Origin of the sequence: Nocardioides sp. NPDC051685 (assembly GCF_044453405.1) — a bacterium.
Taxonomy (GTDB): Bacteria; Actinomycetota; Actinomycetes; order Propionibacteriales; family Nocardioidaceae; genus Nocardioides.
Genome location: NZ_JBITCR010000015.1, coordinates 1 through 55,850, shown reverse-complemented (window position 1 = coordinate 55,850; position 55,850 = coordinate 1). Strand labels below are relative to the sequence as shown.

49 protein-coding genes, 1 pseudogene and 3 riboswitches (1 of these 53 running past the window's edge) are annotated in these 55,850 nt (G+C 70.7%); of the genes and pseudogenes, 22 read left to right on the top strand and 28 right to left on the bottom strand.

Annotation, left to right across the window (positions count from 1 at the left end; genetic code table 11):
- The 3 genes from ACIA03_RS27485 to ACIA03_RS27475 all read left to right on the top strand — a co-directional run.
- Nucleotides 1-1,449, top strand: partial view of a cobyric acid synthase gene (locus ACIA03_RS27485; RefSeq protein ID WP_396988553.1) — the 3' portion only. The gene continues 39 nt to the left of window position 1, outside the view; 1,449 of the gene's 1,488 nt are visible here — the last part of the coding sequence; the start codon falls outside the window, past its left edge; its stop codon occupies nucleotides 1,447-1,449.
- Entirely contained in the window at nucleotides 1,446-2,168 is a 723-nt protein-coding gene (locus ACIA03_RS27480; protein ID WP_396988551.1) for a cobalt-precorrin-6A reductase, read from the top strand. The genes ACIA03_RS27485 and ACIA03_RS27480 overlap by 4 nt, the downstream gene beginning before the upstream one ends.
- A 79-nt stretch (nucleotides 2,169-2,247) precedes the next feature.
- Nucleotides 2,248-2,928, top strand: coding sequence for a (2Fe-2S) ferredoxin domain-containing protein (locus ACIA03_RS27475; protein WP_396988549.1), 681 nt, complete (start codon nucleotides 2,248-2,250; stop codon nucleotides 2,926-2,928).
- Between the two features lie 6 nt (nucleotides 2,929-2,934).
- Here ACIA03_RS27475 and ACIA03_RS27470 read toward each other — a convergent pair whose 3' ends face one another.
- Both ACIA03_RS27470 and ACIA03_RS27465 read right to left on the bottom strand, forming a co-directional pair.
- Complete coding sequence (locus ACIA03_RS27470) at nucleotides 2,935-3,726, bottom strand: CbtA family protein (RefSeq protein ID WP_396988547.1); 792 nt, start codon at nucleotides 3,724-3,726, stop codon at nucleotides 2,935-2,937.
- Nucleotides 3,726-3,941, bottom strand: coding sequence for a CbtB-domain containing protein (locus ACIA03_RS27465; protein ID WP_045551829.1), 216 nt, complete (start codon nucleotides 3,939-3,941; stop codon nucleotides 3,726-3,728). The genes ACIA03_RS27470 and ACIA03_RS27465 overlap by 1 nt, the downstream gene beginning before the upstream one ends.
- A gap of 234 nt (nucleotides 3,942-4,175) precedes the next feature.
- Nucleotides 4,176-4,393, top strand: a riboswitch (cobalamin riboswitch).
- A gap of 124 nt (nucleotides 4,394-4,517) precedes the next feature.
- Between ACIA03_RS27465 and ACIA03_RS27460 the strand changes: the two genes are divergently transcribed.
- From ACIA03_RS27460 to ACIA03_RS27450, 3 genes are all read left to right on the top strand, one after another.
- Nucleotides 4,518-5,516 (top strand): ribonucleotide-diphosphate reductase subunit beta, encoded by a 999-nt coding sequence (locus tag ACIA03_RS27460; protein ID WP_396988545.1) that lies wholly within the window; start codon nucleotides 4,518-4,520, stop codon nucleotides 5,514-5,516.
- Nucleotides 5,516-7,213, top strand: a complete 1,698-nt coding sequence (locus ACIA03_RS27455) for a ribonucleotide reductase N-terminal alpha domain-containing protein (RefSeq protein WP_396988543.1) — start codon at nucleotides 5,516-5,518, stop codon at nucleotides 7,211-7,213. The genes ACIA03_RS27460 and ACIA03_RS27455 overlap by 1 nt, the downstream gene beginning before the upstream one ends.
- A 138-nt stretch (nucleotides 7,214-7,351) precedes the next feature.
- The gene (locus ACIA03_RS27450) at nucleotides 7,352-7,711 is read left to right on the top strand and encodes a (2Fe-2S) ferredoxin domain-containing protein (protein ID WP_396988541.1); all 360 of its coding nucleotides are present in this window, start codon (nucleotides 7,352-7,354) and stop codon (nucleotides 7,709-7,711) included.
- Here ACIA03_RS27450 and ACIA03_RS27445 read toward each other — a convergent pair.
- Genes ACIA03_RS27445 through ACIA03_RS27430 form a run of 4 tightly spaced genes read right to left on the bottom strand, consistent with a single transcriptional unit; the run spans nucleotide 7,699 to nucleotide 13,995 of the window.
- Complete coding sequence (locus ACIA03_RS27445; protein ID WP_396988539.1) at nucleotides 7,699-8,625, bottom strand: cobalamin biosynthesis protein; 927 nt, start codon at nucleotides 8,623-8,625, stop codon at nucleotides 7,699-7,701. The two genes, ACIA03_RS27450 and ACIA03_RS27445, sit on opposite strands and share 13 nt — an antisense overlap.
- On the bottom strand, nucleotides 8,622-11,309 hold the full coding sequence (locus ACIA03_RS27440; protein ID WP_396988537.1) for a cobyrinate a,c-diamide synthase: 2,688 nt from the start codon (nucleotides 11,307-11,309) through the stop codon (nucleotides 8,622-8,624). Before ACIA03_RS27440 ends, ACIA03_RS27445 begins: the two co-directional genes overlap by 4 nt.
- Nucleotides 11,303-11,917 carry a cob(I)yrinic acid a,c-diamide adenosyltransferase gene (gene cobO / locus ACIA03_RS27435; protein WP_396988535.1) on the bottom strand — a complete coding sequence of 205 codons (615 nt, stop codon included), beginning with the start codon at nucleotides 11,915-11,917 and terminating at the stop codon, nucleotides 11,303-11,305. Before cobO ends, ACIA03_RS27440 begins: the two co-directional genes overlap by 7 nt.
- On the bottom strand, nucleotides 11,917-13,995 hold the full coding sequence (locus ACIA03_RS27430; RefSeq protein ID WP_396988533.1) for a VWA domain-containing protein: 2,079 nt from the start codon (nucleotides 13,993-13,995) through the stop codon (nucleotides 11,917-11,919). Before ACIA03_RS27430 ends, cobO begins: the two co-directional genes overlap by 1 nt.
- Before the next feature lie 24 nt (nucleotides 13,996-14,019).
- Nucleotides 14,020-14,159, bottom strand: a riboswitch (cobalamin riboswitch).
- A 61-nt stretch (nucleotides 14,160-14,220) separates the two neighbouring features.
- On the opposite strand from ACIA03_RS27430, the gene cbiE reads away from it, so the two are divergent.
- The gene (gene cbiE, locus ACIA03_RS27425) at nucleotides 14,221-15,414 is read left to right on the top strand and encodes a precorrin-6y C5,15-methyltransferase (decarboxylating) subunit CbiE (RefSeq protein ID WP_396988531.1); all 1,194 of its coding nucleotides are present in this window, start codon (nucleotides 14,221-14,223) and stop codon (nucleotides 15,412-15,414) included.
- A 21-nt stretch (nucleotides 15,415-15,435) separates the two neighbouring features.
- Here cbiE and ACIA03_RS27420 read toward each other — a convergent pair whose 3' ends face one another.
- The 6 genes and pseudogenes from ACIA03_RS27420 to ACIA03_RS27395 all read right to left on the bottom strand — a co-directional run.
- On the bottom strand, nucleotides 15,436-16,071 hold the full coding sequence (locus tag ACIA03_RS27420; RefSeq protein ID WP_396988529.1) for an HAD family hydrolase: 636 nt from the start codon (nucleotides 16,069-16,071) through the stop codon (nucleotides 15,436-15,438).
- Nucleotides 16,072-16,148: 77 nt separating this feature from the next.
- Nucleotides 16,149-16,775: a 5,6-dimethylbenzimidazole synthase gene (bluB, locus tag ACIA03_RS27415; RefSeq protein WP_396988527.1), complete on the bottom strand. Its 627-nt coding sequence runs from the start codon at nucleotides 16,773-16,775 to the stop codon at nucleotides 16,149-16,151.
- The gene (cobM, locus tag ACIA03_RS27410; RefSeq protein WP_396988525.1) at nucleotides 16,775-17,527 is read right to left on the bottom strand and encodes a precorrin-4 C(11)-methyltransferase; all 753 of its coding nucleotides are present in this window, start codon (nucleotides 17,525-17,527) and stop codon (nucleotides 16,775-16,777) included. The genes bluB and cobM overlap by 1 nt, the downstream gene beginning before the upstream one ends.
- Entirely contained in the window at nucleotides 17,524-19,071 is a 1,548-nt protein-coding gene (gene cobJ, locus ACIA03_RS27405) for a precorrin-3B C(17)-methyltransferase (RefSeq protein WP_396988523.1), read from the bottom strand. Before cobJ ends, cobM begins: the two co-directional genes overlap by 4 nt.
- Nucleotides 19,068-19,736, bottom strand: a complete 669-nt coding sequence (locus ACIA03_RS27400) for a precorrin-8X methylmutase (RefSeq protein ID WP_396988677.1) — start codon at nucleotides 19,734-19,736, stop codon at nucleotides 19,068-19,070. The genes cobJ and ACIA03_RS27400 overlap by 4 nt, the downstream gene beginning before the upstream one ends.
- Before the next feature lie 633 nt (nucleotides 19,737-20,369).
- A pseudogene (locus ACIA03_RS27395) lies at nucleotides 20,370-20,558 on the bottom strand (nitrite reductase); the annotation flags it as partial.
- A 54-nt stretch (nucleotides 20,559-20,612) separates the two neighbouring features.
- Nucleotides 20,613-20,818, bottom strand: a riboswitch (cobalamin riboswitch).
- A gap of 104 nt (nucleotides 20,819-20,922) precedes the next feature.
- On the opposite strand from ACIA03_RS27395, the gene ACIA03_RS27390 reads away from it, so the two are divergent.
- Nucleotides 20,923-22,089, top strand: a complete 1,167-nt coding sequence (locus tag ACIA03_RS27390) for an ABC transporter substrate-binding protein (RefSeq protein WP_396988521.1) — start codon at nucleotides 20,923-20,925, stop codon at nucleotides 22,087-22,089.
- A gap of 319 nt (nucleotides 22,090-22,408) precedes the next feature.
- On the opposite strand, the gene ACIA03_RS27385 is transcribed toward ACIA03_RS27390, so the two are convergent.
- The 10 genes from ACIA03_RS27385 to kdgD all read right to left on the bottom strand — a co-directional run bounded on the left by ACIA03_RS27385 (nucleotide 22,409) and on the right by kdgD (nucleotide 33,068).
- Nucleotides 22,409-22,861 (bottom strand): hypothetical protein, encoded by a 453-nt coding sequence (locus ACIA03_RS27385; RefSeq protein ID WP_396988519.1) that lies wholly within the window; start codon nucleotides 22,859-22,861, stop codon nucleotides 22,409-22,411.
- 135 nt (nucleotides 22,862-22,996) lie between these two features.
- On the bottom strand, nucleotides 22,997-23,638 hold the full coding sequence (locus tag ACIA03_RS27380; RefSeq protein ID WP_396988517.1) for a helix-turn-helix domain-containing protein: 642 nt from the start codon (nucleotides 23,636-23,638) through the stop codon (nucleotides 22,997-22,999).
- A gap of 697 nt (nucleotides 23,639-24,335) precedes the next feature.
- Entirely contained in the window at nucleotides 24,336-25,862 is a 1,527-nt protein-coding gene (locus tag ACIA03_RS27375) for a tripartite tricarboxylate transporter permease (protein ID WP_396988515.1), read from the bottom strand.
- Nucleotides 25,855-26,382, bottom strand: coding sequence for a tripartite tricarboxylate transporter TctB family protein (locus ACIA03_RS27370; protein ID WP_396988513.1), 528 nt, complete (start codon nucleotides 26,380-26,382; stop codon nucleotides 25,855-25,857). The genes ACIA03_RS27375 and ACIA03_RS27370 overlap by 8 nt, the downstream gene beginning before the upstream one ends.
- 79 nt (nucleotides 26,383-26,461) lie before the next feature.
- Complete coding sequence (locus ACIA03_RS27365) at nucleotides 26,462-27,469, bottom strand: Bug family tripartite tricarboxylate transporter substrate binding protein (RefSeq protein WP_396988511.1); 1,008 nt, start codon at nucleotides 27,467-27,469, stop codon at nucleotides 26,462-26,464.
- Between the two features lie 138 nt (nucleotides 27,470-27,607).
- Nucleotides 27,608-28,432, bottom strand: a complete 825-nt coding sequence (locus ACIA03_RS27360) for an ion transporter (protein ID WP_396988509.1) — start codon at nucleotides 28,430-28,432, stop codon at nucleotides 27,608-27,610.
- Between the two features lie 49 nt (nucleotides 28,433-28,481).
- Nucleotides 28,482-29,264, bottom strand: coding sequence for a sulfite exporter TauE/SafE family protein (locus ACIA03_RS27355; RefSeq protein ID WP_396988507.1), 783 nt, complete (start codon nucleotides 29,262-29,264; stop codon nucleotides 28,482-28,484).
- A gap of 31 nt (nucleotides 29,265-29,295) precedes the next feature.
- Nucleotides 29,296-30,621, bottom strand: a complete 1,326-nt coding sequence (locus tag ACIA03_RS27350) for an enolase C-terminal domain-like protein (RefSeq protein ID WP_396988505.1) — start codon at nucleotides 30,619-30,621, stop codon at nucleotides 29,296-29,298.
- Entirely contained in the window at nucleotides 30,618-32,111 is a 1,494-nt protein-coding gene (locus tag ACIA03_RS27345) for an aldehyde dehydrogenase (NADP(+)) (protein WP_396988503.1), read from the bottom strand. Before ACIA03_RS27345 ends, ACIA03_RS27350 begins: the two co-directional genes overlap by 4 nt.
- Before the next feature lie 42 nt (nucleotides 32,112-32,153).
- On the bottom strand, nucleotides 32,154-33,068 hold the full coding sequence (kdgD, locus tag ACIA03_RS27340) for a 5-dehydro-4-deoxyglucarate dehydratase (protein WP_396988501.1): 915 nt from the start codon (nucleotides 33,066-33,068) through the stop codon (nucleotides 32,154-32,156).
- Nucleotides 33,069-33,606: 538 nt separating this feature from the next.
- Between kdgD and ACIA03_RS27335 the strand changes: the two genes are divergently transcribed.
- The gene (locus ACIA03_RS27335) at nucleotides 33,607-34,878 is read left to right on the top strand and encodes a DUF222 domain-containing protein (protein WP_396988499.1); all 1,272 of its coding nucleotides are present in this window, start codon (nucleotides 33,607-33,609) and stop codon (nucleotides 34,876-34,878) included.
- Between the two features lie 357 nt (nucleotides 34,879-35,235).
- Here ACIA03_RS27335 and ACIA03_RS27330 read toward each other — a convergent pair whose 3' ends face one another.
- Entirely contained in the window at nucleotides 35,236-36,147 is a 912-nt protein-coding gene (locus ACIA03_RS27330) for a LysR substrate-binding domain-containing protein (protein WP_396988498.1), read from the bottom strand.
- A 154-nt stretch (nucleotides 36,148-36,301) separates the two neighbouring features.
- On the opposite strand from ACIA03_RS27330, the gene ACIA03_RS27325 reads away from it, so the two are divergent.
- From ACIA03_RS27325 to ACIA03_RS27280, 10 genes are all read left to right on the top strand, one after another.
- On the top strand, nucleotides 36,302-37,297 hold the full coding sequence (locus ACIA03_RS27325) for a tripartite tricarboxylate transporter substrate binding protein (RefSeq protein ID WP_396988496.1): 996 nt from the start codon (nucleotides 36,302-36,304) through the stop codon (nucleotides 37,295-37,297).
- Nucleotides 37,298-37,326: 29 nt separating this feature from the next.
- On the top strand, nucleotides 37,327-37,857 hold the full coding sequence (locus tag ACIA03_RS27320; protein ID WP_396988494.1) for a tripartite tricarboxylate transporter TctB family protein: 531 nt from the start codon (nucleotides 37,327-37,329) through the stop codon (nucleotides 37,855-37,857).
- A gap of 12 nt (nucleotides 37,858-37,869) precedes the next feature.
- Nucleotides 37,870-39,408, top strand: coding sequence for a tripartite tricarboxylate transporter permease (locus ACIA03_RS27315; RefSeq protein ID WP_396988492.1), 1,539 nt, complete (start codon nucleotides 37,870-37,872; stop codon nucleotides 39,406-39,408).
- 26 nt (nucleotides 39,409-39,434) lie between these two features.
- Entirely contained in the window at nucleotides 39,435-39,830 is a 396-nt protein-coding gene (locus ACIA03_RS27310; RefSeq protein WP_141795616.1) for a universal stress protein, read from the top strand.
- Nucleotides 39,827-41,107, top strand: a complete 1,281-nt coding sequence (locus ACIA03_RS27305; RefSeq protein WP_396988489.1) for a glucarate dehydratase family protein — start codon at nucleotides 39,827-39,829, stop codon at nucleotides 41,105-41,107. The genes ACIA03_RS27310 and ACIA03_RS27305 overlap by 4 nt, the downstream gene beginning before the upstream one ends.
- A gap of 139 nt (nucleotides 41,108-41,246) precedes the next feature.
- On the top strand, nucleotides 41,247-42,437 hold the full coding sequence (locus tag ACIA03_RS27300; RefSeq protein WP_396988487.1) for a hypothetical protein: 1,191 nt from the start codon (nucleotides 41,247-41,249) through the stop codon (nucleotides 42,435-42,437).
- Nucleotides 42,438-42,441: 4 nt separating this feature from the next.
- Entirely contained in the window at nucleotides 42,442-42,966 is a 525-nt protein-coding gene (locus ACIA03_RS27295; protein WP_396988485.1) for a TRAP transporter small permease, read from the top strand.
- 41 nt (nucleotides 42,967-43,007) lie between these two features.
- On the top strand, nucleotides 43,008-44,303 hold the full coding sequence (locus ACIA03_RS27290; RefSeq protein ID WP_396988483.1) for a TRAP transporter large permease: 1,296 nt from the start codon (nucleotides 43,008-43,010) through the stop codon (nucleotides 44,301-44,303).
- A 22-nt stretch (nucleotides 44,304-44,325) separates the two neighbouring features.
- Nucleotides 44,326-45,378 (top strand): TRAP transporter substrate-binding protein, encoded by a 1,053-nt coding sequence (locus ACIA03_RS27285; protein ID WP_396988481.1) that lies wholly within the window; start codon nucleotides 44,326-44,328, stop codon nucleotides 45,376-45,378.
- Nucleotides 45,375-46,169: an NAD-dependent epimerase/dehydratase family protein gene (locus ACIA03_RS27280; RefSeq protein ID WP_396988479.1), complete on the top strand. Its 795-nt coding sequence runs from the start codon at nucleotides 45,375-45,377 to the stop codon at nucleotides 46,167-46,169. The genes ACIA03_RS27285 and ACIA03_RS27280 overlap by 4 nt, the downstream gene beginning before the upstream one ends.
- Before the next feature lie 4 nt (nucleotides 46,170-46,173).
- Here the strand turns inward: ACIA03_RS27280 and ACIA03_RS27275 are convergent, their stop codons facing one another.
- Both ACIA03_RS27275 and ACIA03_RS27270 read right to left on the bottom strand, forming a co-directional pair.
- The gene (locus ACIA03_RS27275; protein WP_396988477.1) at nucleotides 46,174-46,860 is read right to left on the bottom strand and encodes a FadR/GntR family transcriptional regulator; all 687 of its coding nucleotides are present in this window, start codon (nucleotides 46,858-46,860) and stop codon (nucleotides 46,174-46,176) included.
- Nucleotides 46,857-47,978, bottom strand: a complete 1,122-nt coding sequence (locus ACIA03_RS27270; protein WP_396988475.1) for a mandelate racemase/muconate lactonizing enzyme family protein — start codon at nucleotides 47,976-47,978, stop codon at nucleotides 46,857-46,859. The genes ACIA03_RS27275 and ACIA03_RS27270 overlap by 4 nt, the downstream gene beginning before the upstream one ends.
- Nucleotides 47,979-48,054: 76 nt before the next feature.
- Between ACIA03_RS27270 and ACIA03_RS27265 the strand changes: the two genes are divergently transcribed.
- The 3 genes from ACIA03_RS27265 (at nucleotide 48,055) to ACIA03_RS27255 (ending at nucleotide 51,766) form a co-directional block, all read left to right on the top strand.
- A complete protein-coding gene (locus ACIA03_RS27265; RefSeq protein WP_396988473.1) occupies nucleotides 48,055-49,302 on the top strand; it encodes an alpha-hydroxy acid oxidase in 1,248 nt (415 codons plus the stop codon).
- Nucleotides 49,299-50,699, top strand: a complete 1,401-nt coding sequence (locus tag ACIA03_RS27260) for an FAD-binding oxidoreductase (protein WP_396988471.1) — start codon at nucleotides 49,299-49,301, stop codon at nucleotides 50,697-50,699. Before ACIA03_RS27265 ends, ACIA03_RS27260 begins: the two co-directional genes overlap by 4 nt.
- Before the next feature lie 74 nt (nucleotides 50,700-50,773).
- A complete protein-coding gene (locus tag ACIA03_RS27255; RefSeq protein WP_396988469.1) occupies nucleotides 50,774-51,766 on the top strand; it encodes an NAD-dependent epimerase/dehydratase family protein in 993 nt (330 codons plus the stop codon).
- Here ACIA03_RS27255 and araA read toward each other — a convergent pair.
- Genes araA through ACIA03_RS27240 form a run of 3 tightly spaced genes read right to left on the bottom strand, consistent with a single transcriptional unit; the run spans nucleotide 51,742 to nucleotide 55,631 of the window.
- Nucleotides 51,742-53,268 (bottom strand): L-arabinose isomerase, encoded by a 1,527-nt coding sequence (gene araA, locus ACIA03_RS27250; protein ID WP_396988467.1) that lies wholly within the window; start codon nucleotides 53,266-53,268, stop codon nucleotides 51,742-51,744. The genes ACIA03_RS27255 and araA overlap by 25 nt on opposite strands.
- Nucleotides 53,269-53,316: 48 nt before the next feature.
- Complete coding sequence (locus tag ACIA03_RS27245; protein ID WP_396988465.1) at nucleotides 53,317-54,006, bottom strand: L-ribulose-5-phosphate 4-epimerase; 690 nt, start codon at nucleotides 54,004-54,006, stop codon at nucleotides 53,317-53,319.
- Nucleotides 54,006-55,631: a xylulokinase gene (locus ACIA03_RS27240; protein ID WP_396988463.1), complete on the bottom strand. Its 1,626-nt coding sequence runs from the start codon at nucleotides 55,629-55,631 to the stop codon at nucleotides 54,006-54,008. Before ACIA03_RS27240 ends, ACIA03_RS27245 begins: the two co-directional genes overlap by 1 nt.
- Nucleotides 55,632-55,850: the final 219 nt, after the last annotated feature.

The following is a 55,850-nucleotide window of genomic DNA, read 5'->3' as shown; positions in this document are numbered from 1 at the left end:
GGCAAGTCGGTCGTGACGACCGGGCTGTGCCGGGCGTTCGCCCGCCGCGGCGTGAAGGTGGCGCCCTACAAGGCCCAGAACATGTCCAACAACTCGATGGTGGTCTCGACAAGCTCGACCACCGGAGTAGAAGACGGGACGACGGCGGAGATCGGCCGCGCGCAGTGGGTCCAGGCACTGGCGGCCCGGGTCACGCCGGAGCCGGCGATGAACCCGGTGCTGCTCAAGCCCGGCTCCGACCGCCGCAGCCATGTGGTGCTGATGGGACATCCCGCCGGTGAGGTGTCCTCGCACGACTGGGAGGCGGGGCGCCGGCATCTGGCGACCGCGGCCCATGCGGCGTACGACGATCTCGCCTCGCGGTTCGAGGTGATCGTGGCCGAGGGTGCCGGGAGCCCGGCGGAGATCAACCTGCGGGCCGGCGACTACGTCAACATGGGGCTGGCGCGGCACGCCGGGCTGCCGACCGTGGTGGTGGGCGACATCGACCGGGGTGGGGTGTTCGCGGCGATGTACGGCACCCTGGCCCTCCTCGAGCCCGAGGACCAGGCGCTGATCAGGGGTTTTGTGGTCAACAAGTTCCGTGGCGACGCCGGGCTGCTGAAGCCCGGGCTCGACTCGTTGGAGTCGCTCACGCAGCGCCGGGTCTTCGGCGTGCTCCCCTGGGAGCCGTCGTTGTGGCTCGACTCCGAGGACGCGCTCGACCTGGAGGGGCGCCGCGCTGCGGCCGGCGCCACCCGCAAGGTCGCGGTCGTACGCCTCCCCCGCATCTCCAACTTCACCGACGTCGACGCGCTCGGCCTCGAGCCGGACCTCGACGTCGTCTTCGCCTCCTCACCGGCCGATGTCGCCGACGCCGACCTGGTCGTCCTGCCCGGCACCCGCTCCACGATCAGCGACCTGGCCTGGCTCCGCTCGCGTGGTCTCGACGTGGCGATCCTCGAGCATGTACGCCGCGGCCGCCCGCTCCTCGGGATCTGCGGCGGCTTCCAGATGCTCGGCGGCGTGATCGCGGATCCCCATGGAATCGAGCAGAGTGGCGTCGAGGGTTCGGTCGCCGAGGTCGAGGGGCTGGGCCTGCTGGACGTACGCACCGACTTCGTCCCCGCCAAGAACCTCCGCCTGCCCACCGGGTCGGCGCTCGGGGTCGAGGCGAGCGGCTACGAGATCCACCACGGCCGGATCACCCGCGGCGACGGCGTCGAGGAGTTCCTCGGCGGCGCGCGAGTCGGCAACGTCTTCGGCACGATGTGGCACGGGTCCCTGGAGGGCGATGCCCTGCGCGGCGCGTTCCTCGCAGCGACGCTGGGTCGCGAACCGTCCGACGTCTCGTTCCCGGCGGCCCGCGAGCGCCGCCTGGACCTCATCGGCGACCTCGTCGAGGAGCACCTCGACGTCGACGCCCTGCTCGACCTGGCCCGGGAGGCCGGCGAGGGGGCTGTGCGATGAGGCTGCTGATCCTGGGCGGGACCGGGGAGGCGCGGGACCTGGCCGAGCGGCTGCTCGAGGAGGGGGTGGACGTCACCTCCTCGTTGGCCGGCCGGGTGGCTCGGCCGCGGCTGCCGGTGGGCGCGGTGCGGATCGGCGGGTTCGGCGGGGTCGAGGGCTTGAGGGGGGCCCTCGACCATTTCGACGCCGTCGTCGACGCGACGCATCCGTTCGCGCGCGGGATGTCGGCCAACGCGGCCGCGGCCTGCGCGCAGACCGGACATCCGCTGCTCCGGCTGGAGCGGCCGGGCTGGCCGGCGGACCCGTCCTGGGCCTACGTCGACACCCACGACCAGGCCGCCGCGCTCGCCGCCGAGCTCGGGGAGCGTCCCTTCATCACGGTCGGGCGCCAGGAGCTCGCCCGGTTCGTCCCGGCGCTGGCCGGCCGGGCGGCTCTCGCCCGCGTGGTCGACCGGCCCGACCTCGATCTGCCCGAAGCGTGGACCCTGCTGACCAGCCGCGGACCCTACGACCTCGACGGTGAGCTCGCGCTGATGCGCGAGCACGACATCGACGTACTCATCACCAAGGACTCCGGCGGCACCTACACCTGGCCGAAGATGGAAGCAGCGGCCGAGCTGGGCGTGAAGGTGGTCGTCGTCCGTCGGCCCGCTGGGTCGAGGGAGGTCGCGACGGTCAACGACGTCGCCGAAGCGGTGAGCTGGGTGCTGGGTCGGTGAGCGCTATGACAGAGGATCCAACCTCGTGAACGCCTTCACAAAGCCGGATCCTCTATCGCAGGCACGGATCCTCGTGGGTATGTCCGTGACCGACGTAGACCGGCGCGACGACCTCCTCGACTGCGCCCGGCAGCTCGCGCGCAGCGCCGGCACCGAAGGTGCCGCGACAAGCACAGCCTTCCTCCAGCTGGGCGACCCATCTCTCTCCCGCGAGCTGACCCGCCTCGCCGACGCCGGCGCCGAGACCATCACGCTGATCGGCATCAGCCTCGGCCCACTGGCTCCGGGGCACTCCTGGCTGCGCCGGATCGCCGCGCACTGGTGGCGCGAGCGTGCCGGTCGTCGCCCCGAGATACAGGTCGCGACCCGGCTCGCGACCACCCCCGACGAGGTCGCCCCGTCCAGCACCGAGACCCGTCCGATCACGGGCACCGAGCCCGGGCTCACCTCGCCCGCGTGGGAGCGGGTCCCCGGCCACGTACGTCAGGTGCTGATCTGCCGCGGCCCGCGCTGCACCGCGAAGGGCTCCGAGGAGACCGCCAGGGCGGTGATCCTGGGCGCGATGGAGGCCGGTCTCGGCGACGACGACCTGCTGATCACCCACACCGGCTGCCAGTTCCCCTGCAACCAGGCGCCGGTGCTCAGCGTGCAGCCCGACGACGTCTGGTACGGCAACGTGGAAGCGGCCGCCGCCCGGGTGATCGTGCGTGATCACCTGGACGGCGGCCGTCCTGTGGAGGCCTACCGCCTCCCCCGCTAGCTCAGCTCACAGGCTGGCGGCCAGGGCCTTACGTTCCGCGACAGCGCGCTCTGCCGCGTACAGACGAATGACCAGTCCGGTCAGCGCCACTCCGAGCACGCCCCACATCGTGGCGAGCGTGATCAGCGAGGCCCGGCGGAAGAACCACAACGTGTCGGCCGGGAAGTCCCCGACCTCGTTGACCGTCGTGAACAGCTCTCCGGCGACGACCATCACGACCAGGTAGGCCGCGACCCCGCCGACGACGGCGAGATAGGTGCCGAACCGGCCGCGCAGCCGCACGGCGGCGTACGTCGTGACCACTGCCGCCACGACCGAGAGGGCCTGGAAGGCGAAGTAGACCGCGGTGCGGACGCCGATGGTGTCGCTGCTGCCGACCGCCGGTGGCGTCGCCGGATACTTGAGGAACGGCACCAGCGCGACCGCGACGAACCCGATCAGGGTGACGAGCGCCGTCGACTGGCCGGGCGTGAGCCGTCCGAGCCGACCCAGGGTGCCGGCCGCGACCAGCCCGAGGATGCCCCCGAGCGCGACGCCGATCGCCAGGGTGCCGGTCAGCAGCCCCCAGGTGCTCTGGTTGGTGCGGGAGACCTCGGCGGTCTCCTCCTCACCCTCAGCACCTTCGGCGGCATGCGAGTGCGAGTGCCCGTCGGCACCACTGTCCTCTGATGAGATGGCCTCCAGCGCGATGGCAGCACCGACCTGCGGCTCACCGACGGCGTACGCCACCAGGAAGGTGGCGACTCCGGCGAGGAGTCCAGCTAGCAGGCCGCGTACGAGAAAAGCACGCGGGCTCATCAGTGGCAGGGGTAACCGAGCAGGTGACGACCGTCGTGGACCCACTCGTGGATCAGCGTGCCGGACGGGATCGAGATCGCGCCCTGGTCGGCGCTGATGAAGAAGAGCGCCAGGAGACCGAGCAGTCCGAAGAAGAGCGCCCAGGGGGCGAGCTCACGGAGCGGAATGGTGGGCAGTTCTGCACCGGCGACGGGTGCAACAGCGTGCTGCGACATATGTCCTCCTCAGGGATACCTGCGTCCCTGTTCGATGGGGTTGGACGGACCTTCGGGTCTGACTCCACCGCCGCGAGGCGATGTCACAGTAGCGCGACTGTGCCGGAGTTCCACCGGCTTCCTCAGGTCCGTTGACCGCATCATGCCATGTCCGGCCTCGGCCCGCATCCGCACCGTTCCAAGGACCGGGAGAAGCACAACATCTAGGAAGTTGCATTGGTGTAATTCCCGCATATAGTGGTCCTCGCAGCTGGTTCTCCCTTCTCGGCGACGGGGCGGGAGAGGCAAGAGGGAACCCGGTGTGAGTCCGGGACTGCCCCGCAGCGGTGAGTGGGAACGACCGCCGTCACGAAGCACTGGGAGCAAGCCGGCTCCTGGGAAGCGACGGCCACTAGGACAGCACACGATCACGCCCACGAGTCCGAAGACCTGCCAGTGCCCACCTCATGGTGGGGTCCGCGACCTCGAGGGAAGGTCAGGGGATCGAGCGCGTACGACGCCGTCCTCTCCTGCCCCGGCACGGATGCACGAGACATCCGAGCGGGCCGCGCAGCCCGCGCACGAAGGGCTGAAGAGTTGATCGATACCGAGGGTCTACCGATCCGCACCGAGAAGTCGGCGTACGTCTTCGACTATCCGATGGCCGAGGACCTGGCCAAGAAGCAGCGGAGCATCTTCTGGACCGCCGAGGAGATCCCGGTCGAGAACGACAAGCAGGACTTCCTGGTCAACATGACCGACGCCGAGCAGGCCGCGGTCAAGACCACACTGAAGCTGTTCACCATCTACGAGCTGATCCTCGGCGGCGAGGTGTGGGGCGACCGGCTGTTCCACGCGTTCCCGCGGCCCGAGATCCAGATGATGACCAACGCCTTCTCGTTCGCCGAGCTGAACATGCACGCGCCGTTCTACGCGAAGCTCAACAAGACGCTGATGATCGACACCGAGGAGTTCTACGACTCCTACAAGAACGACCCGGTGCTGGCCGAGCGGATCGCCTTCGTGTGGGACGCCATCGCCGACGAGGACCTGCTCTACGCGCTGAGCGTCTTCACGCTGATGGAGAACTGCGTCCTCTACTCCAACTTCGCCTTCCTCAAGCACTTCCAGTCCGGCGGCAAGAACCTGCTGCAGAACGTGATCAGCGGCATCAACTTCTCCGCCCGCGACGAGAACCTGCACGCCACCGGCGGTGCCTGGCTGTTCAACACCACCCTCGACGAGTACGCCGCCACGGTGCCGGCCGACAAGTTCGAGGCCGAGCGCGACGACCTGTTCGCCCGCGTCCGGGGCGTCGCCGAGCACCTCTACGCCCACGAGGCCCGGATCGTGGAGATGCTCTTCGCCGACGGGCCGATCACCGGCATCGAGCAGGCCGACCTGGAGACGTTCGTGAAGTCCCGGGTCGACATGACGCTGGAGAACATGCGGATGGAGCCGCTGTTCGGGGTCGAGGCCAACCCGGTCGCCGAATGGTTCTACAACGGCATCAACGGCACCCAGTTCCACGACTTCTTCCAGGTCACCGGCAACGAATACAACCGCAACATCGGCGAGACGGAGTTTGAGTTCTGATGGCGAACAGCAACTGGGAGGCACTCTCCGCCGAGCGCAAGGCGCTGCAGGCCGAGGGCATCGTGCCCGCGTTCATGACCACCGCGGGCTACGCGATGTTCAAGGCCAAGTACACCGTGGACGGGCAGAGCGTCCGCGAGCGCTACGAGACCATCGCCAGGACGGCCGGGGAGCTGGCCGACGAGATGTACGCCCGCGAGGACGGCGTCTCCTGGACGCCAGTGTTCTTCGAGGCGATCTGGAACGGCTGGCTCTCGCCGTCGACCCCGGTGCTCTCCAACCTCGGCACCGACCGGGGTCTGCCGGTCTCGTGCGAGGGCTCGTACGTCGAGGACTCGGTCTGGGGCTTCTACGAGACCCTCAAGGAGGCGGCGATCCTGTCCCAGAACGGGTTCGGCACCTCGGCGTACCTCGGTGACGTCCGGCCCCGGGGCGCGAAGTTCAGCGACAACGGCAAGGCCAACGGGGTCGTCCCGGTCTTCTGCAACTTCGTAGAGATGACCAACCAGATCAGCCAGGGCGCGACCCGCCGCGGCTCCTGGGCGGGCTACCTGCCGGTGGACCACCCCGACTTCTACGAGCTCGCCGACCTGATCTTCCGCGAGCCGGCCAACAAGAACGTCGGCTGGATCTTCAGCCAGGCGTTCATCGACCGGATGCTGGCCGGCGACAAGGATGCGCTCGAGCGCTACCAGCGGGTGCTGAAGATCCGGGTGGTGCTGGGCAAGGGCTACATCTGGAAGGTCGACACCGTCAACGCGGCGCAGACCGAGTCCTACAAGGCCAACGGGCTGGAGAACAAGGCCTCCAACCTGTGCTCGGAGATCACCCTCTTCTCCGACGAGGACCACTCCTACACCTGCGTGCTCTCCTCGCTGAACCTGTCGACCTATGACGAGTGGAAGGACCAGGACACGGCGTACGTCGCGACGGTCTTCCTCGACGCGGTCGCCGAGGCGTTCGTGCGCAAGGCCCGCACCATCCGTGGTCTGGAGCGGGCGGTGCGCTACACCGAGAAGGCCCGCAGCCTAGGCCTGGGCGTGATGGGCTACCACGACTACCTGCAGAAGCAGCGGGTGCCGTTCGAGTCGGACAAGGCAGCGGCGCTGAACAAGGACATCTTCGAGCGGATCTCCTCGCGCGCCGATGCCGCGTCGCGGTGGATGGGGTCAGTCGCGGGCATCCCGGAGTGGTGCGTCGGCCGGCGCAACTCCCACCTGATGGCGATCGCGCCGACGATGAGCACCGCGGTGATCGTCGGCGGCACCAGCCAGGGCATCGAGCCGTACGTCGCCAACGTCTGGAACCAGACCACCTCGGCCGGCGAGATGCCGCGGGCCAACCAGAACCTCGTCGAGGTGATGAAGGAGCGTGGCGTCTACGACCAGGCCCACATCTCCGACATCATCGACAACGGTGGATCCGTGCAGCACGTCTCGTGGCTCGATGACCACGAGAAGGAGGTCTTCCGGACCGGCTACGAGATCGACCAGGAGATCCTGCTGGCCCGGGCCTCCGACCGGCAGGTCTACATCGACCAGTCCCAGTCGCTCAACCTGTTCTTCCAGGCCGACGCGACCCCGCAGTACATCAGCAAGATCCACAAGCTCGCGCTGCTCGACCCGAACATCAAGAGCCTGTACTACCTCCGCTCGCGAGCCGGCATCCAGGCCAGCAAGCAGACCCGCACCAACTGACCACTTCGACGACAGAGGCAGGATCATGAACGAGAACCCGACCACCACCGACGCCATCGACGACCTGACCTGGGACGACTGGAGCGACGCCGCGGTCTGTGCCATCGAGAACGGCCCGGACTGCGAGGCCTGCGAAGGATGAGCGACCCCACCACCGGGCGGCCGACGCTGACGGTCTGCCGCGGCTGCTGCTGCGGGACGGAGCGGAAGTCGCCCGGGGTGGACCATGCGGCCGTGCTCACGACGCTGAACGCGGCGGCCGGGGACTCGGCGACCGTACGTGTCGCCGACTGCCTCGGCCCCTGCGAGCGTGCCGACGTCGTGGTCGTCGGCCCCTCACCCGAGGGGCGGCAGCGTGGGGCACGGCCGGTCTGGGTCGCCCGGGCGGGCACGGCCCATGTCGCCGATGCGCTGGCGCAGTGGACCCGCGCCGGCGGGCCGGGCATCGCCGATGCCCCGCCCGCGGTCATGGCCCGGGCCTTCCGTCACGGTCGCTGAGTGATGACGGCGTACGCCGCCGCGACCAGGGCCGCGCCGATGCCCACCCTGCGTGCCAGCGCGGTGGCGCCGACGACGTCGGCGGGGGCGGCGGCGCGGCCGTCGCCCATCACCGCGCGGTGCTCGACCCGGTTGCCGTAGTAGCGGTTGGTGCCGCCGAGGCGGATGTCGAGGGCACCGGCGAAGGTCGCCTCGACCACGCCGGCGTTCGGGCTCGGGTGCCGGGCGGCGTCGCGGCGCCAGGCCTCCCACGCCTGCCTCGCCCGCGACGGCGCGGCGGCCAGCACGAGCAGGCCGGAGAGGCGGGAGCCGGGCAGGTTGAGCAGGTCGTCGAGGCGGGCGCTCGCCCAGCCGAAGCGCTCGTAGCGGTCGTTGTGGTGGCCGACCATCGCGTCCAGGGTGTTGGCGGCGCGGTAGCCGAGCAGGCCGGGTACGCCGGCGACGGCTCCCCACACCAGCGGCGCGACGACCGCGTCGGAGGTGTTCTCGGCGACGCTCTCGACGACGGCCCGGGAGACCTCGGAGGCGTCGAGCTGGTCGGTGTCGCGGCCGACGAGGTGGGTCAGCCGCTGCCTCGCGGCGGGGAGGTCATCGCGGTCGAGATGCCCGTGGACGGCGAGCGCCTCGCGCTCCAGCGAACGGCCGCCCAGGACCGCCCAGGTGGCGGCGGCGGTGACCACCGTCTTGCCGGCCCGGCCGGGGGCGGCACGTTCGGCAACCGCTCCGAGGGCCACCGCTCCCCCGACGAGGGCGGCCGTGTGCAGGACCCCGCGGGCACGGTCGTCCGCGTACCAGGCACGTTCGGCCCGCATCGCCACCGTGCCGAACCCGGCGACCGGGTGGTAGCGGCGCGGGTCCCCGAGCAGCCGGTCGAGCGCGAAGCCGGCGAGGAGGCCGATGGCCCGCGGACTCATCCGGCATCCCCGGCCCGCCGCAGGGCGGCCAGGAGCTGGTCGGTCGGCCCCTCGGGACGCACCGCGATCCGCACCCAGTCGGGGCCGAGACCCGGGAAGGTGTCGGCGCGGCGTACGGCGATGCCCTGCTCGCGCAGGGCCTCGCGGACGCCGGCACCCGGGCGGGCCAGGACGAAGGAGGCGGTGGCGGGGACGTACTCGATCTGCTGCTGCCGCAGGCCCGCCTCGAGGTGGGCCCTCCAGGCGGCGATCCGCTCGGCGCGCTCGCGGGCCTCGGCGCTCGCCCGCTCGGTGGCACAGGCGAGCATCGCGGCGGCTGCGGTGGCCGAGACCGACCAGGGGGTGCGTACGGCTTCGAGGTCGCTGATCGCGGTGGGGTCGCCGACGACGTAGCCCGCGCGTACGCCGGGGATCGACCAGTGCTTGGTCAGGCTGCGGATCACCAGCAGGCCCTCGGCCCGCTCCGCGGTGAGGGTCTCCGGCTCGCCGGGCACCGCGTCCATGAACGCCTCGTCGACCACGACCAGCCGACCGGGGCGGAGGAGGGCGCGAAGGGTCGTGGCGGGATGGAGTACGCCGGTGGGGTTGGTCGGGTTGCCGACGACGACGAGGTCCGCGTCGGCGGGCACCGCGGCCGGGTCGAGGACGAAGCCGTCCTCTGCTCGGCAGTGCACCTCGGTGACCTCGTGGCCGGCCTGCTCGAGCGCCGCGTGGGGCTCGGTGAACTGCGGATGGACCACGACCGGCCGCCGCCACTTCCGTGCCCGCGCGACCAGCGTGAACGCCTCCGCCGCCCCGGCCGTCGGGAGCACCTCGCCCCGTTCGCGGCCGTGGTGCTTGGCCAGCGCCGCCCGCGCCGGCTCCTCGTCGGGGTAGGCGGTCGGTTCGAGGGAGTCGTGGAGTGCCTGGTCCAGCCACTCCGGCCGCGGGTTCGGGTAGACGTTCACCGCGAAGTCGAGCAGCCCCTCCCCCACCTCGACGTCCCCGTGGTGCCGCAGCGGATCCGTCAGCGGGCCATCTGCAGCGGCGGGCATTTCCCCGCCATGGTGGGATTTTGCGGCCGAACTGGCGCTCACCGCGCGGCCTTTCCCCGCCATGGCGGGAAAGTGCGCCGACGCGCCATGAACCGCCGCCGCAAACCGCGACGCCAGCTTGGGATGACCGGCCCAATGCACATGCAGGTACGACGCATGCAGCGTCGCCGACGCAAACCCCGTCAGGGTCGAACCGTCACCCCCGCCGGCCGAGTTGGCACTTGTGGACGCCGAGACGTCAGTTGCGTCGGCCGAGTTTGCACTTGCGTCGGCCGAGTTGGCAGTTCCGGCGGCTGAGTTGGCCGTTGCGGCTCGCGAAACTCGACTCTCGTCGCCCAAAACTGACGTCTCGCTCGACGCAACTGACGTCTCGGCCGGCGTAGGTGCCGTCTCGGCCGGCGTAGGTGCCGTCTCGATCGACCAGGCGGGCTGGGTCCCGGCTGAAGGGGTCGTCGTGGTGCGGTGGAACTCGTGGCCGGTGACCTGCTCGCCGGCTCGGGTGAGCAGGGAGTTGGAGGCGGCGGTGGCGACCGGGTAGCGCAGGGTCAGGCGCTCGCTCATCGCGGCCTGGGCGGGGATCGCTCCGGCCATCGGTACGCCGTCGAGCGACTCGGCGAGATAGAGAAGCCCGGCGCACTCGGCGACCGTCGGGATCCCGGCCTCGACGGCGGTCCTCAGGTCGCTGAGGAGGCTCGCGTTGGCGGCGAGCTCGGCGGCGTACATCTCCGGGAAGCCGCCGCCGAGGTAGATCCCTCGGGTGCCCTCGGGGAGGGCGGGATCGGTGAGCGGGTCGAAGGGGCGTACGTCGCAGCCCGCCGCCGCCAGGAGCTCCTCGGTCTCGGGGTAGCGGAACGTGAACGCGCGACCGCCTGCGACGGCGACGACCGGGCGCTCCCGGTCGGGCTCGGCATCGGTCTCCACCTCCCGGGCCGGGTCCCAGGCGACATCGTCGAGGTCGGGGGCCGAGCGGGCGACGTCGAGCAGGGCCGCGAGATCGAGGTGGGCGGCGACCTGCTCCCCCAGCCGCTCGATCAGCGCGACCGACTCGTCGCGCTCGGCGACGGGGACGAGACCCAGGTGACGCGACGGGGAGGCGAGCGACTCGTCGCGCGGGAGCATGCCGAGCACCGGCAGCCCGACCTGCTCCAGCCCGCGCCGGATCTCGTCGGCGTTGCGCCCGGGAGAGCAGCGGTTGAGCACGACTCCGCCGATGCGTACGGACGGGTCGAAGGCCGCCATCCCGGCGGCGATCGCGGCAGCGGAGCGGGACATCCGGGCGACGTCGAGGACGAGGACCACCGGGGAGGAGGTCAGGGCCGCGACGTGGGCGGTGGAGGCGAAGCCGTCGGTGCCGAGGCGGCCGTCGTAGAGCCCCATGACGCCCTCGACGACCGCCACGTCGGCCCCGGCGGCGCCGTGGAGCAGCAGTGGTACGACCCGCGACTCCCCGACCAGGTGAGGGTCGAGGTTGCGCCCCGGACGTCCGGTGGCGAGCGCGTGGTAGCCGGGGTCGATGTAGTCGGGGCCGACCTTGTGCCCGCTCACGGTCATCCCGGAAGCGCGGAGCGCCGCCATCAGCCCGGTGGCGATCGTCGTCTTCCCAGAACCCGTCGAGGGAGCCGCGACCACCAGCCGGGGCAGGGTCACCATTCGATGCCCTTCTGGCCCTTCTGGCCAGCGTCCATCGGGTGCTTGATCTTGGTCATCTCGGTGACCAGGTCGGCGACCTCGAGCAGCGCGGGGTCGGCGTCGCGGCCGGTGATCACGACGTGCTGGCGCCCCGGCCGCTCGGCGAGGACGGAGGCGACCTCGGCGGCGTCGACCCAGCCCCACTTGATCGGGTAGGTGAACTCGTCGAGGACGAGCAGGTCGTACGTCTCCGCGGCCAGGCACCGCTTGATCTCGGCCCAGCCCTCGGCGGCGGCCGCAGCGTGGTCCTCGGCCTCACCCTGCTTGCGGCTCCAGGACCAGCCGGAGCCCATCTTGTGCCAGTCGACGGGCCCGCCCTCGCCGGTCTCCTCGTGCAGCTTCCCGAGCCGCTCGAGCACGGTCTGCTCACCGATGCGCCACTTGGCCGACTTCACGAACTGGAAGACCCCGATCCGCCAGCCCTGGTTCCATCCACGCAGCGCGAGCCCGAAGGCGGCGGTCGACTTCCCCTTGCCGGGCCCGGTGTGGACCATCACCAGCGGCCGGTTGCGGCGCTGGCGGGTGGTGAGCCCGTCGTCGGGTACGTTCAGCGGCTGTCCCTTCGGCATCAGGCAGCGCCCCTTCCCATGGTGGATCCGGTGAACCCGTGGACGGCCGAGGTCAGCGCCTCGGCGCTCACCTCGGCGACCGGCACGTGCTCGGCGCCCAGGTGCTCGGCCAGCTGGCGGGCCAGCCCGAGCCGCATCGGTCCGCTCTCGGAGTCGATGACGACGGTGGTGACGCCCAGACCGGCGACGTACGCGGCAGCCTGCTGCGAGCGCCGGACGGCGTCCTTGCCGTCGGCCTTGGAGTTGGCACGACCGTCGGTGACGACCACCAGCAGCGGCCGCAGATCGGGGTCACGGAGATGCTCGCGCTGCAGCACCCGGGCGGCCTCGAGGAGGCCCTCGGCCAGCGGCGTACGTCCTCCGGCGGGCACCTCGTCCAGGCGGGCGGCGGCGAGGTCGACGGATCCGGTCGGCGGCAGCACCAGCTCGGCGCCCTCACCCCGGAAGGTGATCATCCCGACCTTGTCGCGGCGCCGGTAGGCGTCGAGCAGCAGCGAGAGGACCGCGGCCTTCACCTGCGCCATCCGCTTGCGCGCCGCCATCGACCCGGACGCGTCCACGCAGAAGAGCACCAGGTTGGCCTCCCGGCCCTCACGCACCGCGGTGCGCAGATCCTCGATCCGCAGCTCGACCTTCGCGGACGTACGCGGGCGGGCGGCCTGCTTGCCCGCGGCCGCCTTGAGCGTCTCGACGAGATGGAGCGAGCCGCGGACGCTGGTGTTCGCGCCGATCCGACGGCCGCTGCTGCCGATCGCCTTGCTCCGGCCGCCGGTGCGGCCCGTGCCCAGGCCGGAGACGGTCAGCAGGCGGGGGCGATAGGCCGGGGCGGCCGCGGTGACGGACTCGGGTGCGAGAGCGGAGGGCGAGGGCGGAACCTCGGGCTGGTCGTCCGCGGACTCGGCTGTGTTGGTCTCGGCACTGTCTCGCTGGCGCTCGCCGGGCTCGACCGACGGGGGTTCCGCGTCGGTCGAACCGTCGCTGCTGGGCGGAGTCGGATCCGACGTGTCCTCCGGCCCGTTCTCAGGCCCGCCCTCCGGCGGCTCCGGCGGAAGCTCCTCGTCGCCGAGGATGCGGTCGAGCAGGTCTTCGTCCAGCCCGGGAGCATCGAAGGGGTTGCGACGCCGGCGGTGCGGCAGCGCGAGCAGGGCGGCGCGGCGGATGTCTTCGCGGGTGACCTCGGAGCGGCCGGCCCAGGCGGCGTGGGCGACGGCGGTGCGGGCGGTGACGATGTCGGCACGCAGCCCGTCGACCTCGAACGCCGCGCAGACCTCGGCGATCTTGAGCAGCCCGGGCGCGGTGAGCCGGACCTTCCCGACCAGGGCGCGGGCGGCGGAGATCTGTGCGGTCAGGTCGCGCTCGGCCTCCGCGTAGCGGTCGGCGAAGCCGGCGGCGTCCAGGTCGAAGGCCATCCGGCGGCGTACGACCTCGGCGCGCAGCGCCGGATCCCGCGGTGCGGCGACCTCGACGGTGAGCCCGAAGCGGTCCAGCAGCTGCGGACGCAGCTCGCCTTCCTCGGGGTTCATGGTGCCGATCAGCACGAACCGGGCGGCGTGCTCGACCGAGACCCCGTCGCGCTCGACGCTGACCCGGCCCATGGCCGCCGCGTCCAGGAGCAGGTCGACCAGGTGGTCGTGGAGCAGGTTGACCTCGTCGACGTAGAGCAGACCGCGGTGGGCCCGGGCCAGCAGCCCCGGCTCGAACTCGACCGCACCGCGCGAGAGCGCGCTCTCCAGGTGGAGCGAGCCGACGACCCGGTCCTCGGTGGCCCCGACCGGGAGCTCGACCAGCCGCACCGGCCGGCTCTCCACGACGGCGGCGGACCCGAAGGGCCCGTCCGGCGACTCCGCGGACGGGTCGGCGGGGTCGATCGAGAACCGGTCCCCCGCGTAGACCGAGATCGAGGGCAGGACAGCCGCCAGGCCGCGTACGGCCGTCGACTTCGCGGTCCCCTTCTCGCCGCGGACCAGGACCCCACCGATCTCCGGGGAGATGGTGGTGAGCACGAGCGCGAGGCCCATGTCGTCGAGGTCATCGGCCTGGCAGCCGAGGACGGCGGAAAATGGGTAGTGCACCGGCATGAGAGGCTCCCGCTCCCTATCGCTTGGAATGGATGGGCGCGGGGCCGGTCTTCGGACTTGTCGAGTCCCCACGAAGGGGCTCGTACACCGCAGCGGGCCTGTGCCGGATTCTCACCGGCTTCCCAGATTCTCCCTTCCCACCGTCCTCACCAGCTCTCGTGTCGAGCCGATGGCTGGGCAGTCGGGGCACCTCGCGCCTGTGCGGTCACTGTAGCGTCTGGCCTCATGATCGTCGTGGTGGGCATCGGTGCCGGAGGTTGGGACGAGATTCCCGTACGTCACCAGCAGCTGATCCGGGAGACTCCGGTCCTCCTCGGCGGCAAGCGTCATCTCGACCTCGTCCCGGACGTCCCCGGCCAGCGGCGCGAGCCCTGGCCGTCGCCGTTGCGCGAGGGTCTCCCGGCGCTCCTCGAGTCGCTGCCGTCTGCCGCCGCCGTCGTCGCCCTCGCCTCCGGCGACCCGCTCGTCTCCGGCATCGGGACAACCCTGATCTCCCTTCTCGGCCGGGAGAACGTACGCATCGAGCCCGCCGTCTCCTCCGTCGCCCTCGCCCGGGCCCGGATGGGTTGGCCGGCCGAGTCGTGCGTGGTCGTCAGCCTGGTCGGCCGCGATGTGTCGCTGGTCGCCCGCGAGCTCGCACCCGGCCGCCGGATCCTGGCCCTCTCCGCCGACGGGTCGACCCCCGCGTCGGTGGCGAACCTGCTGGTCACGACCGGTTTCGGCGCGTCGAGGATGACCGTGCTGGGCGAGCTGGGAGCGGAGACCGAGAGCGCACGGGCGGGCACTGCCTCGACCTGGGCGGGCGAGTCGCCACGCCTCAACATCGTGGCGGTCGAGTGCGTCGGCGCACCTTCTATCGGCTGGTCTGCGGGCCTGCCCGACGACGTCTTCGAGAACGACGGCCAGCTGACCAAGCGCGACCTGCGGGCGTCTGCTCTGGCGCGCCTGACCCCCACCCCCGGGGCGCACCTGTGGGACGTCGGCGCCGGTGCCGGCTCGGTCGGGATCGAGTGGATGCGAGCACATCCGACCTGCACTACGACCGCCATCGAGGGCAACTCCGAGCGAGCGGCCAGGATCGCCCGCAACGCCGCCCGGCTCGGGGTGCCGAGTCTTCGCGTCGTCGAGGGTCGCGCACCCGATGCCCTCGCCGGCCTCCCCTCCCCCGACGCGATCTTCATCGGCGGCGGCGCGACCCGCCCCGGCGTCCTCGACACCTGCCTCGCCGCCCTCCGCCCCGGTGGCCGGCTCGTCGTCCACGGCGTCACCCTGGAGACCGAGCAGCTACTGGCGAGGCAGCACGCCGAGCTCGGCGGTGAACTGACCCGGATCTCGGTGGAGTCCGTCGATGCGATCGGCACCTTCCGCGGCTGGGCACCTCAACGCACGGTCGTGCAATGGGCCTTCGGCGCGCGCTAGTTCGACCCGACTCGTCCAGCCTCACGCGACGACGATGCGCTTCAGTTCTCCCAAGGCGTCGATCCGGTGAGTGGCCTGGGAGAAGTCCTGGGTCCGGGTGAAGTCGCTGCGCACGACCGCGCAGTCGATCCCGGCGGCAACGGCCGACCTCAGGCCCCGCGCCGAGTCCTCGACGACCAGCGTCTCCTCCTTCGAGGCGCCGAACCGCCCCAACGCGGTCAGGTATGGCTCGGGGTGGGGCTTGGCGCGCTCGTAGTCCTCCCTGACCAGCACGAAGTCCATGAACCGCGTGATCTGCCGACCCGCGTGGATCAACTCGAAGTCCGACCGCTTCGACGTCGTGACGATCGCCATCCGGACGTGACTGGACAGCTCCTCCAGAGCCTCGACTACACCCTCGATCTCGATGGGTTCGGACCGCAGGTACGCCTGGTAGTAGTCGTCGCGCACCCGACGCAGCCGGTCGATGGTCCGCTCGCCGACGCCTGCAGCCCGAGCCTGCGCCCAGGTGCCCAGGCCGTCGCTCATGTCCCGGAGATATCGCTCCCGGTCCAGCGTCACACCGATGTCCGCCAGGGCCCGTTCGCCCGCCTTGAAGTACCAGAGCTCGGTGTCGACCAGGACGCCGTCGTGGTCGAAGAGGACGTGACTCTTCACCACGCGTTGCTATCACACAGGATCCGACCTTGTGAATCTTTCACAAGGTCGGATCCTCCGTCATAGTGCAGCACCATTCACTCCGGCCCGGCGTAGCTCTCCTCATGGACCACACCGGCCAGGGGCGAGCGGTGGCGCCAGCCGAAGCGCTCCAGGTCAGGGACGTCGGGGAGGTCGGCGACGGGCCCGACGCAGAGCCAGGCGACGGGACGTACGTGCTCGGGCATGTCGACCAGGTCGCGCAGGAACTCCTCGCGGTAGAAGCTGACCCAGCCGACGCCGAGGCCCTCGGCGGTGGCGGCGAGCCAGAGGTTCTGGATGGCGCAGACGACCGAGTAGAGGCCGGCGTCGGCGATGGCGTGGCGGCCGAGGACGTTGGGGCCGCCACGGGTCGGGTCGTAGCCGACCACGATGCCCAGCCCGGACTCGCGGATGCCCTCGATCTTGATCCGGGAGAAGGTCTCGGCCCGCTCGCCGGACAGGGTGTCGGCGAAGGTGTCGCGCTCGGTCGCGACGTGGGAGTGGAAGCGCTCGAGGCGGTCGGCGTCGCGTACGAGCACGAAGTCCCACGGTTGCGACATGCCGACGCTCGGGGCGGCGTGGGCGGCCGAGAGGACCCGCTCGAGCACCTCGGGAGCGATCGGCTCGCCGGTGAACTCCGCGCGGGTGTCGCGGCGGCGGTTGATGGCGTCGTAGAGGTCCATCAGGCACGCTCCCGGGCGACGTCGTAGAGGAACGACTCGCCCCCGTCGCGGGCCAGCGCGGGGCCGGCGAGGATGACGGCTGCCTGCCTGAGACCCGCGTCCTGGACCGCGTCGGCGATCGTCGACACCGTCCCGCGCAGCACCTGCTCCTCGGGCTGGCTGGCACGGTAGACGACCACGACGGGGCACTCCGGGCCGTAGTAGGGCAGCAGCTCGGCCATCAGCTCGCGGGTGCGCCGGATCGCGAGGTGGAGCACGAGCGTGGCTCCGGTCGCGGCATAGGCGGCCAGCGACTCGCCTTCCGGCATGGCGGTCGACCGGGCCTGGGTGCGGGTCAGGACCACCGACTGCGCCACCAGCGGCACGGTCAGCTCCCGCCCCACCAGCGCGGCCGCGGCCGCGTAGGCGGGTACACCGGGGGTGACGTCCCAGGGCACCTCGGCGGCGTCCAGCCGCCGGGTCTGCTCCGCGACGGCGGAGTAGACCGACGGGTCGCCGGAGACGAGGCGTACGACCTGGTGACCGGCCCCGTGGGCGGCGACGATCTCGGCGACGATCTGGTCCAGGTCGAGCTTCTGGGTGTCGACCAGGGAGGCCGACGGGCTGCAGTGGGCCAGGACCTCGGGGTCGAGGTAGGTGCCCGGGTAGAGCACCACGTCCGCGGCCTCGAGCATCCTGGTGGCGCGCACGGTGAGCAGGTCGGCCGCGCCGGGGCCGGCGCCGACGAAGTGGACGGTCATCGGATCGGTCATCGGACATACCTCGGCGTCCAGACCTGCCCGGCCGCGGTGACCCGGGTCGAGCTCGCTCCCACGATGACCAGGCACTTCATGTCGATGGAGCCCGGATCGAGGTCACCGAGCGTGGTCACGGTCAGCGACTCCTCGGCCCGCCCGACGTCGCGGCCGACGATGACGACGGTGTCGGGCTTGCGCTGCTCGAGGAGTACGTCGCGGGCCAGCCCGATCTGCTCCGTGCGCGAACGCGAGGCCGGGTTGTAGATGGCCAGCACCAGGTCGGCGCCCGCGACCGCGCGCAGCCGGTCCTCGACGACGGACCACGGCTTGAGCCGGTCCGAGAGGGACATCACCGCGAAGTCGGCGCCGACCGGGGCACCCGCCCGCGCGGCCACCGCCTGGACGGCGCTGACCCCGGGCAGCACCCGGACGCGTACGTCGGCGTAGGCCGGGTCCTCGGCGGCCTCGAACACCGCGGCGGCCATCCCGAAGACCCCGGCGTCGCCGCCGGAGACGACGGCGACCCGCTCCCCCGCGAGCGCCAGGTCCAGGGCGTGCCGGGCCCGGTCGACCTCGACCGTGTTGCCCGAGGCGTGCCGCTGCAGCCCGGCCCGCTGCGGCACCCGGTTGACGTACGGCGCGTAGCCGACGACGTGGTCCACCTCGGCCAGCGCGGAGCTCACCTCGGGCGTCAGCCAGCCGTCAGGTCCCGGCCCCAGCCCGACGACCAGAACTTCGCCCCTCTCGGACGTCGTCTCGACAGGCTCTGCCACCGAGGACTCCTCCAAGGACTCCTGCCGCAGCCGCGTTGCGGCCGAGGCGGGAGCAGGAGCCGAGTCACCTGGGACGACGATGAGCGAGAAGTACGGCACGGACGACGGATCCACGTCCGCCACCGGCAGCCAGCGCTCCTCGGGCTGCGAGGCACGCTCGACGTACCAGGCACCCTCGAGCCGCCCGGCGGCCTCGAGCGCGGAACGAACCGCGGGGAAGGTCCGGCCGAGCTTCATGATGATGGCGGCCTCGGTGTCGGCCAGGCGCCGGGCGAGCTCGGGCTCGGGCAGGGTTCCGGGCAGCACCGTGAGGACGTCGGTCTGGCGCACCAGCGGCGTCGAGACGGCCGCGGTGGCGGCCGCGAAGGCGGGGACGCCGGGCACGACCGAGGTCTCGTAGATCTCCTTGAACCGGTCGTGGAGGTACATCGAGGAGCCGTAGAAGAGCGGGTCGCCCTCGGCGAGCAGCACCACGTCACGGCCGGCGTCGAGATGGGCCGAGAGCCGGACCGCGCAGGACTCGTAGAACTCCGCCATCGCCCCGACGTAGCCGCCCGGGTGCGAGGTGGTCCCGGTGGTGACCGGGTAGCGCAGCTCCTCCTCGATCGCCCCAGAAGGGATCAGCGAGGACGCGATCCGGCGAGCGTGGGACTGCTTGCGCACCCCGGCGTGGTAGGCGATCACCGGGGCGGCGCCGATCAGCCGGGCGGCCTTGAGGGTGATCAGCTCGGGGTCGCCCGGACCGATGCCGACGACGGTGAACTTCCCGCGTACGTCTGCGTTCATTCCTGCTCCTGGGCGAGTGCGTTGAGTGCGGAGGAGGTCATCGCGGAGCCGCCACGGCGGCCGCGCACGGTGACGAAGGGGATGTCGATCCCGTGATCGTCGGCGAACGAGGCGAGCGCCTCCTTGGACTCGGCGGCGCCGATGAAGCCGACCGGGCAGCCGACGATCGCGGCCGGTCGCGGGCCGCCGTCGAGGATCATCTCGAGCAGGTGGAAGAGCGCCGTCGGGGCGTTGCCGATGGCGACCACGGCACCCTCGAGGTAGGGCTCCCACAGCGACAGGGCGGCGGCGGTGCGGGTCGTGCCCCAGGCGCGGGCGAGCGCCGGGACCCGGTCGTCGCCGAGCATGCAGAGCACCTCGTTCTCTCGCGGGAGGCGGCTGCGGGTGACCCCGGTCGCGACCATCGTCGCGTCGCACAGGATCGGCGCCCCGGCCTCGAGCGCACCGCGCGCGGCCTTCACCAGACCGGGGTGGATGACCAGGTCGGCGGCGAGATCGACCTGTCCGCTGCCGTGGATCATCCGGACCGCGAGCCGCTCGGCGTCGGCGGGCACCCCGGAGAGGTCGGCCTCGCGCCGGATGGTCGCGAAGGAGTCGACGTAGATCGCCGGCCCCTGGTCGATGTAGTCGTAGCGCCGGGTCGGGCGGGCCTGCGGCGACGGCACGAGTACGCCACGCCACGGCGTCACCACGACCGCCGGCGCCCGCTCCACCAGCGCCTCGACGGCGGCCCGGTCCAGTGCCCCGTCGGGGGCGGCGACGTGCTCGCCCCCGGGCACCTCGCCGAACCCGAGCTCGGCCGCGGGCGCCGGGACGCGAGCATCGGCCGCGACCGGCTCGACCAGGGGAGCATCGAGCTCGGAGACGTGCCAGGGCGCCGACGGCCCCTCGCCGCGTACGTCCAGGAAGCGTGAGGCGAGCGAGACCAGCCGCGAAGCGGCCTCGGCGAGCGGCACGACCGGCCCCCACGACCCACCGACCCGGAGCTGGCCCTCGGTGGCCGACAGCGCCACCAGCCCGAGGTCGCACTCGCGCGAGACCAGGTCGCCCCGACCGTCGTCGAGCACGAAGAGGAACCGCCCCGGCAGCGCCGCCAGCCGCGGCGAGGCACACAGCAGGCGGTCCAGCGAGGCGGCGACGCCGCGCAGGTCGGCCCGCCCTCCGGCGAGCCCGGTCTGCGGGGAGACCATCACGTTGCGTACGAGCTCGTGGGTCTGCACCGGCACCAGACCGGTCGCCTTCAGCGCGGAGAGCACCTCGCCCGGCAGCGCGCCGTCCTCCCCCACAGGAAGGCCGCGCACCTGCAGATTGGCACGGCCGGTGAGATAGACACGGCCGTCGCCGTAGGTCTCGGCCACGGAGACCAGCGAGAGCAGCGAGGCCGACGAGACGGACCCGCCGATCAGGCGCAGCCGCACCAGCAAGCCGTCCTCGGCCGGCCACGGACGGCCGACTCCTGGGCACCGGTCGGATCGGACTCGGGACATCGCCACACCTGCTCTGGTCAGGTGCCCTTCCGCGGGGCACGTGGTGACCTGGCGGCGGGCGCCGCCAGAGCCAGCAGGTCTTCGGACTCGGAATCGATCGGTGCGGAGCGCCTTCCCGGAGCCAGGCTCCAGTGGCTGCTCTCTCCGGAGAGAGGGCGTGCCCCGCCCGTCATCCTCACCGCTGCGCGTCAGTCCCGGACTTTCACCGGGTTCCCTGACCCCATCAGGCATGGAGTACGACTGGCAGGGCGAGACTACCTACTTGCGGACACGGCGCCGAATTGCTCGCCGCCCGGCAGTGGTCTGTGCCAGTGTTCGGCTACTCAGAACCTCCCACCACGTCCTCCAACAGATGGAGTCTCCCGTGACCGGATCGCCTCACCGACAGCTGTTCGTGCTCGCGACCGTCTCGGCCCTCGGGTTCGGCCTCGCGGCCTGCGCGACGACCTCGGAGTCGAAGGTCGCGATCGGCCTGGTGGTGCCGGCCTCCGGCGCCGACAAAGCGATCGGCACCGACATGACCCGTGGGTTCGATCTCTACCTCGACCAGCACCACGGGAAGCTCGGTGGCCGGCTCGTCGACGTCATCGAGGCCGACGAGGGCGACCGGGTGAAGACCGGTGTCGCCGCGGTGACCAGGCTGATCGAGGACGACGAGGTCCAGGCGGTCGTCGGCGTGGTGAGCTCGGAGACGGCGCTCGCGGCCAAGCAGGTCGCGAGCGACAGCGAGACGCCGCTGATCGTGACCGGAGCCGGAGCCGACAAGTTCGCCGACGGCTCCGACTACGTGTGGCGTACGTCCTCGATCAACGCGGACCTGGGCGGCTCGCTCGGGAAGGCGATCGCCCGCGAGACCGGGCAGGGCACGGCCTACGTCATCGCCTCCGACGACGGTGCCGGTCATGAGCTCTCCGACAGCTTCATGATCGCGATGGAGGCCTCGGGCGGCAGCGTCGCGGGCCAGAGCTACACGGCGGCCGGCGCGACCGAGGAGTGGTCGGGCATCTTCGACAAGGTCGAGGAGTCCGGTGCGGACGCGATCTACGCGGCGTATGCGGGGCAGGAGGCGGAGGCGTTCGTGCAGCAGTACCGCGACTCCGGCCTGGCCCGGAAGACCCGGCTCTACGGCCCCGGGTTCCTCACCGAGGGCGACGTGCTGTCCTCGCTAGGCGGCGCCGCCGCCGGCGTGAGGACCGTGCTGCACTACAGCGACGCGATGGACTCGCTGATGAACAGCGCCTTCGTGAAGGACTACCGCAAGGCGTACGACGCCACCCCGACGGTCTACTCGGTGCAGGCCTACGACGCCGCGGCCGCGCTCGACAAGGCCCTCGACCTCTCCGACGACGTCAACCGCAAGGAGATCGCCGACTCCCTCGGGTCCGTCGGCACCATCTTCAGCCCGCGCGGGAACTGGTCCTTCGACCCCAACCACAATCCCGACCAGGCCTACTACCTGCGGGTGGCCAGGGACACGCCCGACGGCCCCCGCAACGTGGTGCTGCAGGAGATCGCCTCAACGGGCCATTGATGTAACGACCCGGTCCCCGACGGAAACTTCGATCTCACAACCAGTCGATGGCTCAGGCACCGAGAACCACCACTCGACACGATGGAGACCGAAGGAGATATCCGATTCGTGCAGAAACTGCACGGACACCTCAGCGCCGGTCCCAGTGCCGGAAACAAGACTCATGGCCGTGCCAGGAGAGGGCGGCGACATCGCAGAACTAGCGACAACCCGTACGCCTCGGGGCCAGATCTCGGCGAGATAGATCTGCGCCTCCCATCCGTCCGAGACCAGCGGGATATCGAGTTCAATGAGCGTTGGCTTCATGTCAAACACTGCGTCAGCTGACTTCCTTGGTCTTGGCATCTTTGTCCGAACCGCCGGGTCCGCTCGCGTGAGCGCTCATCCGCCAATTGCCCATCGCCGGGCAGTACCGCGAGAAGGTTGGGGTGCTGACAGTGCGCTTTCCACACTTTGTGCCCGAGTCCACAGTCTTCCATGAACTGATCCCGAAGTCCTTGTACTCCAACACCCAGTCGATACAGGTCGTGCCCGTCGACGCCCATCCGTTGGCGTTCGCACTGTAGGTCAGGGTCAAGTCGCCTGCGTTATACGTCACGTTCGCCGTGACAGTGCCCGGGTATACCGCCGGCCCGAAGTCCGCGGCCACAGCGGCGCCGGGATACGTCACAGCAAGTGCAGCGGCAGCGACGAAAGCGCCGACAGCAATTCGCAACTTCATTTCTTTGCCTCCGAGATCTAAGAAATTGATGTACGTGAATGTGAGATTCACACGAGAACGGCGAGACCCTCAAGCGAATACCTGCACACCCCTCGCAAGGCCCGTTCAGTGTGTTGCGCAGAACCGAGTGCAGCCGCCAACCCACCCCGTCGTGATGGGCCGGCGACCGGTTCGTGGGATCAGCGCTCACTCGAGAGCCCAGATCAGGTCGGCCACTCGCGAAGCGGCCTCATCAATACGCGTCTGGTCGGCCAGGCAGATCCGCAGGCATGACGCCGCGACGATCGATTCGATGCTCGAACTGATCGGATGGCCCTCTGATCGCATCCCGATCACGACCTCGACCTGCTGGAGCAACTGCTTGCCCAGCAACGTGCCGTCCGGCACGTAGTTCACCCCTGCACCGCCGACGGCACGGACCTCCTCGCCGATACGTGCGTACGCGGCCTCCAGCTCATCGCGGGCCACCCGAAAAGGTTCGAAGGCTTCCTTCCGCTCCACCTCAGGCAACCGCGTAAGCACCCCCGCGTTCCGTGGCGCCCGCGCGAGCGTACGCACGTCCAGCACCACCAACAGGTTCAGCAACACATCCGGACCGGCACCGGTTTCGGCACCGAGCGCCTCGACCTTCTCGATCTTGTCAACCGTGGGCCGGATCGAACGCTGAAGCAGTTCAGCGAGAATCCCTTCCTTGCCCGCGAAGTAGTGGTAGAGACTCGCCTGGCGAACCCCGACCGCCTCAGCGATCTCCCGAGTCGACGTGCCCGCGAAACCCCGCTCCACGAACAGACGTGCCGTGACGTCGAGGATCTCTTCACGCGGCTCCATCCACGCTCGCTGCCCACCCACCGCTTGCGGCATCACACGCGGTCGACCGGGCCGGCGGGAGAACGGCTCACCACGCTGACTCCTCGAGCCGTCGGCGGCCGTCATCGCTGACGGCCGTCCGGACCAAGGCGACGGAGACCGTCGAGAACCATCTGCAGCAGGTCGAGGTCGTTCGACGTCGCCACGGAGCTATCAGGTTCGGGGCAGGGGCATTGGCCTGCGGTACGTTTCGGTAGGACACCTGAGGTCGTGGCTGACATGTCTCCAGTCAGCGGCATACGGCCCACGAAGACCATGAACTGACCATGCACTCGATCTGCACTCTGCCACCGGACAGGCGAAGAGATGACGATGCTCCCGACCACGTGGACACCGCGTGAAGCCGAATGGCTCCGCACCGCGATGCGTCAGACCATCGAGGAGTTCGCCGAGCAGATCGGTCTGAGTCCACGAGCTGTGGCGAAGTGGAAAGCGGAGCCTGACCTGGTCTTTTCTCATGCCGTTCAGAGAGATCTCGACACGATGCTTCGGCAACGAGCGAGCGATGACGAGCAAGCCCGCTTCAGCGAGCTGGCAACGGCTGTCCTGACCCTCGAACGTGACCGTGCTGCCGAGTTACGCGCCCGCTTCGCCCAAACAGAGACTGAGCCATGCGAGCGGACCCGGCCGGTCATCGGGTCCGCTCGCCGCCGTCGGCTCAGCTGCCGGCGTCGACCAGCTCGTGCTCCAGGTCGTCCTCCTTGCGCCGGAGCAGGACCGACCCGCCGAGCGCGAGCAGCAGCGCGACGTACACGACGATCGCGAACGGCGACTGCACCAGCGTCAGCCAGTCGCCCTGGGCGACCTGCAGGGCAGTCCGCAGCTGCCGCTCGAAGATCGGCCCGAGGATCAGCCCGACCACCATCGGCGCCACCGGGTAGCCGTAGCGGCGCATGAAGAAGCCCAGGACGCCGAGCACGAGGAGCACGATGACGTCCTGCGGGCTGAAGTGCACCGCGAAGGCACCCAGGGCCGCGAACAGCAGGATGCCGGCGTAGAGATAGTGCCGCGGGATCTGGAGCACCTTGACCCACAGCCCGACCAGCGGGAGGTTGAGCACCAGCAGCAGCACGTTGCCGATGTAGAGGCTCGCCACCAGCGGCCAGACCAGGTCGCCGTGGTCCTTGAACAGCAGCGGCCCCGGCTGGATGTTGTAGTGCTGCAGCGCCACGAGGATCACCGCGGCCGTGGCCGAGGTCGGGATCCCGAGGGTCAGCAGCGGCACGAGCACACCCGCCGCCGAGGCGTTGTTGGCCGCCTCGGGCCCGGCGACGCCCTCGATGGCACCGTGGCCGAACTCCTCCTTCGCCTTCCCGCGAGCCAGCTTGCGCTCGGCGGAGTAGGACAGGAACGTGCCGACCTCGGCGCCACCGGCCGGCAGGGTGCCGATCGGGAAGCCGATCGCGGTGCCGCGCAGCCACGGCCCCCAGGAACGCCGCCAGTCCTCACGCGTCATCCAGGTGCGCCAGCCCCCGGTGACCGGGACGAGCTGCTGCGGTCCGCGGCGCAGCTGCGCACCGACGTACAGCGCCTCGCCGACGGCGAAGAGCGCGACCGCCACGACCACGACGTCGATGCCGTCGTTGAGCACGGGTACGCCGAAGGTGAACCGCATCTGGCCCGACATGCCGTCGACGCCCATGAGCCCGATGAACATGCCGACGCCGAGGGCGGCCAGGCCGCGGGAGACCGAGCGGCCGAGCAACGCTCCGACGGTGGTGAAGGCGAGCACCATCAGAGCCACCTTCTCGACGGGACCGAGCTTGACCGCCAGGTCCGCGGCCAGGGGCGCCAGGAAGGTGAGCGCGGCCGTCGCGAGCGTGCCCGCCACGAACGACCCGATGGCGGCGGTGGCGAGCGCCGCGGCGCCCTTGCCCCGCTTGGCCATCTTGTTGCCCTCGAGGGCGGTGATCATCGAGGACGCCTCGCCCGGCGTGTTGAGCAGGATCGAGGTGGTCGACCCGCCGTACATGCCGCCGTAGTAGATCCCGGCGAAGGTGATCAGCGCGGCCGTCGGGTCCAGGGCGTACGTCAGTGGCAGCAGCAGCGCGACCGTCATCGACGGACCGATGCCCGGCAGGACACCGACCGCGGTGCCGAGGATGACGCCGATGAAGGCGAAGACGAGGTACTCGGGGTGCGCCGCGGTGGCGAACCCCTGCAGCAGCAGATTCAGGTTATCCATGGAGGAACGCCACCCCTTCGAGCAACGGGCCCGGCGGCAGCGAGACCCCGAGCCCGCCGGCGAAGACCAGCTGGATCGCGAACGCCATGACCAGGCCGACCAGGAGCGCGCGCCACCACGGGCGGGCCCCGAGGATGACCGCGCCCGCGGTGAACAGCGCCGCACCGGCCAGCGGCCAGCCGATCACGCCGATCAGGAGGGCGTGGCCCAGGACGGCCACGGCCAACAGTACGGCGGTGAGCCAGTCGGTGCCGCCGGAGAGGTCGACGTCCTCGCCGCCCTCAGCCTCGCCGCGCTCACCGCGTAGGACACGCGCCAGGGTGATGCCACCGGTCACGACCAGCAGGCCACCGACGAAGTAGGGCATCGTCCGCGGACCGATCGCGCCGGCCGCGGTGACCGGCTCGGCGATGCTTCCCGCACGGACCAGCGCGAACACACCGAGGGCAAGGATGCCCCCGGCCATGGCCGGCTCCCCGAAGGAGAGCCGGCCAGGCTGGGTGGGGGTCGTGGTGGTCACGCGGCCACCCCCGTAGCGCAGGCGCCAGGGTACGGGCGCGGCCGCGTGTTGACCGAACGGTTCACTCGCTGACGCTCGTTCACTGGACGAGCCCGATTTCCTTGAGCGTGGTCTGGGCGGAGGTGACCTCCTCGTCGACGTACGTCTCGAACTCGTCGCCCGCCATGAACGCGTCGTCCCAGTCGTTGGTCTCCAGGACCTTGGCCCAGGCGTCGGACTCGGCCGCCTCGGTGACCACGTCGGTCAGGGCCTTCTTCTCGGCGGCGTCGAGGTCGCCGGGGGCGACCACACCGCGCCAGTTGGTGAGCACTAGGTCGATGCCCTCGTCGGTGAGGGTGGGCACGTCCGGCAGCAGGCCGGACGGCTTCTCGCCGGAGACGGCCAGCGCACGGAGCTTGCCGGCCTTGATCTGCTCGGCGTACTCACCGACACCGGAGATTCCGGCGTCGACCTTGCCGCCGAGCAGCGCGGTCACCGACTCGGCGCCACCGTCGAAGGGCACGTAGTTGAGGCTCTTCGCGATGTCACCGGAGGCCACACCGGAGGCCTTGAGGAGCTGGCCGGCGAGGATCTGGTCGGTGCCGCCCGCGGAGCCACCGGCGATCGAGACGGCCTGACCGTTGGCCTTGATGTCGTCGACCAGGTCGTTGATGGTCTGGTACTTCGAGTCGGCGGGAACGACGACGACCTCCTGCTCCTCGGTCAGCTTCGCGATCGGGGTGGTGTCGGAGAGCTTGGTGGCCGACTTGTTGGTCTCGATCGCGCCGACCATGACCAGGCCCATCACCATCAGGGTGTTGGGGTCGGTCTCGTTGGCGAGCGCGGCCAGGCCGACGGTGCCACCGGCCCCGGGAGTGTTGGAGACCGAGGCCGTCTCGAGGATCTTCTCGCCGGTGAGCACGTCGGAGAGCGCGCGCCCGGTCTGGTCCCAGCCGCCGCCCGGGTCGGCGGGGACGACGATGTTCACGCTCGTCGGCGCTGCGTCGGCGGACGAGTCGGACTTGTTGACCGAGCTGCAGGCGACAAGGGACGTGCCGGCCACGGCTGTGGCGACGACGATCGCGGCGGTACGGATGAGGGGGTTCATGGGATCTCCTTCGAAAGTGACGCTCGTCACTTCATGGCCGTGAAGGTAGGTCCGGCAAGGAGACGCCAGGAAGCATCTGGAGGTATTGGATCTTTTGGTCATTGTGGTCACGGGCGATGGCCCGTGCCCGACCCGATCTCAGACCTCCGTACGGTTGCTCCGCAGCTCGTCCCGGGTGGCGGCCAGCTCCTCGCGTACGGCGGTGAGGTCCTCGCGCAGCGAGGTCAGGACGGCCATCATCTCGGCGTCGGACTCCTCCTCGTGCCGGGCGAGGTTCTCGACGCTCTCCATGCCGGAGACGACGACGGCGAGGAAGAGGTTGAGGACCGCGAAGGTCATCACCAGGATGAAGACGACGAAGAAGATCCACGCCGAGGAGTCCTCGGCCATCACCTCGCGGGCGATGTCGGGCCAGGCCTCGCCGGTCATGGTCTGGAAGAGGGTGAACGCGCTGGTGCCGAGATCGCCGAAGTACTCCGGCGCGATCTCCCCGTAGAGGTTGGTCGAGATGACCACCGCGACGTACATCATCAGTCCCAGCAGCCCCGCGACCGCGCCCATCCCCGGCACTGCGTTGATCAGACCGTCGACGACTCGGCGCATCGACGGGACCGAGTTGACCAGACGCAGCACCCGCAGGATCCGCAGCGCCCGCAGCACCGACATCGGGCCGGTGGCGGGCACCAGCGCGATCGCGACGATCGCGGTGTCGAAGATGTTCCACGGGTCGAGGAAGAACCTCGGGCCGTACGCCACCAGCCGCAGCACCAGCTCCACGACGAAGACGCCCAGCAGCACGCTGTCGAGCAGTGCCAGCTCGTGGGCGAGGTGCTCGGGGACCATCGTCTCCACGCCCAGGACCACGGCGTTGAGGATGATCACCCCGATGATCACCTTCTGGAAGGTGTCGTCGTCGACCAGCGCACGCACCCGACCACGCACCGAGATATTGCCCGAACTCATGTTCGCTTCGTCCTCCTGAGACCTGTTACCCGTGGCAGCGGCCCGGAGCCTAACTGGTCGCCAGGTGCAGCGCGAGGCCGAGACCGGCGAGACCGACGAGCCAGCGCAGCGGTCGCTCGGGGGCGACCCGGACGATCGCCGGGCCGAGGTAGCCGCCGAGCACGGCGCCGACCCCGAGGGCGACCGCGGCGGGCCAGTCGACAGGAGCGAAGAAGACGTACGCGATCGCGGCGGTGCCGTTGGCGACGCCGGTGGCCACGTTCTTGACGGCGTTGGTGATCGCGAGCGCCTCGGTGCGCTCGAGGACGAGGACCGCGAGCGCGATGATGCCGACGCCGGCGCCGAAGTAGCCGCCGTAGATGCCGAGCACGAACACGATCACGCCCCAGCCGAACCCGCGGGTGACCGCACCTCTCTTCTCCCGCTCCGGTGGTCGAGCCCGTCGAGCCGCGAAGGCCGCGGCCCAGACCCGGATCCGGTCGCGGAGCAGCAGCAGGATCGCGCCGGCGCCAACGAGCCAGGGCACGACCGCCTCGAAGGCCTCGGCCGGTGTGGTGAGCAACAGGGCCGCGCCGAGCGCGCCGCCGAGGAAGGAGGCCAGGGCCAGCCAGGCGATCCTGCTGCCCTGACCTCGGAGCTCGCGGCGCGAGCCGGCGACGGTGCCGCCGGTGACGCCGAACATGGCCACCGTGTTGGTGACGTTGGCAACCACCGGCGGCAGCCCCGCGGCCAGCAGGGAGGGGTAGCTGACCAGCGAGGCCAGACCGGCCACCGAGCCGGTCAGTCCCGCGCCGATCCCGGCGAGCAGGAGCCAGGCGACCTCGGCGTTCACCGGGCCGTCGACGGGGTGGTCGACGGGGCGGTCAACGGACCAGGCACGGGCGCTTGGGGTCGAAGGTCCACCCCGGCACCAGGTACTGCATGGCGACGCCGTCGTCACGTACACCGAGCCCGTGCTCGAGGTAGAGCTCGTGCGCGGCCGCGACCCGCTCGCGGTCGAGCCGGATCCCGAGGCCCGGGGCGGTCGGCACCGCGACCGCACCGTCGCGGATCTCCAGCGGCGACTCGGTCAGCCCTTGGCCGTCCTGCCAGATCCAGTGGGTGTCCAGCGCGGTGATCTCCCCCGGTGCGGCGGCGCCGACGTGGGTGAACATGGCCAGCGAGACGTCGAAGTGGTTGTTGGAGTGGGAGCCCCAGGTCAGCCCGAAGTCGTGGCACAGCTGGGCGACGCGGACGGAGCCGGACATGGTCCAGAAGTGCGGGTCTGCGAGGGGGATGTCGACCGCGTTGGTGCGGATCGCGTGCGACATCTGGCGCCAGTCGGTGGCGATCATGTTGGTCGCCGTACGCAGTCCGGTGGCGCGCTTGAACTCGGCCATGATCTCGCGCCCCGAGTAGCCGCCCTCGGCGCCGCAGGGGTCCTCGGCGTACGCGAGCACGTCGTCCTTGCCCTTGAGCAGCCGGACGGCGTCGGCGAGCAGCCAGCCGCCGTTGGGGTCGAGGGTGATCCGGGCGTCCGGGAAGCGCTCGTGGAGGGCGGTCACCGCAGCGACCTCCTCCTCACCGGTGAGGACGCCGCCCTTGAGCTTGAAGTCGGCGAAGCCGTAGCGGGCCTGGGCGGCCTCGGCGAGACGTACGACCGCCTCGGGGGTCAGCGCGACCTCCCTGCGCACGCGCGCCCAGTCGTCGGTGCCGTCCTTCTCGCGGAGATACGGCAGGTCGGTCTTGTCGGGGTCGCCGACGTAGAAGAGGTAGCCGAGCATCGGCACCGAGTCGCGCTGCTGCCCGTCGCCGAGCAGCTCGGCGACCGGCACACCTTGGGCCTGGCCTGCGAGATCGAGGAGCGCGGACTCCAGCGCGGTGACGGCGTGGACGGTCGTACGCAGGTCGAAGGTCTGGGCGCCACGGCCGCCGGCGTCGCGGTCGGCGAAGGTGTGCGAGACCTGGCGCAGCAGGCTGCGGTAGCGGGTGACCGGCTGACCGACGAGCAGCTCGGCGGTCTCCTCGATCGTGCGACGGATCGGCTCGCCGCCGGGGACCTCGCCGACACCCTCGCGCCCCTCGGAGTCGGTGAGGATCGCGATGTTGCGGGTGAAGAAGGGCGCGTGCGCGCCGCTGAGGTTGAGCAGCATCGAGTCGTGGCCCGCGACCGGGACGACCTCGACCTTTGCGATGGTGGTGGTGCTCATGGCAGCTGCAGCTCCCCGTCGATGCGGCGGGCGAGGTGCCACGGGTTGTCGTCTCGCACGGCTTCCGGGAGGAGAGCCGCAGGTACGTCCTGGTAGGCGACCGGACGCTGGAAGCGCTCGATCGCGAGGCTGCCGACCGAGGTGGTGCGGGAGTCGGAGGTGGCCGGGAACGGGCCGCCGTGGACCATCGCGTGACCGACCTCGACGCCCGTGGGCCAGCCGTTGAAGAGGATCCGGCCGACCTTGAGCTCGAGCGCGGAGACGACCTGGGCGGCGGCCTCGTGGTCGGCGGCGGTGGCGTGGACGGTCGCGGTCAGCTGGCCCTCGAGGGACTCCAGGCTGGGCAGCAGCTCCTCGACGGTGTCGTAGCGGACAACGACGCCGGAGGCGCCGAAGACCTCGTCGGTCACCCCGGCGAGACGGGCCGCCTCGACGATCTGGGGAGCAGGGGCGTCGGTGTCTCCGGCGGCGCCCTCGGCGACGACGGTCACGCCGTCGGTGGCGCGGAGCTTCTCGGTGCCCGCTTCGTAGGCCCGGGCGATCCCTGGGGTCAGCATGGTCGCGCCGACGGCCTCGGCCGTGGCGCGGCCGGCCGCGGCCAGGAAGGCGTCGCCGGCCTCGCCCCTCGGGAGGAAGAGCAGCCCGGGGTTGGTGCAGAACTGGCCGGAGCCGAGGGTCAGGGAGCCGACGTAGGCGGTGGCGAGGGCGTCCGTGTCGGCGTCGAGGGCGCCGGGGAGGACGACGACGGGGTTGATCGAGGACATCTCGGCGTAGACCGGGATCGGCTCGGGTCGCGCGGCGGCTGCTGCCACGATCGCGAGCCCGCCGCCGCGGGAGCCGGTGAAGCCGACGGCCTTGATCCGCGGGTCGACGACCAGGGCCTGGCCGAGCTCGATCCCGCCCTTGACGTCGGTGTCGAGGAGGAAGGAGAAGGTGCCGGCGTGCAACCCGGCCTTCTCGACCGCGCGGGTGATCGCCTGGGCGACCAGGTAGCCGGTCAGCGGGTGGGCCGGGTGGCCCTTGACGACCACCGGGCAGCCGGCGGCGAGCGCGGAGGCGGTGTCGCCACCGGCGGTGGAGAAGGCGAGCGGGAAGTTGCTGGCCCCGAAGACCGCCACCGGGCCGAGCGGGATCTGGCGCTGACGGATGTCGGACCGCGGGAGCGGGGTCCGGTCCGGGAGGGCCGGGTCGATGCGTACGCCGAGGTGGTCGCCGCGGCGCACGACGCCGGCGAACATCCGGAGCTGGCCGGTGGTGCGGCCGACCTCGCCGCTGATCCGGCCCTCGGGCAGGTGCGACTCGGCGACGGCGGCCTCGACGATCTCGGCGCGGGCCGCCTCGATCTCGGCGGCCACGGCTTCGAGGAAGTCCGCCCGCGCCTCGGGGGACGTGGCGCGGTAGCCGGCGAAGGCCTCGGCCGCGGCGCCGGTGGCGGCGGTGACGTCGGGCTGCTCGGAGTCGGCTCCGGCGATGATCGAGCGGTAGCTCATGGTCCCTTTCCTATCGGGTCGGTCTCTCGGGGAAGGTCGGCGTCAGGAGATGCGGGCGATCAGCTCGCGCAGCTCGGCGATCTCGTCCTCGCGCAGGTCTGTCAGCGGCGGGCGGACCGGACCGGCGGGCCGGCCGATCGCGGTCAGACCACCCTTGACGATCGACACGGCATAGCCCGCCGTGCGGTCGCGGATGTCGAGGTAGGGGATCACGAACTCGTTGAGACGACGGTAGACCTCGTCACGGTCCTGGGCACGTACGGCCTCGTAGAACTCGACCGCCCACCTCGGCGCGAAGTTGAACAGCGCCGAGGAGTAGGTGCTCACGCCGAGCTGGAGCAGCGGCAGCGCGAAGGTCTCCGCGGTCGGCAGGCCACCGATGTAGGTGAGCCGGTCGCCGACCCGGGCGTACGTGCGGGTCATCTGCTCGATGTTGCCGACGCCGTCCTTGAAACCGATCAGCGTGGGGTTGCGGTCGGCGAGCTGCGCGACGGCCTCGTCGCGCAGCACCGCGTTGGCGCGGCTGTAGACGATCACACCGAGGCCGGTCGCCTCGCAGACGCGGCTGGCGTGCTCGACCAGGCCGGCCTGCCCCGCTTCGGTGAGGTAGGGCGGCATCAGCAGGATCCCATCGGCCCCCGCGGCCTCGGCCGCCTTCGCCTGCGCCACCGCGTTCGCCGTGCTGCCCGTCGCCGGCGCCAGCACCGGCACTGCCCCGGCGACCTCGTCGACGGCCGCACGTACGACCTGGTCGGTCTCCTCCGGGCTCAGCGAGAAGCCCTCCCCCGTGCCGCCGGCCGCGAAGAGCCCTGCGACCGGGTACTCGGCCAGCCAGCTCAGGTGCTTGCGGTAGCCCTCCTCGTCGAACTGGAGGTCCTCGGTGAAGTGGGTGACGGGGAACGAGAGAAGCCCGCTCTTGAGCTGGGCGGCCAGGTCGGTCGGGCTGTACTCGGTCACGAGTCACGTCCTTCGGAGGTTGATGAGGATGATGCTTCGGGGAAGTGGTGACCATCACGCTATGAATGTTCTGCGATGCCTGTCCAAGCCCGAATTTGAATCTCGTGATGCCTTGGGAGCATCGCTGGATTTGGTGGTCGAGGTTGTCGAGACCACTTGGTGCGTGACCGTTTCTTCGGGGCTGGTGTGGGCCGCCGACCCTTTCTTGGAGGGTGTTATCGATCTGGACCGGCGTCAAGGACGCCCTTCGGGCGCCGGCTTCGCCGGCCGCTTCGCGGTCCTGGACTCCGGACCAGATCGATAAAAGATTTCGCTGGCTATCGGGGCGGCGGCCCGGGTGTGGCGCGGAGAAATTCGTACGCGACACGTCGGGGTCGAGGGCGTGGAGGGTGGCCCTCCGGGCCACTTACCATCCACAAAGACGAGGCCGTTCGCTCACCGCGAAACTGCTCTCTGAACAGGGAAAATAGATAGTCAGGCGGGTGGTTGAAGAGTAGAATCAGACCCATCACAGCACACCTCTGAGAGAGGAACGGCGATGAGTCTCGGCCGCTCGATCGACCACTGGGGCACCAACCCCGGCGACGCGATCGACGCCGCCCTGACCGTCATCGAATCCGCCCTCCACGACCTGCTCGCGAGCGACCCGGCCTATTGGCGCACCGGGGAGAAGAAAGACCTGCTGGAACGGTTGGAGAAGCTCCAGGCCCAGCAGGCCGCGTTGAAGCTGCGGGTGCTCGCTGCGGCCGGTGACATCGCTGAGGAGACCGGCGCGAAAGACGCCTCGGGGTGGATGCGGACCGAGTTGCTGGTCGACAAGGCGGTCGCCCGGTCCCAGGTCAAACTGGCTGCCGGCGTTGCCAAGTACGACCTGGTTGCGGCTGGCCTGGCCGACGGTGTGGTGTCGCAGGACAAGGCCCGGGTGATCACCCAGGCCCTCGATGCCATCGAGACCGACCCCGCCGCCAGCGGCGAGGACCTGGTCCTGGCCGAGAAGCTGCTGGTCGAGTACGCGACCCGGTTGACCGCGAACGAGCTCAAGATCATCGGGAAACGGATCCTCGCCGAGATCGACCCCGACCGATTCGAAGCCGCCGAAGCCGAGGCGCTGCACCGGGAGGAGGAACGGGCGCAGCGGCGCACCTTCTTCTCCTCCCGCGACAGCGGCGACGGCACCGTCGACATCCACGCCCGGGTCTCCCGCGTGGTCGGGATGCGGCTGCGGACCCTGTTGGACTCCCTGGCCCAGCCGAGGAAGCTCTCCGCCGAGGACAAGGGCCGCAGAGCCCCCTATGACCGGTTGCTGGGCCAGGCCTTTGCTCGGGTGGTCGAGACCTACGACGTCGACCAGCTCCCCAGGCACGGTGGTCACGGCACCACGGTGTTCATCACCATGAGCGTGGAGGACCTCCGCAAGGACCTCGGCACCGCAGCCCTGGGTTTCGACGGAGAGCAGATCACCGCCGCCGAGGCCCGCCGGATGGCCTGCAACGCGGATCTGGTGCCGGTGGTGTTGGGCACCGATTCCGAGATCCTCGACCTCGGCCGCACCGCCCGGTTGGCGTACCCGGTCCAACACCGAGCACTCCGGCTGAGAGACAAGTGTTGTCAGGCCGAAGACTGCGACGCACCCGCAGCGTGGACCGAAGCGCACCACCTGAAACCCTGGTCCGAAGGTGGACTCACGAATCTGGCGAACATGGTCTTGTTGTGTGCGAGTGACCATCGCCGCATCCACGACCCGAACTACGCCTATGAGCGGCTCCCGGACGGACGGATCCGGTTCACCAGGGCTGCCCCCACGGGCTGATCCAGGCGGGGCTGGCCGGCATCGCCGTGCCGGTTCCGCCGCCGCCGCCCCTTCACGGCCTCGCTTGTGAAGCGTTCACAAGGTGTCATCGTCTAGTAGAAGCACGAGAAAGCCCTCCGCTGCCAGGAACCACCGGCCCAAGATCCCAAGCCCGCACGCAACCCATGGAATCCGCGCCAAACCCCGCCGCCGACCCGATAGCCAGCCAAAATTCTCGACGGAGCCCGGTGTCAAGGCGGTGTATCGAGCTTGTCGAGATGATCGCCGCAGGCGACCGGCGAAGCCGGCGGCCGCAGGCCGTCCTTTACTCCGGGATCTGTCGAGAACACCCTCCGTAACGGGTCGGCGGCCAGTCCCTTATCGATTCATCTCGATGATCACATCAAGAACCCGGCGTACGACCGGACTGACAGAGCCCCGCGCCCAGATCGCATGCAGCTCGACCGGACGCTCGGGGTCCTTGTCGAGGCGGGTGTCTCCGCCGCCGTGCTCGATGGGGCGGAAGACGACGCCTTCGACGTGCAGGGAGCTGGCGGAGACGGGGACGAAGCCGACGCCGCGCTCGGCGGAGACGAGGAGCATGGCGGTGAGGACCTGGTGTACGCGCTGCTCGATGCGGGGGTGGGCGTTGGCGAGGAAGCGTACGGACAGCTCGTGGAAGTAGCGCGACTGCTGGGGGTGGTAGCCGATGACGGGCTGGCCCTCGAAGTCCTGCGGCGTCAGCGGGCGGTCGATGTCGGCGAGCGGGTGACCCTGCGGGAGTACGGCCATCAGCGGCTCTCGGGAGACGACCCTCGAGGAGAGCAGCTCGGTGTCGAAGGGCGGGCGGGCCAGGCCGATGTCGATCTCGCCGTGGCGGATGCCGTCGACCTGGGCGAGGGTGACCCGCTCGGACAGCCGCACCTCGACGTCGGGGAGCTCGACGGTGAGGCGGCGCAGCAGGGGGCCCAGGATCGAGATGGCCGAGACCGCGGTGAAGCCGAGGCGGACCACCCCGGCGGCGCCCGCGTCGACACGTCGGGCCAGGTCACCGGCGCTCTCGACCAGGTTGAGCATCCGGTAGGCCTCGTCGAGGAAGGCCGCTCCGGCACCGGTGAGGGCGACCCGGCGGTTGTCCCGCTCGAGGAGCTGCGCGCCGACCGCCTTCTCCAGCTTCTGGATCTGTCGGGACAGCGGCGGCTGCGTCATCCGGAGGCGCTCGGCGGCCCGGCCGAAGTGGAGCTCCTCGGCGACCGCCACGAATGAACGCACCTGGTCGAGCGTGATCATTCGGCCAGCGTAGACCACGATGCACCAAGTGGAACACTCTATGCCGAATCGGGCTTGGACCGGTATCGCTAAGACTCTTAGTGTCGGTGGTCACACGACGTCGGGCCATGACACGCGCCACAACCAGCCCGGCCACCAGGAATTAGGAGCAACGATGCGTACCACTTCCCACCTTCTCGCCGCGACCGCAGGCGTAGCGGCCCTGGCCCTCTCCGCCTGCGGCGTCTCCAACACCACCGGCGGCAGCGGTGACAACGAGGACTACCCCGCCGGCAACGTCGAGATGTACGTCGGTGCCTCGGCCGGCGGCTCCAGCGACCTGATCAGCCGCGCGGTGTCCAAGGGTCTCTCCGACGAGCTCGGCGCCTCCTTCCCGGTGATCAACCTGGAGGGCGCCAACGGTGCGCTCGCCGCGAACAAGGTCGCCAAGGCGAAGGCCGACGGCCAGACCATCGCCATCCAGAACGCCTCTCTGTTCGCCATCACGCCGCTGGCGGTCAGCGCGGACGAGGCCACCAGCCTCGACGACTTCGACGTCGTCGAGGGCGTCTCCCGCGACGACTACGTGATGGTCGCCGGCCCGAAGAGCGGCTTCAAGTCGCTCGACGACATCAAGGCGGCCAAGAAGAAGCTCACCTACGGCACCACCGGTGTCGGCACCGGTTCACAGCTCTCCTGCGGCCTGACGTTCGGCTCTAGCAAGGTCGACGCCGAGGCCGTGCCGTTCGACGGCGGCGCGCCCGCCCTGACCGCGGTGCTCGGCGGCCAGGTCGACACCGCCTGCATCCAGGTCGGCGAGGCGATCGAGAACATCGAGTCCGGCAAGCTGACCCCGCTGAGCGTCTTCGGTCCCGAGCGGGTCGACTATCTGCCGGACGTCCCGACCGCCAAGGAGCAGGGTCTCGACGTCGAGGTCGCGCAGTACCGCTTCATGACCGTCCCCAAGGGCACCCCGGACAAGGTCAAGGACGCCATCGCCGAGGCGATGCAGGCGACGTTCAAGACCGAGGAGTACAAGGCCTTCAACAAGCAGAACAGCCTCACCCCGATGGAGATCCCCGGCGACGAGGTGGTGACCCAGCTCGAGGCGGACAAGAAGCGGTACGCCGACCTGGTCGAGCAGTACGGTCTCAACCTCGGCGCGAGCTGAACCCCGCCCCACACGACGAAGGCATGACGATGAGCGACGAACGTACCCCATCTCCTGACCAGGACATCCTGGCCGAGATCCAGGCCGAGGTGGCCCACGAGCTGGAGGAGGAACGACCTCCCGCGGGCGGACCGGTCTACCAGGTGGTGGGTGCGCTCGTCGCTCTCGTCGTCGGCATCGGCGGCGCGGTCCTCTCCTACGGCTACGGCCTGGGCTCGCTGCGCCAGCCCGGGCCCGGCCTGTGGCCCTTCGTGGTCAGCATCGCGATCGCCCTGATGGCCGCAGCCCTGCTCGTCGTCGGCCGCAGGCTGACCGACAGCGAGAAGTTCACCCGCTCCAGCGTGCTCCCCGCGGTCGGCCTGGTCACCTTCATCGTGCTGGCCCTGCTGATGCCCGTGATCGGCTTCGAGATCCCCTCGCTGCTGCTGTGTGTCGTCTGGCTGAGGTTCCTCGGCGGCGAGTCGTGGCGCAGCACGATCATCACCTCGGTCGCCACGGTCGCCGCGTTCTACTTCCTGTTCCTCTACGGGCTGCGCATCCCGCTGCCCCACCTGTTCTGAGCGGAGCCCCCAGTGGACGTCAACGCATTCCTAGACGGCTTCGGGCTCGTCACCGAACCGCAGAACCTGCTCTACTGCCTGATCGGCGTGCTCATCGGCATGCTGATCGGCGTACTCCCCGGCCTCGGGCCGGCGGCCACGATCGCGATCCTGCTGCCGATCACCTACAGCATCGACCCGGTCTCTGCGATCATCATGCTGGCCGGCATCTACTACGGCGCCCAGTACGGCGGCACCATCACATCGGTCCTGCTCCGGCTGCCGGGTGAGGCCTCCTCGGTCGTCACCGTCTTCGACGGCTTCGCCCTGGCCAAGCAGGGCAAGGCCGGCACCGCTCTCGGCATCGCCGCGATCGGCTCCTTCGTCGGCGCGACCGTCTCCATCCTGGGCCTGACCCTGGTGGCTCCCCTGATCGCCGGGTGGGCGCTCAGCTTCGGTGACCCGGAGTACGCCGCCCTCGCCCTGCTGGGCGTCCTGCTGGTCGCCACGATCGGGAACGGCAACAAGCTCAAGGCCATGCTCGCCGCCGCGTTCGGCCTGCTGCTGGCCACGATCGGCCGCGACAGCTTCAGCGGTGCCGAGCGCTTCACCTTCGGCAGCCTGCAGCTGACCGAGGGCATCGACTTCGTCGTCGTCGCGATGGGTCTCTTCGGCGTCGGCGAGATCCTCTACAACCTCGAGGAGCGACACGGGAAGCCCCACGTCCCCGCCGCCGTCGCCAACATCTGGCCCTCCCGGAAGGACCTCAAGCAGTCCTCCGGCGCGATCGGCCGCGGCTCGCTGATCGGCTTCGTCCTGGGCGTGCTGCCCGGTGGTGGCGCGGTGATGTCCTCCCTGGCCGCGTACGCCGTGGAGAAGCGGATCGCGAAGAACCCGGAGCGTTTCGGACGCGGTGCCATCGAGGGCGTCGCGGCCCCCGAGACCGCCAACAACGCCGCCGCGACCTCCTCGTTCATCCCGTTGCTGACCCTCGGCATCCCGGCCAACGCGTCGATGGCGATGCTCTTCGGTGCCCTGCTCATCCTCGGCATCTCGCCCGGTCCGCAGCTGGTCGAGGAGCGCCCCGACCTGTTCTGGGGCGTCATCAACTCGATGTACATCGGCAACCTGATCCTGCTCGTGCTGAGCATCCCGCTCGTCGGCATCTTCGTCCGCATCCTGCGGGTGCGCCCGGCGATCCTGGCCCCGATCACCGCGCTGATCACGATCCTGGGCGTCTACACCATCAACAACTCCACCTTCGACATCTTCGTGATGATCGTCTTCGGCCTGATCGGCTACCTGATGAAGAAGGTCGGCTTCGAGCCCGGCCCGATGGTGCTCGCCTTCGTCCTCGGCTCGATCGTGGAGGACGGCGTACGCCGCTCGATGCTGATCTTCGACGGTGACCCGACCGGGTTCTTCACCCGGCCGATCTCGGGCACCATCCTGGCCGCCTTCCTCCTGGTCGCCCTCTGGCCCGCCGCCAAGGCGGTCCTGGCCCGGCGCAAGGCGACCCCCGTCACCGCGGCCCCGGCCGAGCGCGACGACGTCGACACCCCGACCCGCTGAGCCCGACCCGCTGAGAGAGGCACACCATGACCATCCTGATCGGCTACGTACCCACACCGGTAGGCGAGGCGGCCCTCGAGGCCGGCCTGGCCGAGGCGGCGGCACGCGGCGACGACGTCGTGATCGTCAACAGCCCGCGCCGCGGCGCGACCGTGGACGCCGACCTCGTCGACGAGGCCGCGGCGGCGAAGCTCGTCGCCCGCGCCGAAGCGGCCGGGGTGAGCGCCCGGGTCGACCACACCGCGCACGGTGCCGACGTCGTGGAGACGTTCGACGGCCTGGTCGCCTCGACCGGCGCCCGGCTGATCGTGATCGGGCTGCGCCGCCGCTCGCCGGTCGGCAAGGCACTGCTGGGCAGCGACGCCCAGCGCATCCTGCTCGACGCCGGCGTGCCGGTCCTCGCCGTGAAGCCGACCGCATGACCGCCGCCGGACCCAACGGAAGCCGGATCTCGAAGGTCGTCGTCACGCCGGTCGCGTTCGGCGACCCGCCGCTGCTCAACGTGGTCGGCGTCCATCAGCCGTGGGCGCTGCGCGCGATCGTCGAGCTCCACACCGACACCGGCCTGGTCGGCCTCGGCGAGACGTACGCCGACGAGACCCACCTCGCCCGCCTCGACGCCGTTGCCGCCGCCCTGCCCGGGCAGGACCCCTACGACACCCACGGCCTGCGGCGGCTCGTCGTCGACGTGCTCGGCAAGGAGACCAGGGGGGCGGGTGCCTCCTTCGGCGGCATGCTCGACGTCTCCTCAGCGGTCGACACCGTCTACTCCCCCTTCGAGGTCGCCTGCCTCGACCTGGTCGCCCGCGAGGCGGACCGCCCGGTCAGCGACCTGCTCGGCGGCGCGGTGCGCGACCGGGTGCCGTTCAGCGGCTACCTGTTCTACAAGTGGGCCGGTCACCCCGGCCAGCCCGACGACGAATGGGGCGAGGCGCTGAACCCCGACCAGATCGTCGCCCAGGCGAACCGGATGGTCGACGGCTGGGGCTTCGGCTCGCTCAAGCTGAAGGGCGGGGTGTTCCATCCCGACGAGGAGTGCGCCGCGATCGAGGCGCTCCGCGACGCTTTCCCCGGCCTGCCGCTCCGGCTGGACCCCAACGGCGCCTGGACACCGGAGACGTCGGTGAAGGTCGCCGAGCGGCTCGCGGGCGTCGTGGAGTATCTCGAGGACCCCACCCCCGGGATCGAGGGGATGGCGCAGGTCGCGGCCCGGACCGACGTACCTCTGGCCACCAACATGTGCGTGATCGCCTTCGAGCACCTCAAGCCCGCGATCGCGGTCGACGCGGTCCAGATCGTGCTCTCCGACCATCATCTGTGGGGCGGGCTGCGCCAGTCGGCGCTGCTGGGCGGCATCACCGACACTTTCGGGATGGGCCTGTCGATGCACAGCAACTCCCACCTGGGCGTCTCGCTAGCCGCGATGGTCCACCTGGCCGCCGCCACCCCGAACCTGACCTACGCCTGCGACACCCACTACCCGTGGAAGACCCAGGACGTCGTACGCCCCGGGGTGCTCGACTTCAGCGACGGCGCGATCGCGGTGCCGACGGGTCCGGGCCTCGGCGTCGAGCTGGATCGTGACCTGCTCGGCGAGCTCCACGAGCAGTACCTCACCTGCGGCGTCCGCCGCCGGGAGGACACCGTCTACATGCGTACGTTCGAGCCGGACTTCACCCCGAACACGTCGCGCTGGTGAGCCACCCAGGGCGATACCTTCGAGGTATCGCCTGATGCGATAAGTGGCTTGGACACGAATCGCACATCCTGACAGTCTCCTGTGACCGGGGCCACATTCGGCTCCGCCCCACAACTCTGGCTGGCAGGAGCAGACACCGGTGACAGGGACCGACTCGGGAAGGACCGGCACCGTTCCGGTCGTCGGCTATGCCTACCCCTGGGACGTGATCGGCGACCCGGAGTTCGCCGATCGCGCCCGGGGCCTCGGGGTCACGAAGGTCGCCCTCGCCGCGGCCTACCACACCACCCGCGCCGCGACCCCGCTCCACCCCGAGCACCGGATCGTCGAGGCCCGCAGTGCGGCGCTCTACCGCCCGTTCCGCGCCGGGGCCTGGGACGGCGCCCGGCTGGTGCCGCCGGCGGCGGCCTGGGTCGCTGCGGAGGACCCCTACGGTGAGGCCGCCGCCCTCCTGACCGAGGCGGGGTTCGAGGTCGCTGCCTGGATCGTGCTGACCCACTCCACGCTCCTCGGCGAGGACCATCCGGACCTCGCAGTCGTCAACTGCTGGGACGAGCCCTACCCCTACGCGCTGTGCGTCCGCCACGAGGACGTCCGTCGCTACGCGGAGACCCTGGCCGCCGAGGCCGTCCGCGACACCCCGACCTCGACGGCCATCCTGGAGGCGTGCGGCCAGCTCGGGTTCGGCCACGGCGGGCACCACGAGAAGACCGACGGCGCCTACGACGCCGCCACCCAGGACCTGCTCTCGATCTGCTGCTGCCCGGCCTGCCGCGAGGACTGGGCCGCCCGCGGGCTCGACGCCGAGGCCACCGTGGCGGCGCTACGTGCCGCGACCGGGCCGGATGACGCCGGAGCGACGGTGGACGCAGCGGCTCTGGACACGATCCTCGCCTCCCGCCACGCCGCGACCGACGAGCTCCGTCACCGGGTGGTCGGGGCCGTCCGCGAGGCCGCCCCCGACATCGCCGAGATCGCCCTGCACGCCCAGCCCGACCCCTGGGCGACCGGAGCCAGTCCCGGGCTCACCCCGACCACGGCCGACGACGTCGACCTGGTCGTCTCCTTCTGCTGGCCGACGACCGAGGCGTCGGTGGAGACCGGGCGCCGGCTCGTCGAGGCGGTCGGCGGCAGGGCAGCGGCCGCTGCGTACGTCACCGTTCTCCCGCCCACCACCGAGGACGCCTTCGGTGAGCACGTGCGGGCGCTGGTCGACGCCGGGATCGACCAGATCCACCTCTACCACCTCGGCCTGGCCGGCGCCGACCGGCAGCACCTGCTCGCCGAGGCGACCAAGGTCCCCACCATCTCCGCGAAGAGGACGGAATGACGGCATGAACACATCGATGGAGAACGGAACGCTCAAGCGCGCCTGGCGCGCGCTCGACACGGTCTTCGAGATCTTCTGCATCGTGTGCCTGGTCGCCACGCTGCTGATCGTGCTGTGGCAGGTGTTCAGCCGCGAGGTGCTGAGCAACTCCCCCAGCTGGAGCGAGGAGAGCGCCCGGATCCTGCTGGTCTGGGTCGGGTTCCTCGGTGCCACGATCGGCTTCCGCGAGGGCGCCCACATCGCCGTCACCTTCCTGGTGGACAGGTTCCCCGCGATGGTCCGGTCGGTGATCGACCGCATCGTCCAGGTGCTGCTGCTCGGCTTCGGGCTCTTCCTGATCGTCCAGGGCAGCCAGTTCGTCGTCGACGCCCAGGCGGCGACCCTGCCCGGCACCGGGCTCCCCCGCAGCGTGCTCTACCTGATGATGCCGGTCGCCGGCGCCATGCTCATCCTCTACACCGTCCTCCAGGCCTTCGGCATCAGCACCCAGCGCTACGCCGAGCCTGACGACGCGGCCGAGATCGCCTGAGCCGCCGAAAGCCGGATGCCGAAAGTTCGAATGGAGCCCCCATGCCTATCGATCCCCTTGCCATCGCCATCCTGCTGGGCAGTTTCGTCGTCCTGATCCTGCTCCGCATCCCCGTCGCCCTGGCCCTTGCCCTGGCCGCGCTCTTCGAGGCGCTCTACATCGGCCTCCCGCTGACCGTCGTGGGCCAGCGGATGGTCGCCGGTCTCGACACCTTCGCCCTGCTGGCCATCCCGTTCTTCATCCTCGGTGGCGAGATCATGGGCGCCGGCGGCATCTCCCGCCGCCTGATCGCGCTCGCCGGCCTGTTCGTCGGCTGGATCCGCGGCGGTCTCGGGATGGTCAACATCGGCGCCAGCACCTTCTTCGGCGCCCTGTCCGGCTCCTCGGTCGCGGACGTCTCCGCGATCGGGTCGGTGACCATCCCGATGATGAAGAAGCGCGGCTACGACACCGACTACGCGGTCGCGGTCACCGTCTCCGGCGCCACCCAGGCGGTCATGATCCCGCCGAGCCACAACCTGATCATCTACTCGATGGCCGCGGGCGGGGTCTCGATCGGCGCCCTGTTCACCGCCGGTGTGGTGCCCGGGATCATGCTCGGCGCGGCGCTGATGGTGATGGCGTACGTCCTGGCGGTCAGGCGCGGCTACCCGAAGGAGGAGCTGGTCCCGCTCAAGGACGTACCGAAGATCGTCGGCGAGGGGCTGCTCAGCCTGCTGATGCCGGTGATCATCCTCGGCGGCATCCTCAGCGGCGTCTTCACCGCGACCGAGTCGGCGGCGATCGCCTGCCTGTACGCCTTCGTCCTGACGTTCTTCGTCTACCGCGACCTGCCGCTGAAGGCGATGATCCCGATCCTGCAGAGCGCGCTGCGCACCCTCGGCGTGGTGCTGTTCATCATCGCGGCGGCCGGCGCCTTCGGCTACTTCCTGGCGTTCCTGCAGGTGCCGGCGCTGGCCACCGACGCCCTCCTCGGCATCTCGGACAACATCGTCGTGGTCCTGCTGCTGGTCAACCTGCTGCTGCTCGTGCTCGGCGCGATCATGGACATGGCCCCGCTGATCGTGATCATGACGCCGATCCTGCTGCCGGTGGCCACCGGTCTCGGCATGGACCCGGTCCAGTTCGGGATCATGCTCGTCTTCAACCTGGCCATCGGCCTGATCACCCCGCCGGTCGGCAACGTCCTCTTCGTCGGCTGCGCCATCGGACGTACGTCCATCGAGAAGGTCATCAGGACCGTCGGCCTCTTCCTGATCCCGATGCTCGTGGTCCTGCTGCTGATCACGTACGTCCCGTTCTTCTCCCTCGCCCTCCCCGATGCGCTCGGACAGTAGTCACCATCGAAAGGAACGAACCATGAACACCCTCACATCCCCCCGGCCGGTCGCCCGGCGCTCCCTGTTCAAGGCCGGCGCCTTCGGTGCCGCAGCGGTGGCCGGCGGCCTCGCGCTCAGCGCCTGCGGCGGCGGATCCTTGCGCGGCAGCGGCGGAGGCGGCGACTCGTTGACCTTCAAGCTGGCCGAGACCCACCCCGACGACTACCCCACCACCCTGGGCGACAAGAAGTTCGCCGAGCTGGCCGAGAAGTACACCGACGGCCGGATCAAGATCCAGGTCTACCCCAACGCCCAGCTCGGCGAGGAGTCCGACGCGATCGAGCAGGTGCAGATGGGCTCGATCGAGATGACCCGGATCAGCTCGGCCCCGATGGGCGAGTTCGTGCCCGCGATGGGGCTGTTCAGCCTGCCGTACCTCTTCGACGACGCCGACCACCTGTGGCGCTTCCTGGACAGCGAGAACGGCAAGAAGCTGCTCGGCGAGGCCGAGGGGGCCGGCTTCAAGGGGCTCGGCTACTTCGACCCCGGTGCCCGCAGCTTCTACACCTCGAAGAAGGCCATCAAGGCACCGGCCGACGTCAAGGGGCTCAAGATCCGGGTCCAGGAGTCGCAGGTGCAGATCGACTTCATCAAGGCCCTCGGCGGCTCCCCCACCCCGATGGACTACGGCGAGGTCTACAGCTCGCTGCAGAGCGGGCTGCTCGACGGTGCCGAGAACAACGAGCCGTCCTACTACTCCGCCTCCCACTACGAGGTGGCGAAGAACTACACCCTCGACCGGCACATGCGGGTCGCCGAGGTGCTGCTCATCAACAAGGACACCTGGGACGGGCTCGACTCCGCGGACCAGGAGGCCCTCCAGAAGGCGGCCGACGAGGCCACCCCGTTCCAGCGCGAGAAGTGGGACGCCCAGGTCGAGACCGACCTGGAGAAGCTGCGCGGCGAGGGCGTCACGATCAACGAGATCACCGACCTCACCCCCTGGCGCGAGGCGACCCGGTCCGTCATCGACAAGCACGGCGCCGACCTCGGCACCTACATCGACGCCGTCGAGGAGCTGCGCAGCGCATGACCCAAACCGTGCTGATCACCGGGGCCAACGGCGGGGTCGGGCGGTTGATGCGCACCCGCCTGGCCCGCGAGGGCCGGGTGCTTCGCCTCCTCGACGTCGTACGTCCCGAGGACCCCGCCGAGGGCGAGGCCGTCGAGATCATCGAGGCGTCGGTGACCGACGAGGCCGCGATGCGCGCCGCCTGCGAGGGCGCGGAGGCGGTCATCCACCTGGGTGGGATCAGCGTCGAGGCCCCGTGGGACGGCATCCTCTCCGCCAACATCGACGGCACCCGGGTGGTCCTGGAGGCCGCCCGGGACGCCGGGGTCGCGCGGGTCGTGCTCGCCTCGAGCAACCACGCGGCCGGGTTCTACGACCTCGACGAGGCACCGGAGGGCGGGCTCCCGGCCGACGCCTTCCCACGGCCGGACACCTACTACGGGGTCAGCAAGGTCGCGATGGAGGCGCTCGGGAGTCTGTTCCACGACCGCTACGGCATCGACGTGACCGCGCTGCGGATCGGCTCGTGCTTCGAGAAGCCCTGGGACCGCCGCTCCCTGTGGACGTGGATGTCGCCCGACGACTGCGCCCGGCTCCTCGAGGCCTGCCTGGCCACCCCCGGGCCCGGCTTCCGGGTGGTGTGGGGCATCTCCCGCAACACCCGGCGCTGGTGGTCGCTGGCCGAGGGCGAGGCGATCGGCTACCACCCGCAGGACGACTCCGAGATCTACGCCGCTGAGGTTCCGCAGGAGCCGGCGGAGCGGCTGGCGGGCGGGAAGTTCTGCTCCACACCGCTCGGGGAGCACATGTAGTGGCTCAGCTGCCCAACAGGCGCCGGCGGGTGCTGCCCAGGTGCACCCGCATCGCGGCCCGGGCGGTGTCGGCATCGCCGGCCAGGATCGCGGCGGCGACGTTGTCGTGCTCGCGCTGGACCCGCTCGACATGGAGCGCGTCGCTGGGCGAGTAGGCGTCGCCGAGCCGGGTGCGCGGCAGCATGATCATCATCGGCCCGAGCGAGTCCATCAGGTCGAGATAGAAGCGGTTGCCGGTCGCGGCCGCGACGGCACGGTGGAAGGCGAAGTCGGCCTCCACCGCGCCGTCGGGATGCGCGGTGGCCAGCGCGGCGAGCGCCTCCTCGATCATGCGCGAGCCCTGCTCGTCGAGGTGGGCGGCGGCCAGGGCCGCCGCCTCGCACTCCACGCCGAGCCGGAAGTCGACCATGTCGAGCACGTCGTGCTGCGTACGGATCGCGGAGGACTCCAGCGCGAACGGCGAGGGCTCCGGCACCGCCAGGACGTACGAGCCACGGCCCTGGAAGGTCTCGACGAGGCCCTCGGCGCGCAGGCGGGTGACCGCCTCGCGCGCCACCGTCCGCGACACGCCATAGGTGCCGACCAGGTCGGACTCCGAGGGCAGCTTCGCCCCCGGAGCGAGGTCCCCGGCCAGGATCTGGTCCTTGATCCCGGATACGACGCGGTCGGCGAGCCCGGCGCTGATGCTCATGCTGAGAACTTAGCGGTCTCCACGGTGAGCTTGCGCATCTGGTCGCTGAGCGTGAAGCCGAGTCCGGGGCGGTCCGGCACCCACATCTGGCCGTCGTGGATGTCGATGCGCTCCTCGAAGAGCGGGTTGAGCCACTCGAAGTGCTCGACCCACGGCTCGGTCAGGTAGGCCGCGGCGAGGTGCAGGTGGATCTCCATCGCGTAGTGCGGTGCGAGCGCGAGACCGGCGTGGGCGGCGAGGGTGGCGAACTTCAGGAACGGGGTGATCCCGCCGATGCGCGGCGCGTCGGGCTGCACGATGCCGCGGTAGCCCGCGTCGATCAGCGCCATGTGCTCCGGCACCGAGGTGAGCATCTCGCCGGTGGCGATCGGCGTGTCGAACGTACGCGACAGATCGGCGTGGCCGACCGCGTCCCAGGCGTCGAGCGGCTCCTCGATCCAGATCAGGTCGAACTGCTCCAGCTCGCGGCACATCCGGCGGGCGCGGGCGCGGTCCCACTGCTGGTTGGCGTCGACCATGAACGGGGTGTCGCCGAGATGCTCGCGCAGCGCGGCGACGCGGCGCAGGTCCTCGGCCCAGTCGGGCTGGCCGACCTTGATCTTGATGCCGCCGATGCCGGCCTCGAGCGACGCGGTCGCCTTCTCCTTGATCTCCTCGACGCTCGCCTGGAGGAAGCCGCCGGAGGTGTTGTAGACGCGGCAGGAGTCGCGGTGGGCGCCGAGAAGCTTGGCCAGCGGCAGGCCGGCACGCCGGGCCTTGAGGTCGTAGAGCGCCACGTCGAGGGCGGCCACGGCCTGGGTCGCGACACCGCTGCGCCCGACCGAGGCGCCGGCCCACATCAGCGACTCGTAGATCTTGGCGATGTCGGAGGGGTCCTGGCCGATGGCGACCTGAGCGATCTCCTTGAGGTGGGCGAACTGCGCGGGGCCACCGGCCCGCTTGGAGTAGCTGAAGCCCATCCCTTCGAGGCCCTGCTCGGTGGTCACCTCGACGAAGAGCAGCACGGTCTCGGTGAGCGGCTTCTGCCGCCCGGTGAGCACCTTGGCGTCGCTGACCGGGTTCTCGAGCGGGAGGACGACGTGGGAGAGGGTCAGTGAGGTGATGCGGTCGGCGGCCATGGCGGGATGCTCCTCGATGGGCTAAGTTGTATGACAAGTGTAGAACTTATCCGATGAGTGATGAGGAGTCCAGAGCGTGACCGCCAGTTCTCAGGTTGCCCGGCAGACCGTCCGGCAGATTCCCCGATGGCGCGATCTCGCACCGTTCCTGCGGCCGCGCCCGTTCCACTGGCGCGCGGGCGACCGGCGGCTGGCCCGCTGCCTCGGCGTGGACGACCTGGAGCGGGCCGCCCGCCGGCGAGTGCCGGCGGCGGTGTGGGACTACGTCTACGGCGGCTCGGACGGCGAGAACGCGATGCGCCGCAACCGGGAGGCCTTCGACCGCGTGGAGCTGCGGCCCACGGCCTTCGGCCAGGTGGGCGAGCCGGAGGTGCGTACGACGATCCTCGGGCGGCCCGCGGCGGCACCCGTCGTGCTGGCACCGACCGGCTACACCCGGCTCAGCCACCACACCGGCGAGCGCGCGGTCGCAGCGGCGGCGGCTGCCGCGGGGCTGCCCTACACGCTCTCGACGTACGCGACGACCTCGATCACCGACGTAGCCGGCGCGGCCCCGCAGGGACGCAACTGGTTCCAGGTCTACCTGATGAAGGACCGCGCGGTGACGCTCGACCACCTGACCGAGGCGGCCTCGCAGGGCTATGAGGCACTGATGCTGACCATCGACACGACCGTGACGGGGATGAAGCGCAAGGACAAGCTCAACGGGTTCGCGATCCCTCCCCGGCTGAGCCTGCGTACGTTCGCGGGCATGGCCCGCCACCCGGGCTGGGTCGCCGACATCCTGACCACCGAGCCGCTGCGGTTCGCGACGTTTCCCGAGGGGTCGCACCACGGCCGCTGGGGCATGTCCAACGAGCTGCGCGAGCAGGCGATCCGGCCATCCGACATCGGCTGGCTCAAGGAGCACTGGGACGGTCCGGTGGTGGTCAAGGGCGTGCTCTCGGTCGCCGACGCCGTCGCGTGCGTCGAGGCCGGGGCCGACGCGCTGGTGCTCTCCAACCACGGCGGCCGTCAGCTCGACCGGGCGCCGGTGCCGCTGGAGCTGCTCCCGGCGGTGGTCGACGCGGTCGGTGACCGGACCGAGGTGTACGTCGACTCCGGCGTCCGCTCCGGCGGCGACATCGCCGCCGCGCTCGGCCTCGGCGCCCGCGGCGTGATGATCGGCCGGCCCTACCTCTACGGCCTGATGGTCGGCGGCCGGCAAGGGGTCGACGCCACCCTGAGGCTGCTGGTCGACGAGCTGCGGCGGGCGATGTGCCTGCTCGGCACCCCCGACATCGCCGCGATCGGCCCCGAGCACGTAAGGCTGCGGGCAGCATGACCACCGACCTCGTCGACGACCTGCGCGCCGCTCTCGGCGCGAGCGCGGTCCTGACCGAGCCGGCCGACATGGCGGCGTACGTCACCGACTGGACCGGCAGCTTCACCGGCACCGCCCTCGCGGTGGTGCGCCCGGCCTCCACCGCGGAGGTGGCGACGGCGGTCCGGCTCTGCGCGGCGGCGGGCGTCGGGGTCGTCCCGCAGGGCGGCAACACCGGCCTCGTCGGCGGCGGCGTACCCGACTCCGGCGGCGACCAGGTCGTGCTCTCGCTCGGCCGGATGCGGCGGATCCGGGAGGTCGATCCCGTCGCCGACACCGTCGCCGTCGAGGCCGGCGCCCCGCTCGCCACGGTCCAGGAGGCTGCGGCCGCCGCCGGGCGGCTCTTCCCGCTCTCGCTCGGCTCGGAGGGCTCGTGCACCATCGGCGGCACGATCGCGACCAACGCCGGTGGCACCGCCGTGCTGCGCTACGGGATGATGCGCGAGCTGGTGCTCGGGCTGGAGGTCGTGCTCCCCGACGGCCGGGTCTGGGACGGGCTGCGGCCGCTGCGCAAGGACAACACCGGCTACGACCTCAAGCAGCTCTTCATCGGCTCCGAAGGCACGCTCGGCGTGGTCACCGCGGCGGTGCTTCGGCTGCTGCCCGCGACGCCGCGCCGGGCGACCGCGTTCCTGGCGCTCGAGTCGGTGTCTGCCGCCACCGCGCTGCTTCCGCTGCTCCGCGAACACGGCGGCGGGCAGCTGACCACCTGGGAGCTGCTCGGCCGGCAGGCACTCGACCTCGTCGTGGCCCACCTGCCGGGGGTCCGCGACCCGTTCGCGGACCGGCACGAGTGGTACGGCCTCGTCGAGCTCGCCGGCACCTCCGCCGATGTGGACGAACGGCTCGAGTCGGCGCTCGAGGCCGCGGCCTCACAGGGGCTGATCATCGATGCCGTGGTCGCCGGCAGTCCCGCCCAGCGCGACTCCCTGTGGGCGCTGCGCGAGGGGGTCTCGGAGGCGCAGAAGAGCGAGGGCGCCACCCTCAAGCACGACGTCACGCTGCCGATCACGGCGCTGGCCCGGTTCGTCGCCGAGGTCGGTCCCCGGTTGCCGGAGGCGCTGCCGGGGCTGCGGCTGGTGACGTACGGCCACATCGGGGACGGCAACCTGCACTACAACATTTCCGCCCCCGTCGGCGACGACGCGGCGCTCCGCGCTCGGGCGAGCGAGCTGACCCGGATCGTCTACGACGCCGTCACCGCGCTCGGTGGCAGCATCTCCGCCGAGCACGGGATCGGCGCGCTCAAGCGGGATGCTGCGGCTGCGTACAAGACGGGTGTCGAGGTCGACCTCCTGCGAGCCGTGAAGCAGGCGATCGACCCCGGCGGGGTCATGAACCCTCGCAAGGTGCTGTGAGTCTTCCGGTCTCCAGGATCTGCCTGAAGCAGAACCGCTTGCCGCGTGGCGCTCGCGGGTGATTGCGTGTCCGCATGCGAATCCTGGTGCTCGGCGGCACGGTCTTCCTCTCCCGCGCGGTGGCGGAGTCGGCAGTACGCAGCGGTCACGAGGTGGTCTGCGCAGCGCGCGGCCGGTCGGGAACCGTCCCGGAGGGCGCGGACCTGGTGCCGTGGGACCGCACCGAGACACCTCCCTCCGCCCTGACGACTGCGAAGTTCGACGCGGTCGTCGACGTGGCCCGGACCCCCTCGTGGGTTCGCTCCGCGGTCGCCGCCTTCGGCGAGGCCCACTGGGTCTTCGTCTCGACCATCAGCGTGTACGCCGACCACGGCACCCCCGGCGGCACCCCGGACTCGCTCCCTCTCCTCGCCCCGACGACGGACGACGTCGAGGGCGACGATCCCGATGCGTACGGCTCGATGAAGGTCGCCTGCGAGGATCTCGTCCGCGCGGGTGCGGCCTCAGCCACCGTCGTCCGCCCCGGCCTGATCGTGGGCCCAGGAGACCCCAGCGGCCGGTTCTCCTACTGGCCGCGGCGCCTGAACGCCGGCGGCGAGATCCTCGCTCCCGGCTCGCCCGACGACAGCACCCAGGTCATCGACGTACGCGACCTGGCGGACTGGATCCTCCACTGCGCCACCGCCCGGGTGGAGGGCACCTTCGACGCCACCGGTCCGTCGATGCCGATCAGCACCCTGCTGACCGAGACCGCGAGCGGCGTCGGCACCACCCCGATCTGGAGCTGGCTCCCTCAGGACTTCCTCCAGGCCAACGACGTCGACCCCTGGTCAGGCCCCGGCTCGATCCCGCTGTGGCTCCCCCGCCCCGAGTACGACGGGATGCTCGCCCACGACACCACCTCGGCCATGGCAGCCGGCCTCACCACCCGCCCGATCGCCGAGACCGTCCGCGACACCCTCGCCTGGCTGCAGGCCTCCCCCGATGCGTACGTCACGGGCATCTCGCCCACCCGCGAGGCCGAGCTCCTCGACGTATGGCGTCAGAGCCCCTGGGCGACCCGGTAGAACACCTGGTTCCAGCGCACCTGGTCGGCGAAGCCGCGCCGGGTGGTCGACTCGTCGATGACCAGCAGCTCGGTGCGGGCGATGTTCGCGAAGACCTCGAAGGCCTCGATCCCGGCGGCGGTCGACATCACCGTGTGGTGCGCGCCGCCGGCGGTCAGCCAGGCCTCGGCCGAGGTGGCGAAGTCGGGGCGCGGGGTCCAGACGGCGCGCGCGACCGGCAGGTTGGGCAGCTCCTGGGTCGGGGGTACGACGTCGACGACGTTGGCGGTCAGCCGGAACCGGTCGCGCATGTCGGCCAGGGAGACGACCACCGCGCCCTCGACCGAGTCGGCGTCGAAGACCATCCGGACCGGGTCCTCGCGGTCGCCGATCCCCAGCGGGTGGATCTCCACGCGCGGGGTGGCGGTGGTCAGCGAGGGGCAGACCTCGAGCATGTGGGCACCGAGGATCACCTCCACGCCGGGAGTGAGGTCGTAGGTGTAGTCCTCCATCAGGGAGGCGCCGCCGGGCAGCCCCTCCCCCATCACCTTGGCGGCACGCACGAGGACGGCGGTCTTCCAGTCGCCCTCGGCGCCGAAGCCGTAGCCCTTGCTCATCAGTCGCTGCACGGCGATGCCGGGGAGCTGGCGCAGGCCGCCGAGGTCCTCGAAGTTGGTGGTGAACGCCTTCGCGTTCCGCTCCACCAGGAACGCCTCCATGGCGATCTCCTGGCGGGCGGCGTAGCGGAGCGAGTCGTGGCGCTCGCCGCCCTTGCGGAGCTCGGGGACGACGTCGTAGAGCTCCTCGTACTCGGCGACGAGCGCGTCCACGGCCGCCTCGTCGACGGCCTCGACGGCCGCCACCAGGTCGTTCACCCCCCAGGTGTTCACCGAGACGCCGAACCGCAGCTCGGCCTCGGTCTTGTCGCCCTCGGTGACCGCGACGTTGCGCATGTTGTCGCCGAAGCGGACCAGGTTGAGCCCGTGGGTGGCCGCCCAGCCGGCGGCGCCGCGGACCCAGGTGCCGACGCGGCGGGTGACCGCCGGGTTGGAGACGTGGCCGACGACGGTGGTGCGGGCGACGCCGAGGCGGGTGGCGATGTAGGCGTACTCACGGTCGCCGTGGGCGGCCTGGTTGAGGTTCATGAAGTCCATGTCGATCTCCGACCAGGGGAGCTCGACATTGGCCTGGGTGTGCAGGTGCAGCAGCGGCTTCTGCAGGGTGTCCAGGCCGGCGATCCACATCTTGGCCGGGCTGAAGGTGTGCATCCAGGTGATCACACCGAGGACGTTGTCGTCGGAGTTGGCCTCGAGCATCGCCCGGCGGATGGCCGCGGAGTCCTTCAGGACGGGCTTCCATACGACCTTCGCCGGTACGTCCGAGGCGTCGTCCAGGGCGCGGGCGACCTCCTGGGACTGCTCGGCGACCTGGCGAAGGGTCTCCTCGCCGTAGAGGTCCTGGCTGCCGGTGAAGAACCAGACCTCGCGGTCGCCATAGGGTTTCCGGGCAGTGGGCTTGCTCATGTGGTGGGGGTCCTTCCGATGCTGGATGTGGTTCGAGGGCGGCGCAGCTCAGTGCTGGCCGTAGACGTTCTGGTAGCGGTCGTAGAGGGAGTCGATGTGGCCCTGGTCGATCGGCAGCGGCAGCCCGAGCTGGCGCGCGATGTGCACCGTGCGGGCGACCTCCTCGCACATCACCGCAGCCTTGACCGCGGCGCGGCCGTCCTTGCCGATCGTGAACGGGCCGTGGTTCCGCATCAGCACGGCCGGGCTGCGCGACTCGCGCAGGGTCTCCACGATGCCGCGGCCGATCGAGTCGTCGCCGATGATCGCGAACGGGCCGACCGGGACCGGGCCGCCGAACTCGTCGGCCATCATCGTGAGCACGCAGGGGATCTCCTCCCCGCGGGCCGCCCAGGCCGTGGCGTAGGTGGAGTGGGTGTGGACCACTCCCCCGACCTCGGGCATGTGGGCATAGACGTACGCGTGGGCGGCCGTGTCCGAGGACGGTGACCGCTCGCCCTCGACGAGGTTGCCGGCCAGGTCGCACACGACCATCGCCTCGGCGGTGATGTCCTCGTAGGCGACGCCGGACGGCTTGATCACGAGCAGGTCCTCGCCGTCGGGGTTCGGCACCCGCTCGGAGACGTTGCCGGCGGTCCACACGATCAGCTCCCAGCGGGGCAGCTCGGCGTGCAGCGCGGCGACGCGCTCCTTGGTGGCATCGACGGCGTCGCGAAGCGCGGCGGGTACGCCGGTCATCACTGGTCTCCTTCTGCTGCAGTGGGGGTGTGTGAGGCCACGGCGGCGCGCTCGATGTCGAGCCCGGCCTCGTAGCGCTCGAGGTAGGTCCGGAACCCGGCCAGGTCGGCGGCATCCGGCTCGACGACCTCGAGGTCGATGTCGCCGAAGACGCGCTCGGCGAGATAGGCGCTCAGGGTCAGGTCGCTGCCGGCCGCCACCGATCGGGCGTACGCCGCCAGGACCGCGATCCCCCAGGCACCGCCCTCACCGGCGGTGCGACCGACCGCCACCGGAGCCCCGGTGGCCGCGGCGAGCAGGCGCTGGGCGACGCCCGCGGTGCGGAACAGGCCACCGTGGGCGAACATCGCGTCGATCTCGACGCCCTGGTCGGCGAGCACGCGCATGCCGAGGGCGAGGGTGCCGAAGACGCCGTAGACCTGGGCGCGGGCGAACCCGGCGAGGTCGAGGCGGCTGCCGGGGGTGCGTACGAACAGCGGGCGGCCCTCGTCGAGCCCGGTGATCGGCTCGCCGGCCAGATAGTTGTAGGCCAGCAGCCCACCGCCGTCGGGCGAGCCCTTCAACGCCGCGGTGAGCAGGGCGCCGAAGACGGCGTCGGGCTCGCAGGGGTGACCGAGCGCGGCGGCGAACTCGCCGAAGACGCCGGCCCAGGCGTCGAGCTCGCTGGCGCCGTTGTTGCAGTGCACCATCGCGACCGGGTCGCCGGCCGGGGTGGTGACGATGTCGATGGCGTGGTGGACGGTGGCCAGCGGCTTCTCGAGCACGACCATCGCGAAGATCGAGGTGCCGGCGCTGACGTTCCCGGTACGCGTGGCGACGGAGTTGGTGGCGACCATCCCGGTGCCGGCGTCACCCTCGGGCGGGCACAGCGGGATGCCGGGCCGGAGCGTGCCGGTGGGGTCGAGCAGCGCGGCACCCTCCGAGGTCAGCCGGCCGGCGTCGGCGCCCGCGGGAAGAACCCTCGGAAGCAGCCCCTCGGCCCGCAGGCCGGGGCGCTTGGCCACGGCCAGGTGGCCCAGCTGCGCCAGCATCCGCTGGTCGTACGTCCCGGTCGCAGGGTCGATGGGGAAGACGCCGGAAGCGTCGCCGACGCCGAGCACGTGCTCACCGGTCAGCGCCCGGTGGACGTAGCCCGCAAGGGTGGTCAGCGAGGCGATCCGGGGCAGGTGGGGCTCGTCGTCGAGGATCGCCTGGTAGAGGTGGGCGACCGACCAGCGCAGCGGGATGTTGGTGCCGAACGTCTCCGACAGCTCAGCAGCGGCCGCCGCGGTGTTGGTGTTGCGCCAGGTGCGGAAGGGAACCAGCAGCTCGCCGGCCTCGTCGAAGGCGAGGTAGCCGTGCATCATCGCCGAGACCCCGATCGCCCCGAAGGTCTCCGGTCGGGCGCCGTAGCGGCGCTCGACCTCGTCGCCGAGCGCGGCGACAGCGCCCTGCACGCCGGCCCAGACCGCCTCGAGCGAGTAGGTCCACAGGCCGTCGACCAGCTCGTTCTCCCACAGGTGGGAGCCGGTGGCGATGGGCGCGTGGTCCGGCCCGACCAGGCACGCCTTGATCGTGGTCGAGCCCAGCTCGATACCGAGCGAGGTCTCTTCGAGGTCAGGCAGCTGCCCTGCTCGCTGCGTCATCACGGCTCCGTTTCTGCCCGACGGCTCGGGGTGGGGTTAGAGGCGATGTGAACGCTAACATATTGCAGGCGGGTTACCGCTGGGTTCCCGCAGACCTCTTGCCGAGACGTCACACCCCGCGGGGGGGGGGGGGGGGGGGGGGGGGCCCCCCCCCCCCCCCGCCGGGGCGGGGCCCCCCCCCCCGGGGGGGGGCCCCCCCCCCCCCCCCCCCCGCCCCCT

Excerpts from the sequence above, each read along its gene's own strand:
- ACIA03_RS27280 (WP_396988479.1), top strand. The coding sequence starts at position 45,375 with ATGACCCAAACCGTGCTGATCACCGGGGCCAACGGCGGGGTCGGGCGG.
- ACIA03_RS27470 (WP_396988547.1), bottom strand. The coding sequence starts at position 3,726 with ATGAGCCCGCGTGCTTTTCTCGTACGCGGCCTGCTAGCTGGACTCCTC.
- ACIA03_RS27380 (WP_396988517.1), bottom strand. The coding sequence starts at position 23,638 with ATGGAGCCGCGTGAAGAGATCCTCGACGTCACGGCACGTCTGTTCGTG.
- ACIA03_RS27325 (WP_396988496.1), top strand. The coding sequence starts at position 36,302 with ATGCGTACCACTTCCCACCTTCTCGCCGCGACCGCAGGCGTAGCGGCC.
- ACIA03_RS27275 (WP_396988477.1), bottom strand. The coding sequence starts at position 46,860 with ATGAGCATCAGCGCCGGGCTCGCCGACCGCGTCGTATCCGGGATCAAG.
- cbiE (WP_396988531.1), top strand. The coding sequence starts at position 14,221 with ATGATCGTCGTGGTGGGCATCGGTGCCGGAGGTTGGGACGAGATTCCC.
- ACIA03_RS27345 (WP_396988503.1), bottom strand. The coding sequence starts at position 32,111 with ATGAGCTACCGCTCGATCATCGCCGGAGCCGACTCCGAGCAGCCCGAC.
- ACIA03_RS27475 (WP_396988549.1), top strand. The coding sequence starts at position 2,248 with ATGTCCGTGACCGACGTAGACCGGCGCGACGACCTCCTCGACTGCGCC.
- ACIA03_RS27260 (WP_396988471.1), top strand. The coding sequence starts at position 49,299 with ATGACCACCGACCTCGTCGACGACCTGCGCGCCGCTCTCGGCGCGAGC.
- bluB (WP_396988527.1), bottom strand. The coding sequence starts at position 16,775 with ATGGACCTCTACGACGCCATCAACCGCCGCCGCGACACCCGCGCGGAG.
- ACIA03_RS27295 (WP_396988485.1), top strand. The coding sequence starts at position 42,442 with ATGAACACATCGATGGAGAACGGAACGCTCAAGCGCGCCTGGCGCGCG.
- ACIA03_RS27245 (WP_396988465.1), bottom strand. The coding sequence starts at position 54,006 with ATGACCGGCGTACCCGCCGCGCTTCGCGACGCCGTCGATGCCACCAAG.
- ACIA03_RS27330 (WP_396988498.1), bottom strand. The coding sequence starts at position 36,147 with ATGATCACGCTCGACCAGGTGCGTTCATTCGTGGCGGTCGCCGAGGAG.
- ACIA03_RS27255 (WP_396988469.1), top strand. The coding sequence starts at position 50,774 with ATGCGAATCCTGGTGCTCGGCGGCACGGTCTTCCTCTCCCGCGCGGTG.
- ACIA03_RS27455 (WP_396988543.1), top strand. The coding sequence starts at position 5,516 with ATGGCGAACAGCAACTGGGAGGCACTCTCCGCCGAGCGCAAGGCGCTG.
- ACIA03_RS27335 (WP_396988499.1), top strand. The coding sequence starts at position 33,607 with ATGAGTCTCGGCCGCTCGATCGACCACTGGGGCACCAACCCCGGCGAC.
- ACIA03_RS27270 (WP_396988475.1), bottom strand. The coding sequence starts at position 47,978 with ATGGCCGCCGACCGCATCACCTCACTGACCCTCTCCCACGTCGTCCTC.
- cobO (WP_396988535.1), bottom strand. The coding sequence starts at position 11,917 with ATGCCGAAGGGACAGCCGCTGAACGTACCCGACGACGGGCTCACCACC.
- ACIA03_RS27320 (WP_396988494.1), top strand. The coding sequence starts at position 37,327 with ATGAGCGACGAACGTACCCCATCTCCTGACCAGGACATCCTGGCCGAG.
- ACIA03_RS27465 (WP_045551829.1), bottom strand. The coding sequence starts at position 3,941 with ATGTCGCAGCACGCTGTTGCACCCGTCGCCGGTGCAGAACTGCCCACC.
- ACIA03_RS27310 (WP_141795616.1), top strand. The coding sequence starts at position 39,435 with ATGACCATCCTGATCGGCTACGTACCCACACCGGTAGGCGAGGCGGCC.
- ACIA03_RS27445 (WP_396988539.1), bottom strand. The coding sequence starts at position 8,625 with ATGAGTCCGCGGGCCATCGGCCTCCTCGCCGGCTTCGCGCTCGACCGG.
- ACIA03_RS27375 (WP_396988515.1), bottom strand. The coding sequence starts at position 25,862 with ATGGATAACCTGAATCTGCTGCTGCAGGGGTTCGCCACCGCGGCGCAC.
- cobJ (WP_396988523.1), bottom strand. The coding sequence starts at position 19,071 with ATGAACGCAGACGTACGCGGGAAGTTCACCGTCGTCGGCATCGGTCCG.
- ACIA03_RS27240 (WP_396988463.1), bottom strand. The coding sequence starts at position 55,631 with ATGACGCAGCGAGCAGGGCAGCTGCCTGACCTCGAAGAGACCTCGCTC.
- ACIA03_RS27305 (WP_396988489.1), top strand. The coding sequence starts at position 39,827 with ATGACCGCCGCCGGACCCAACGGAAGCCGGATCTCGAAGGTCGTCGTC.
- araA (WP_396988467.1), bottom strand. The coding sequence starts at position 53,268 with ATGAGCAAGCCCACTGCCCGGAAACCCTATGGCGACCGCGAGGTCTGG.
- ACIA03_RS27450 (WP_396988541.1), top strand. The coding sequence starts at position 7,352 with ATGAGCGACCCCACCACCGGGCGGCCGACGCTGACGGTCTGCCGCGGC.
- ACIA03_RS27430 (WP_396988533.1), bottom strand. The coding sequence starts at position 13,995 with ATGCCGGTGCACTACCCATTTTCCGCCGTCCTCGGCTGCCAGGCCGAT.
- cobM (WP_396988525.1), bottom strand. The coding sequence starts at position 17,527 with ATGACCGATCCGATGACCGTCCACTTCGTCGGCGCCGGCCCCGGCGCG.
- ACIA03_RS27480 (WP_396988551.1), top strand. The coding sequence starts at position 1,446 with ATGAGGCTGCTGATCCTGGGCGGGACCGGGGAGGCGCGGGACCTGGCC.
- ACIA03_RS27290 (WP_396988483.1), top strand. The coding sequence starts at position 43,008 with ATGCCTATCGATCCCCTTGCCATCGCCATCCTGCTGGGCAGTTTCGTC.
- ACIA03_RS27285 (WP_396988481.1), top strand. The coding sequence starts at position 44,326 with ATGAACACCCTCACATCCCCCCGGCCGGTCGCCCGGCGCTCCCTGTTC.
- ACIA03_RS27365 (WP_396988511.1), bottom strand. The coding sequence starts at position 27,469 with ATGAACCCCCTCATCCGTACCGCCGCGATCGTCGTCGCCACAGCCGTG.
- ACIA03_RS27360 (WP_396988509.1), bottom strand. The coding sequence starts at position 28,432 with ATGAGTTCGGGCAATATCTCGGTGCGTGGTCGGGTGCGTGCGCTGGTC.
- ACIA03_RS27350 (WP_396988505.1), bottom strand. The coding sequence starts at position 30,621 with ATGAGCACCACCACCATCGCAAAGGTCGAGGTCGTCCCGGTCGCGGGC.
- ACIA03_RS27440 (WP_396988537.1), bottom strand. The coding sequence starts at position 11,309 with ATGGTGACCCTGCCCCGGCTGGTGGTCGCGGCTCCCTCGACGGGTTCT.